This window comes from Limnohabitans sp. 15K, assembly GCF_002778285.1.
GTDB lineage: Bacteria > Pseudomonadota > Gammaproteobacteria > Burkholderiales > Burkholderiaceae_C > Limnohabitans_A.
The window spans coordinates 1-54,289 of the sequence record NZ_NESM01000005.1 but is presented as its reverse complement, the minus strand read 5'-3'; the positions used below and the strand labels follow the sequence as shown (position 1 = coordinate 54,289).

Sequence of the window (54,289 nt, the reverse complement as noted above, 5' to 3'; positions counted from 1 at the left end):
GTAGCTGCCCTTGAAGTGCGGCGCGCAGTTGATGTGGTAGTTCGCGTTGACCAACCAATGCGTGTCGAACACCACCAGCGTGTCCACCCCCAGGGCACGGCAGCGGCGGCTGATTTCTTTGTGGCCATCGATGGCGCTTTGGCGCGTGCCAAAACGAGGACCGGGAATTTCACTCAGGTACATGCTGGGCACATGGGTGATTTTGGCGGCCAATGCGAGCTTACCCATGGCGAGCACTCCGGGTGTTGTCGAGTTGTCCCATTTGCGTGTTTCCTTGTTCAGCTCTCGGCCGTGATGCCCGCTTTGCGGATCACCTGCGCGTATTTGTCGGTCTCGCTGCGGATGAAGGCCGCAAAGCGCTCGGGGTTGGCCGCCAGCGACACGATGCCGCCTTCTTGAAAGGCCTGCACCACCGTCGGCGCTTGCAGGGCTTTGTTGATCTCGGCGTTCAGCCTCTGCACCACCGCATCGGGCGTGCCGCTGCGCGTGAGGATGCCGTTCCAAGAGTTCGATTCAATCAGCAAGCCTTGTTCGGTGAGTGTGGCGATTTGCGGCGCCAGTGGCGAGCGCTTGGCCGTGGCCATGCCCAGGGCGACGAGCTTGCCGCTTTGCACATGCTGGCGGAACTCGGGCCAGTTGCCGAACATCACCGTGACCTGACCACCGATCAGATCGTTGAGTGCCGGGGCCTGGCCCTTGTAGGGCACATGGATCATCTCGATGCCGGCTTGCGCTTCGAGCATGGCCCCCGCGATGTGGGCCGATGTGCCCGCGCCAAACGAGGCATAGCTGAGCTTGCCGGGTTGCTTTTTGGCCGCCGCGATCAGGTCGGCCACGGTCTTGAGGCCACTGCCGGGGTGCGTGGCCAACACATGCTCCGACATGCCCATCAGGCCGACCGGGCGCAGATCACGCAGCCCGTCGTAGGGCAGGTTTTTCACCAGCGTCTGGTTGACGCAAAAACTGTTGGCCACGGTCACCAGGGTGTGGCCATCGGGCGTCGACTTGGCCGCCAGGTCCACGCCCAACACGGTGCCCGCGCCGGGTTTGTTGTCCACCACCACGCTCTGACCGAGTGATTTGGTGAGCTCGGCAGCGACCAGGCGCGTCACCACATCGGTGGTGCCGCCGGGTGGGAAAGGCACGATCAGGCGGATCGGCTTGGTGGGCCAAGCCGCACTTTGGGCCTGACTGGCCCAAGGCAAGGCCAATGCAGCAGTGCCCAGCAGCAAGTCACGGCGTTGCATGTTCAAACACCCCAATGCGGGATGTGGTGACCGCCCAGGCTCACCGCAACGTTTTTGGGCTCACAGAACACTTCGTAGCTCCATGTACCCCCCTCACGGCCCGTGCCGCTGGCCTTGGTGCCGCCAAAGGGCTGGCGCAGGTCGCGCACGTTTTGGCTGTTGACGAAGCACATGCCCGCCTCTACAGCGGCCGCTACGCGGTGCGCTTTGCCCAGGTTCTCGGTCCAGACATAGCTGGAGAGGCCGTATTCGATGTCGTTGGCTTTTTCAATCGCGTCCGCTTCGTCCTTGAAGGGGATCAGGCAAGCCACGGGGCCGAAGATTTCCTCTTGCGCGATGCGCATGCGGTTGTCGACGTCGGCAAACACGGTGGGCCAGACGAAGTTGCCGTTCTTGACGTGCGCAGGCAAGTCAGCCGCGTAGCCGGGCTGGTCCAAACCGCCACACAGCATCGTCGCGCCTTCTTTGGGGCCGAGTTCGATGTAGCTGCGCACCTTGGCCAAGTGGGCTTGGCTGATCATCGGGCCGACGATGGTTTTGTCGTCGAGCGGGTCGCCCACGGTGATGCGTTTGGCGCGCTCGGCAAACTTGGCGGCAAAGTCGGCATAGATGCTTTGCTGCACCAAGATGCGGCTGCCTGCGGTGCAGCGCTCGCCATTGTTGCTAAAGATCATGAAGATGGCCGCATCTAAAGCGCGGTCCAGGTCGGCGTCTTCAAAAATCACAAACGGGCTCTTGCCGCCCAATTCCATGCTGAACTTCTTGAGGCCCGCGCTTTGTACGATGCGGTTGCCCGTGACGGTGGAGCCGGTGAAGCTGATGGCGCGCACATCGCGGTGCGAGACCAGCGGCTCGCCGGCCTCTTTGCCGTAGCCGTGCACCAGATTCAAGACCCCGGCGGGCACTCCCGCCTCCAACGCCAGCTCGCCCAGACGTGCGGCGGTCAATGGCGACAACTCGCTCATCTTGAGCACGGCGGTGTTGCCAAACGCCAGACACGGCGCGACCTTCCAAGTGGCGGTCATGAAGGGCACGTTCCACGGGCTGATGAGCGCACATACGCCCACCGGGTGGAACAGCGTGTAGTTCAGGTGCGTGGGCGTGGGGTAGGTGTGGCCGTCTACGCGGGTGCACATCTCGGCAAAGTAGTGGAAGTTGTCGGCCGCACGCGGCACCAGCTGCTTGCCGGTCTGGCTGATGGTCTGGCCGCAATCCTTGGTTTCGGTTTCCGAAATTTCAGGCACGTGTTTCGTGATCAGGTCGCCCAGCTTGCGCATGATCTTGGCGCGCTCGGTGGCGGGCGTGTTGGCCCATTTCGGGAAAGCGGCTTTGGCGGCGGCGACGGCAGCATTGACCTCCGCTTCACCCCCAGAAGCGACTTCGGCCAGCACTTCTTGCGTGGCGGGGTTGATGGTCTCGAAGTAGTCGCTGCTTGCGACGCTCTTGCCGTTGATCAGGTGGTCGATTTTCATGTCGGGTATTCCTCGGTTTTTTGTGGGAGCGACGCCCTCGTCGCGATCGGTCAAGCACTCAGCTTGCAAAGGCCTCATCGAGACGGGGGCGTCGCTCCTACAGATTCAGGTCATGATGAAACGATGGTGTTGGTCAAAGCCCCAATGCCTTCGATCTCGGTGACGATCACGTCGCCCGGCTGGCAGTCCACGATGCCGTCGGGTGTGCCGGTCAGGATCAGGTCGCCGGGGTTGAGCGTCATGAAGCTGCTGAAGTACTCGATCAGCGTGGGCACATCGAAAATCATGTCAACCGTGCTGCCGCTTTGCGTGACTTTGCCGTTGACGGTGGTCTGCAGTTTCAGCGCCATCGGGTTGGGCACATCCGCCGCATCGACCAGCCAGGGGCCAATAGGCGTGCAGGTGTCGCGGTTTTTCACGCGCAGGTTGGGGCGGTACCAGTTCTCGAGGTAGTCGCGGATGGCGTAGTCGTTGGCCACGGTGTAGCCGGCGATGAAGTCATATGCATCGGCTTTCTTCACGCGGCGGGCGGTGCGGCCAACCACCACGGCCAGCTCGCACTCGTAGTGCATGTACTTCACGTCAGCGGGGCGCTTCGTGAAGGCCTTGTGGCCAATCAGCGAGGCCTCGCCCTTCATGAAGGCCAGCGGTTCTTCTGGGGCTTTGAAGGCCAGCTCTTTGGCATGGTCGGCGTAGTTCAGGCCGAGCGCGATCACGGTGCGCGCTTGCGGCACGGGTGCCAGCGGTGGCAGCCAGACCACCTCGTCAAAGGCCACGCGGCGACCCTTGTGCGGGCCCTGTGTGATGAGCAACTGGCCATCGGATTCAACAGCTTGCTGAATGGCGCCGGACCAAGCGATGCGTGCGTGTTTCATGCGGTTTCTCCGACGGTGACGTTGACAGACACAAAACCTGGTGCAGAAATCTCCACCCGGTCACCTGCTTTGGCGCGTGGACGTGAGCCATCGACCAGGCAATCGGTTCCCACCATCAACACATCACCGGCTTGCAGCGTCATGAATTCGCCCACATCGGCCAGCAAGGTAGGCAAGTCGCGCACCAACTCGCGCAGGTCAACGGTCTGCACGAGTTCACCATTGCGGCGCACCGCGATCTGCAGCGCGGCCCAGTCAGACACTGGACCAGGCGTGACCTGCTCAGGCAAAGCCAGAAAACCGTCGCGGCAGCGGAACTTGACCGGCGGGCGGTAATAACTTGCGTGTGGCACAGACCAGTCGCCCAGCAGCGCAGCAGCCGCCACCTGGCCGTCGCTCCCGATCACCAGGCCCAGTGTCGCGCCAATGTCGACTTCGCTTCCGCCGTCTTGCAACACCAGATCTTGCCCAGCCGGGCTGAAGGTATTGGCGGTCTTGACATAAAGCACGGGCGCTTTGGGGGCAGCTTTGTGCGGGTCCTGCGTCATGCGCGGCACCCAAAGGTCCCACTCTCGGCGGAAATTGAGCAGGGTGCCGTACACGGTTCCTGTTGGAGTCCAGGGGTTCATCGTTCTTCTTCCTCTGCCAGTTCTTCTGGCGTTTCAATGTCAGGGGTTTCGAGTGCGATCACCTCGTCGAGCAGCGCGTACAGCTGGCCCAACTTGTCTTTGCCCAGCAATTGCTCCATCCACTGGTAGTGTGCCTCGATGGTTTGCGACAACGCCCGCACCTTGTCTAGCCCTAAAGCCGTGGCGCGCACCACCGTGCGGCGGGCATCTTGCGGACAACGCTCGCGGGCGATCAATCCGTCTCGCTCCATGCGCATGAGCACACCCGTGAGGCTGGGCCCCAGCAGATAAGCCTCGCGAGCGACGCGGCCTGTTTCTGTGCCCGCCGGATCGTCGGCATGCTCGCCCAGCACCCGCAGCACCCGCCACTGCTGGTCAGACAGGCCATGCTGACGCAAGCTCGGGCGCGTGTGGGCCATGACGGCTTCACGCGCCTGCAGCAGCAAACGCGGCAGGTTGCGGTGAACAAAAGGGGTGGAGGCACTCATTTATTTAACATGTTAAATGAATGCCTGGATTAGGCATACCGGGTTTTCCCTGGAATGACCCGTGGAGCAGGGTGTGAAATTGAATATTTATGAATATTTAAGTTACCAAATATTGACAAGACCACTAAAATCAAAATTCCACTGCCAACGCCTTTGCCCAACAACAGAGGTCATTTTTTGATCTTTCATGAAAAAGCTCAGCATCAAACTGCAACTCTCCTTGAGTGTCATGGCCATGGGTCTGCTGTTGCTATTGGTGCAACTGGGCCTGCAGTTTTACGTGTTGCGCGGTGACATCGTTCAGCGCATCGAAACCCACGAATATCGCCAACTCACCAGTTTTGCCAATAACTTGGATGAACGCCTGCAAGACAGCATGGACATGCTGTCAGAAGTCGCCAGGCATGTGCCTGCTGCACCGTTGAACGACCTGAAGCAACTCGAAGATCTGCTTTTCAGAGAACATGCCTTGCTCACCGTCTATGACGACCTTTACATCTTCGATGCCAAAGGGGTGTTGCTGGTCGACTGGCCCGTCAAGCCCGGCAGACGGACTTTGGACATGTCCTCTCGGGATTACATCCAGGGTGTCATCAAGACCCAAGCCCCGGTGATCTCGAAACCCATCTTGGGTCGGGCGACGCAGCAACCCATCGTGGTCGTGGCGGCCCCCATCTTCGACAAGCATCAGCAGCTGGTGGGCATGCTGGGCGGGGTGCTCAACCTCTACAAACCCAATTTACTGGGCTCCATCGCCACCCGAAAAAACGGCGAACAAGGTTACTACTACCTGGTCACCCAAGACCGCGTTCGCATTGCCCATCCTGACTCAAGCTTGATCCTCAAAAAGGTGCCCGAAAACAGCAGCAATATTCCGTTCGAAAATGCCATCCAAGGCTTTGAAGGCACCCAGGAAGGCACGACCACCCGAGGCCTGCAAGGACTTTTTACCTTCAAACGACTCCAGACCACGGACTGGATCATCGCCTCGGTGATCCCTTCGGCAGAAGCATTCGCACCGATTGGCGATCTTTACACCAAGATGATCGCCATCACCCTGTTGCTGATGCTGACGCTCGTGCCCTTGATGTGGGGATTTGTGTCCAAACTCATCCACCCCTTAGGTCAGTTGGCACAGGCCATGCACGACACAGCGGGGCGGATGCGCGAGGGCGACAAAACCGCGCCGATCCCTGAGTTGGGTGGCCCTGAGATCCAAACGGTTGCACACGCCTTCAATGAATTCGTAGAAGCCCGAATACAGGCTGAAACCGAATTGGCCCTGGCACGCGACGCAGCGCAAGATGCCAACGCATCCAAGAGCCATTTTCTGGCCAACATGAGCCACGAAATTCGCACACCCATGAACGGCATCCTAGGCATGACCGAGCTGTGTCTGCAAACGCGCATGACCACCGAACAGCGCAGCTACCTGGACATGGTCTCAACATCTGCCAAATCGTTGGTGGCCGTCATCAATGACATTCTGGATTTTTCCAAAATTGAAGCGCAAAAACTGCACCTCGATCCACACGAATTTGCCTTGCACGGCCTGATCAGGCAATGCACACGCACCCTGTCATTGCGCGCTTCAGAAAAAGGTCTGGAGCTGGTCTGTGATGTCGCACCCGATGTCCCCGATGTGGTGATTGGCGATCCCATCCGTTTGCAACAAGTCATCACCAACTTGTTGGGCAATGCCATCAAATTCACGGCCCAAGGCGAAGTCATGCTCAACGTCAGCTGCATGGCGTCACCCCCAAAGGACCAGGACATCTGGTTGAATTTACAGGTCAGGGATACCGGCATCGGAATTCCACCGGACAAGCAAAAGCTGATTTTTGATGTCTTTACCCAAGCCGACACCAGCACGGCACGCCGTTTTGGAGGCTCTGGCCTTGGCCTGACCATCAGCCGAAGTTTGATTCGGATGATGGGCGGTGATATCCAGGTTGAAAGCCAACTGGGCAAAGGCAGCACATTCAGCTTCACGACACGCTTGCAGCGTGCACACCAGCAGGCGGCGCTGGGCGAAGGCCTCCACCCCCAAAGGGCTGGTCAGCGCGTGCTGGTGGTCGATGACAACACCAGCAGTCGCGTCATCCTGGCACAGCGCTTGTCGAGCGCAGGCTTGAATACCTTGGCTTGCGATGGCGCCGCACAGGCACTGCACCATCCTCAACTCAAGCAAGCGCGCTACGCGCTGATCGACGTCAACATGCCAGACATCGATGGCTATGCCTTGGCGACACAATTGCGCCAGATGCGCCACGCCAGTGAGTTGACGATTGTCATGATGGGCGCCTTGAGTGAACAGATCAGTCCTGAAGAGCTTAAGGCCATGGACATCCAGGACTTCCTGATCAAGCCCATCGACCCGCAAGAGCTGATGGCCGCATTCAACCGCGAATTCACCCCCTTCATGGCTGCGCCAGCAGGGGCCATTGAAACCGATGCTCTCCAGCCGATAACCCCGCGCAAAGCCTTGCTGGCAGAGGACACCGTCATCAACCAGGCCCTGCAAACCATCTTGCTTCAGCGCATGGGCTACAGCGTCACGCTGGCCAACAATGGACTGGAGGCCGTCGAGGCCTTCACAAAAAACACTTTCGACGTGGTCTTGATGGACATCCAGATGCCGGACATGGGCGGCATCGAGGCGACCCGACTGATCCGCGAACACGAAGCAGCCCACCAAGCGCAACCGACCCCCATCATTGCCGTGACCGCCAATGCCTTGAAAGGGGACCGGGAAAGTTACATCGCTTGCGGTATGAATGGCTATGTCTCCAAACCGATATCACTGGAAACGCTGAGAAGTGAAATGGAAAGACTGGTGCCAGATCAGAGTCGCAAAGCCGCCCTCGCATCAAGCCCATAAAAGGCCGTGGGCAATGCCCGCGTAACATGTGCGGCTGTCAAAATAGCCAGCACCATGACCCCACAAATACTGCCACCCGATCTGCTGCCGGCCATCGTTCAAGCCCCCATGGCCGGGGCCAACAACCACCGTTTGGCTGCCGCAGTCTGTGAAGCCGGCGGTCTGGGCTCGTTGCCAGCGGCCATGTTGAGCCCTGCCGACCTGCACAGCGAACTGCAGGAGCTGCAGCACGCCACGCAGCGCCCTTACAACGTCAACTTCTTTTGCCACACCCCGCCCACGCCAGATGCGCAAGCTCAGGCTGACTGGCAAGCCACGTTGACACCGTATTACCAAGCCATGGGGCTTACGCCCAATACGGCCAGCAGTGGCGCGGCGCGTGTGCCCTTCAACCACACGGCAGCCGATGTGCTGGAAGCCTTTCGGCCAGCCGTGGTGAGCTTTCACTTTGGTCTGCCTGCGGCTGATTTGCTTGCACGCGTCAAAAGCTGGGGCAGTTTGGTGCTGTCATCGGCCACCACTGTGGGCGAAGCACTGTGGCTGCAGGCCCATGGCGCGGACGCCATCATTGCGCAAGGTCTAGAAGCCGGTGGGCACCGGGGCATGTTTTTGAGCGAGGACCTGAGCACCCAAATTGGCACCTTAGCCCTGCTGCCGCAAATCGTGCAAGCGGTGAATGTGCCGGTGATTGCAGCAGGTGGCATCGCCACCCCAGCAGGTGTTGCAGCCGCCAAAGCGCTGGGCGCAGCGGCCGTACAAATCGGCACCGCTTACCTGTGTAGCCACGAGGCCACCACCAGCGCCTTGCACCGAAACGCCCTGCAGTCCAATGCGGCGCAACACACGGCGCTGACCAACCTGTTCACGGGCCGTCCGGCAAGGGGCATTGTGAACCGCGTGATGCGCGAGTTGGGAGCGATGCACCCGCAGGCACCGGCATTTCCATTGGCCACCGCCGACATGGCCCCACTGCGCGCGGCGGCAGAAGCCCAAGGCAACAGCGACTTCACGCCGCTGTGGGCAGGCCAAAACACCAGCGGCTGCCGCACCGCTGCGGCAGCCGACATCACCCACGATTTTCTGAAGGCTTGGCTCGCGGCTTGAGCCTCTGCGTGAGGCACACTTGCGTCCTATGGCCAAAGACAAATCCATTTTTACCTGCACCGAATGCGGCGGCACCAGCGCCCGCTGGATGGGCAAATGCCCCAGCTGTAACGCCTGGAACACCCTGATCGAAGCCTCGGCCGAGCCAGCGGGCGGCAAAAACCGCTTTGGCTCGGTGCACGCATCGCTGGCCCCCACCTCCGAGGTGTTGCCACTCTCACAGATTGAAGCGGCCGACTTTGAGCGCCACCCCACCGGCATCGACGAACTCGACCGGGTGCTGGGCGGCGGCATGGTCGAAGGCGGTGTGGTGCTGATCGGTGGTGACCCCGGCATCGGCAAATCCACCTTGCTGCTGCAAGCGGTGGACGCGCTGCAACGCAGTGGCATGAACACCTTGTATGTGACGGGCGAAGAAAGTGGCGCGCAAGTGGCCATGCGCTCGCGCAGGCTGGGCCTGCCGGACTCGCAGGTGCCAGTGCTGCCGGAAATTCAGCTTGAAAAGATCTTGCACACCCTGCAATCGCGCCAACCGGGCATCGCCATCATCGACTCGATCCAGACGGTGTATTCGGACCAGTTGACCAGCGCCCCGGGTTCGGTAGCGCAAGTGCGCGAATGCGCGGCGCACCTGACGCGCACCGCCAAATCCACCGGCACCACCATCGTGCTGGTCGGCCACGTCACCAAAGAAGGCGCGCTCGCTGGACCCCGCGTGCTCGAGCACATGGTGGACACGGTGCTGTACTTTGAAGGCGACACGCATTCGAACTTCCGCCTGATCCGCGCCATCAAGAACCGCTTTGGTGCCGTCAACGAGATTGGCGTGTTCGCCATGACCGAAAAAGGCCTGAAAGGGGTGAGCAACCCCAGCGCCATCTTTTTGAGCCAGCACAGCGAACCGGTGCCTGGCAGCTGCGTGATGGTCACGCTCGAAGGGACACGCCCGTTGCTGGTGGAGATTCAGGCATTGGTGGACAGCGGTGGTCCCAGCCCCCGCCGCCTGTCGGTGGGCCTGGACCGAGACCGCTTGGCCATGCTGCTGGCTGTGTTGCACCGCCATGCGGGCGTGGCCTGCATGGACCAAGACGTGTTTGTGAACGCGGTGGGTGGTGTGCGCATCAGCGAGCCGGCAGCCGACTTGGCGGTGATGCTGGCGATCACCAGCAGCCTGCGCGGCAAAGCCTTGCCCAAGGGCTTCATCGCCTTTGGTGAAGTGGGTCTGGCTGGGGAAGTGCGACCAGCCCCGCGCGGACAAGATCGGCTGAAGGAAGCGGCCAAACTGGGCTTTAAGGTGGCGGTGGTGCCCAAAGCCAATGCCCCCAAGAAAAACGACAAGGCCTTTGAGGGCCTGACCATTTACCCGGTCGAACGCATTGAAGAGGCCATGCAAGTCGTGCGGGGACTGGACTGATCCCCGCTCAGTCAAGGCACAATCTGCCCCCATGAATTTCAACAAAATACTGGCTCCCTTGGTCATCGTGGGTTTCACCGTGGGTGCTTGGCAAGCATTTCAATGGGCGGGCATTGCCTTGGCAGTGGGCGGCGTGGTGATGTGGATCTTGCTGCATTTCACCCGCATGGTCACGATCTTGAAAAAAGCGGCCAACCGGCCCATTGGTCATGTCGCGAGCGCGGTGATGCTCAACGCCAAACTGCAAAAAGGCGCGACTTTGATGCATGTGATCGCCATGACACGGTCTCTGGGCGCGCTGTTGACCGAAAAAGACGCCCAGCCCGAGGTCTTTACCTGGACAGACAGCAGCCAATCGGTGGTGACCTGCACCTTTGTCGGCGGCAAGTTGACCGAGTGGGCGTTGGTTCGCCCCGAAGAGCCAAACCCTTAAAATCACCTCAGACCCTGTTTATTGCAGCCATTTCAAAGGACACTTTCATGAGCGTTGTCATCCCCTCCATGTCTGACCGCGACGGCAAAATCTGGATGGACGGCCAGATGATCGATTGGCGCGATGCCAAGATCCACGTACTGAGCCACACCCTGCACTATGGCTGCGGCGCCTTTGAAGGCGTGCGCGCTTACAAAACCGAACAGGGCACCGCCATCTTCCGCCTGCAAGAGCACACCCAGCGCCTGTTCAACAGCGCCAAGATCTTGCGCATGGCGATCCCGTTCACGCAGGCGCAGGTCAACGAAGCTCAGCGCGATGTGGTGCGCGAGAACAAGCTCGAAAGTGGTTACATCCGTCCCCTGACCTGGATTGGTGACAAAAAACTGGGTGTCAGCCCCAAAGGCAACGACATCCACATCATGGTGGCCGCCTGGACGTGGGGCGCGTACCTGGGTGAAGAAGGCATGAAGCGCGGCATCCGCGTCAAGACCTCCAGCTACACCCGCCACCATGTCAACATCACCATGACACAAGCCAAGGCGGTGAGCAACTACACCAACTCGATCTTGGCCAACATGGAAGTGACCGACGAAGGTTACGACGAAGCCTTGTTGCTGGACACCTCGGGCTTTGTGTCCGAAGGCGCTGGCGAAAACATCTTCGTGGTCAAAGACGGCGTGATCTACACCCCCGACTTGTCGGCAGGCGCCTTGAACGGCATCACCCGCAACACGGTGTTCCACATTGCCAAAGACTTGGGTCTGGAGATCGTGCAAAAGCGCATCACCCGCGACGAGGTTTACATTGCGGACGAAGCCTTCTTCACCGGCACCGCCGCTGAAGTCACGCCGATTCGCGAACTCGACCGCATCGAGCTGGGTAAAGAGGGTTATGTGGGCAGCCGCGGCCCCATCACCGAGAAAATTCAATCCGCGTTCTTTGACATCGTCAACGGTCGCAATCCCAAGTACGCCCACTGGCTGACCTTGGTCTGAGGAACACAAGCATGAGCACACAAGCCGTTGAACTGTTGGCCACCGACCTGAACCCTCAGGGCGGCGTGTTTTGCCCCAGCCCCAAAGCCGACATGAAACTCTGGAACAGCCACCCCAAGGTGTATCTGGACGTGGCCAAGAGTGGCCAAGCCAAGTGTCCTTATTGCGGCACGCTCTACAAACTCAAAGCAGGTGAGGTGGTGGGTCACCACCACTGAAATCCACGGGCCCGGCAACGGGCCCGTTGCTTTTCAATCCTTGCTAACACCCATGAACATCTCCGCCAGCCGTCAAAGTCTCTGCATTGGCATCCTCACGCTCAATGAAGAAAAACGGATTGCTCAGTGCATCCAAAGCGCACGTTTTGCAGACCAAATCCTGGTCATTGACAGTGGCAGCCAAGACCAAACCCAAGCGCTTGCCCGAGCGGCCGGCGCCGAGGTGCACAACTACCCTGACTGGCAAGGCTTTGGCGAGCAACGCAACCGCATGCTTGGGCATTGCCGTTGTGATGTCATCTTTTTCCTGGACGCGGACGAAGAAATAACGCCGGCACTCGAAAAGGAAATCCAGCAAGCAGTGCAGGCTGGCGACGATGTGATTTGGGAAGTGATGTGGGATCAGGTGGCCTATGGCCGGGCGCTGAGCCATATGAAAACAACCGGTGGTGTGCAGCGCATGTTTCGAAGTGCCAGCATCGACCGTTTTGAAGGGGTGGTGCACGAGGGGGCCCGCATGAAGGCAGGTAAATTACCTGTGCGCACGTTCAAAGCGCGTTTGTTGCACCATTCCCGCGAAACCATTTACGGCAGCATTCAGAAGTTGGCGCAGTACGCGCAACTGGGTGCGGCCAAACGGGCTCAAAAAGGCAAGACTGGCGGCATCCTGCGCGGCTTCGCTTCGGGACTTGCCAGCTTCATTCAACTTTACATTTTCAGACGCGGCTTTTTGTGCGGACCTGAGGGCTTTCTTTACTGCCTTTTTGTGGCGCTGGAGGCTTTCTTCCGATACGCCATGCTGCGCTATGACCGCGAGCACCTGAACAAAATCGTCAAGCGCTGAAACCGCGCTGGTCTGCGGCACCTTCGCAAGTTGATGAAAAATAAAGACACATCATGGAACTCGTCACCTTGTGCTTGACCATCGGGAAGCGTCCTGATCTGTTGAAAAGAACTTTAGACAGTCTGCTATGCACTGTTGAGTTCAAGCAGATCGTTGCGATCAACGATTTTCGGGATGAAGCCACGAATGAGATGTTCAAACATCTTTGTCCCAATGGACAACTGATTAGTCTCGATCACCAACTGGGACACCACAAAGCGGTGGACCACATGTACCGGTCCATCGCCACGCCCTACGTCTTCCACTGCGAAGATGACTGGCTATTCGACCCGTCGATTGACTTGAACAGCGCCATGCAATTGCTTGAAGCCGATGCGCGTGTGAGCCAAGTGTGTTTTCGCAAAGTGGCTGACTTTCACCTGCCAGAAGACGCACGCTCGCTGGTTTTGGCATGCGAAGAAAATGGGCACCACTACGCTCGCTTGGACAGTTTGCATCCCCAATGGCATGGCTATACATTCAACCCCCACTTGGCCAAGCTGGATCTTTGGAAACAGCTGGGTGGGTTTTCACAATTCAAAAAAGAACGGCATATTTCAAGACACCTTCGATCAAAAGGTGGCTTCACGGCCTACACGAATCCGGGCTCCTGCGAACACATTGGCGAGCTCCAAAGTGTCAGCCCGAGCGCACTCAACCCGACAGGTTTGAAGTTGTGGCGAAAAAAACTCAAGCAGTTTTTCTTGTAAACCCCTTTGAAATTCTCTGTGTGGCCATTGAACGCAACTGCAAGGCTTTGGCCTCGTCCGTCAACCTAAAGGCAGCCACTGAGTTAATTTCAATTTCAGCAATCTGATGGAGCGATAAGCCAACCTAGAGAGCTCAAGAGCGAGCCTGAATGGAACGACGGTGATGTATGTTTTAAATCCTTTGATCTTGATCCGATTTAAATCCTGCTGAATTTGTGTATCGAAGTCACTTTCCTGATTGATGGGCATAGGGAAAATACCCAAAGTCTTGAACCCTAAAAACCACTCTAGATCAAAAGCGATATCCCAAGCCAGTCGCATCGGTAACAAATGCTTGATCATCTGCGCCGCCGCTTGACGGTCGACCAAATAGCCGCCCGCACCCTTCTCCCTACTCAAACAAATGGCCAGGTTTGAATGGTTCGTAAGGCCTCTAACCGACCACCACTTTCCATGATTGACGGTGCTGAGTCTGAGCATGTTCCAATCGGCTCGAAATCTCAGGGCATCCGTGATCAAGGACTCCAATCCGTCGTTCAAAGTGACGTCATCCTCGAGAATCAACGCATAATCTGCGTCCGATTTCATAAATTTTTTCAGGCACGCTATGTGACTCAGGTAACAGCCCAGTTCTCGAGGTGCCCACCCCCTGCCGTGCAGATATTTGTACGACCAATCAGAAAATTCTGAATGCGGCTGCAGCAACTCTGCCCCGACAACACCAGCCTGCCTGATAAAGGGGATGCTCAAGCGATCTAGTTGTGATTTCATGTGCACCATTCGATCTGGGGCACTGTCCATATTGATGACGTATGTAGAAATTTTGAAATCGTTATTTTTCACAGCTTAGCTTCGTAAAGACCAAGGAATAGACGTAACGAGGAATGGCTGAGAATCAAATCGATGCTTGACCGTCAACAGTGTCGAGTCGTTGGGTAGTATCTGTTTCAATGGTACGCAACGCATGGCCAAAGCACTTTATCAAATGAACATGTCTATTTTCCGAAAAGTCATGGCGACCTTGCTGATTTTTTCTTTGGCATTTGCTTCCGTACACAGCAAAGCTATGGGTCTGGCTTGGGTCGCCATCGTTTTGACCGCTCTGGGATTAGGCTCCTTTTACTTCAGCCAGACACGCAATAAAGCAGCGTCTATCTGGGCTTGTGCTTGGCTGAAAGTCACCTGTGCTGTGCTGTTGCTCAAAACCATCCCCATGCTTTATTGGGCAGATCCATGGGCTGCACGCCATGGCGAGTTACGGCTCATTTTGGGGGCGCTTGGCATTTATATCATCGCAAGAAGTGGCCTATTCAATGAGATGCGTTTCCGCTTAAAAATTGGATACGTCCTGACTTGGAGCAGTGTCATTGGTTTGATTTGGGTCATTGTCTATGGCAGAGGTGGCTTACCTTCACACCCCATACCTTGGGCTGCGAGCATGGCCATGGTCAGCGCATTGTTACTGGCTATGGCGCTGAAGTCAGATGCAGGCTTGATGCATCGTCGCATCTGGTTCACGGGCGGCATTTGCGCTGTTCTTGCCGTTCTAACCAGCCAAAGTCGTGGTGCTTTCGGGATCGTGGTTTGGTGGTTGTTGGTTTGTGGTGTTGATCTCTATCGAAAATTCACCGCACAAACTGATTTCCAGGCCGCCGCTCTCAAAAGAATGCTGCGTCATTTTTTCATCGCCTTGTTAGCGCTGGTTTCTTTCTGCTGGGCACTCAGCTACACACCGATTGCTCAGCGTCCTCTGTCGTCCATACAAGCCGGAATTGATGAGTTGTTGATCTCTAGGGAATCCGCCATAAAGGGGGCAAACAGTTCAGTTGGCGCAAGAATTTTCATGTGGAAAAAAAGTATCCAAACCATCAAGGAATCGCCGTGGATAGGTCATGGCCAAACGGGTCGAAAGCAGCTGATATCAGACTGGGCCGAAGAAGCCGACTCCACGGAAATCCGAAGGTTAAGCCATGTTCACAATGAATTCTTGAACCAATGGATTGATCATGGGCTGTGGGGTTTGGCAAGTCAGTTGTGGCTTTTGATCGGCCTCATGTGGATTTGCCGTAAGCTTTACACGGCCAAGGAACACATGGCAGCGTTAGGCCTAAGTGGTATGGCATTTATTCACCTAACAGCCAGTCTGAGCAACGTCAATTTTGGGCATGACTACTACACAGCCTGTTTTTCTACGCTGGTTGGTTTATGTATCTTGATGATCAAGGCAAAGGAGTTTTGGCATGCACCCGCCCTGCCAACGCCACCAACACCAACACCGGCAAACCCAACCAAGCTGTGGCCGTAAAAAAGTTGGCATAGCCATGGGCATCCACAAAGTCGCCCGAAAAGCCTGCAATGAACTTGGGCAGCAGCAGCATCATGGAGCTGAGCAAGGCGTATTGCGTGGCCGAATAGCTGATGTTGGTCAACGACGACAAGTAGGCAATGAAGGCAGCTGAGGCGATGCCGCTGGCCAAGTTGTCGGCCGAGATGACCCAGACCAGGGCCTGCACGTCATGCCCCACGCCGCTGAGCCAGACAAACAGCAAATTGCTGGCCGCACTCAGCACCGCGCCCAGCATGAGCACGCGCATGACGCCCCATCGCGCGGACATCACCCCCCCCACGAAGGCTCCCACCAAAGTCATGATGACGCCATACACCTTGGTCACGCCGGCCACTTCGGTTTTGGTGAACCCCATGTCCACATAAAACGGGTTCGCCATGATGCCCATGACCACGTCACTGATGCGGTAAACGGCAATCAGGGCCAACAGCAGAACCGCCTGCCAGCGGTAACGCAACCAAAAATCGGCGAAGGGCTCGACGACCGCCTCCTTGAGCCACTCGGCCACATTGCGTGCGGGCTTGAAGGGTGCGGGCACCGGTTCGGGCGAGGCCATCACCACCAGCATGCCCGGCAACATGCTGAACGCCATGACCAGATAAGCCGCATGCCAGGCCGATTGGGCGTAGCCGGTCGCCTGCTCGCCTTGCGCCCAGGCCGCGATCCACAACACGCCTGCCCCAGCCCAGATCATGGCCAAGCGATAACCGGTTTGGTAACTGGCGGCCAAGGCGGCTTGGGCGTTGACCTCGGCCGACTCGATGCGGTAGGCGTCCAGTGCGATGTCCTGCGTGGCCGAAGCCACGGCCACGGCCAGCGCACAAGCCACCAAAGGGCCCAGCAATTGAGACGGGTCGTTCAGGGCCATGCCCACCAAACCACCGGCAATGACGAGTTGTGACAACAACAACCAACTGCGCCTGCGGCCCAACTGACGCGTAAGCACAGGAATGGGCATGCGGTCCACCAGGGGTGCCCACATCCACTTCACGCCATACGCCAAACCCACCCAGCTGAGGTAACCGATGGTGCTGCGGTCAATGCCCGCTTCGCGCAACCGGAAGCTGAGCGTCCCAAGCACCAGCAGCAAAGGCAAACCTGCAGCAAAGCCCAGCGCCAACATGCGCAGACTGGCCGGTTGCAAATACAGGCGCAGGGCTTCGCGCCAAGTGCGCACCGTGCTGGGTGCTTGCGTATCGGAAGGGCTGGAAGAGGTGGGGTGATGGGCCATACCGCCATTATCGAATGAGGATCGGTTGCCATTTCAGACTTGAAGTGCATCCATTCGATATCATTTGCCCACCATGTGTTTTATTTGCAAGCTCAAAACCCCTTCTGCCGAAACCAAGACAGGCAACGCTTCGCCGCCCCGATGGCAAGCAAGGCGCGCTTTCCTGTTGGCTGCAGGAGCGGCAACGGCAACGGGAGCGCTGGCCCAGGTGGACGTAGGTTCATCTTCCAGCTTGCGCAAGCTCGTGTCTGCCGAAACGATTGAAAATTCGGCTCGCCAACAGTATTCGCAAGTATTGTCCGAAGCCCGCTCAAAAGGTGCCTTGGCACCCGATGACCACCCGCAGCTGCAACGATTGCACGCCATTGCACAAAGACTCATTCCCCATGCAGCGCCTTGGAACCCCCGTTCGCGCGACTGGAAGTGGCAGGTGAACCTGATTGGCAGCAAACAAATCAACGCTTGGTGCATGCCCGGCGGCAAGATCGCTTTTTACACGGGCATCTTGGACCAGCTGAAACTGAACGACGACGAAGTCGCCATGATCATGGGGCACGAGATGGCCCATGCCCTGAGAGAGCATGCCCGGGAGCGATTGGCCAAAAGCCAAGCCACCAGCATTGGCCTGTCGATTGCGTCGCAACTCTTGGGCTTGGGGCAACTTGGGGACGTTGCCGCCAACTTGGGCACCCAACTGCTCACACTGAAATACAGCCGAGATGACGAAACCGAATCGGATTTGGTCGGGTTGGAGATCGCCGCCCGTGGTGGCTACAAACCCGAAGCAAGTGTGAGTTTGTGGCAAAAAATGCAAGCGGCCAGTGGCAATGGCAGCCCCTCGTTTTTATCGACCCACCCCAGCGGGGCCAACCGCATCGAAGAACTGCAAGCCAACCTGCCGAAGGTTCAACACTTGTACGAAAAATCGCGGCGAGGCTGAGCCGCTCAACAGCCGCTGTTGATGTCACACCCGGCTGGACCGAGCACCTAAGCTGTCAATTGTCGCGAACATAAGGATTGCTCTGCCGCTCACGACCGAAGCTGCTCTCGGGGCCATGGCCAGGAATGAACACCGTGTCATTGCCCATGGGCCACAAGCGTTGGGTGATGCTGGCGATCAAGTCGTCGTGGTTGCCTTGCGGAAAGTCGGTGCGGCCAATGCTGCCGGCAAACAGCACATCGCCCACAAACACCCGCTTGATCTCGGGTGAATAAAACACCACATGACCCGGCGTATGCCCTGGGCAGTGGCGCACCTGCAAAGTGTGTGCCCCCAGTGTCACGGTGTCTCCGTCGGCCAACCAACGCGTGGGGTGAAAAACCCGTGCTGGTGGAAAGCCATACGCAGCAGTAGCCTGCGGCAGTCCGTCAATCCAAAACTGATCTGCCGGATGCGGGCCGATGATGGGCAAACCACCCAACTGTTCAGCCAAGTCGGCCGTGCCTGAAGCGTGGTCCAAATGGCCATGGGTGATCCAGATTTGCTCGAGCTTCAGGCCGTGTTGACGCACAGCGTCCAAGATCAAATCCAAGTCACCGCCCGGGTCCACCACAGCAGCCTGATGGCTTTGGTCGTCCCAAACAAGCGAACAATTTTGCTGAAAGGGCGTGACAGGAATGGTTTGGTATTGAAGCATGTGCGAATTATAGAAAAGGCAGCAGCAAGCTCAGCCTCTGAACCGGATGTGTGCACTGCCTCACAGACCTCTGTGCGCATATCTTTTATCTTGATTCTTCTGTTCACGCGCGCGTCTTTGCTGGCGCACCGCTTGATCAGAGATTCATCCACAGCCATCAGGAGCCATTCATGAAAACATTTCACCCCTTGATCAGAACCACCTACACCGCCCTGCTCATGCTCGCCGGTCTGTCCATCACCGCTTGCGCAGGCATGACGCAGCAAGAAAAGAGCACCGCCATTGGTGCGGGAGTGGGTGCCATAGGCGGCGCCATCCTGACCGGTGGCAGCACAACAGGCACCTTGGGCGGCGCTGCAGTTGGCGGCGTCATCGGCCATGAAATCAAAAAATAGGCGGCCACCATGCTTGAAACACTGGCCGTCGTCTTGGTGCTGTTGTGGCTGTTGGGCCTGGTCTCGTCCTACACCATGGGCGGCTTGATCCACATCTTGCTGGTCGTGGCCATCGTGGTGATCTTGGTGCGTGTGATTCAAGGACGCCGCCTCTGAGCTTGGGCATACACCCACCATGAAAAAGGCCCGCACCTGGATCCAGGTGCGGGCCTTTTTGTGGGTGATCAACGTTGTTGTTGTGAACCCATCACTTCGACATCCACGCGGCGGTCTACGCGCAAACAAGTGATCAATGCTTGGCTGGCTTTCATGCCTTTGCAATCATTGGTTGAACTCTCAGGTTGCGCAGCGCCTACGCCCGTGGCGGTGACTTTGGCCGCAGACATGCCACCCACTTGGACCAGGTAATTGCGGACTGCCTCGGCACGGCGGGTCGACAACTTGTCGTTGTAGGCTTTGGCACCCAAACGGTCTGTGTGGCCTGTGACTTGAACCCTCTCCACATTCACATCTTTGAGCTCTGTGAGCAATTTGTCCAAAGCCTGCTTGCCATCGGCTTGCAAGCTGTCTTGGTCAAAGCCGAACAAGGAATCGGCCGCCAACTTCACTTTGACCCATGGTTTGGGTGCGGGTGTTGGCATCTGTGCCGGCACAGGTGCTGGCACAGGCGCTTGAGCCACGACGGGGGGAGCTTTGTAAACCGGCTCCGCAACAGGTGCGACGTAAGGGGTGTAAGCCGTCTTGACCACTGGCGATGAGCCGCCAAACCGGTAGACCAGTCCCAAAGAAATCAGATCCACGTTGGCACGTTGACCCACGGCATCGTTGACTCGGTAACGCTCCCCCTCTAGGCGCAGGGTCAGTGCAGGTGTGAACGCATATTGGGTGCCAAATCCGTACTTGTAGTTGGTTTCGCGCTTGTTGGTTTCGGTATTGGCGATCGCGCCGACACCCGTGCCGCTGAAGCTGCCTTTGGTTTGTGCATAAGCAGCGCCGACACGGCCCAGCAAAGACCAGCTGTCGGTGATCGGCAAAGTGCCCACGATGTCCAGATTCAAGCCTTTGATGCGGGAAGAACCTGTCAAGGTGCCCGCAGGAGAGGTGGTGGCGTCAAAGCCAAATCGGCCCAAATCGAAGTAACCGGTTTCCACGGCCCAGTTTGAATTCATGGGGAAACCGATAAACGCTTTGTAGCCTGTTTCTTTTTGGTCAGATGTCACGGCATTCACCGTTGCGCCTGAACCCAACAAGTTCTGCGCAATCCGTGGATTGTCCAGTTGCGCTTTCGACTCGCCGGCATTGATGCCCATGTACATGCCCGTGTTCATGGCGGGTTCTTGTGCGTGTAATCCTGCGCTGGCCAATGCGGCCAATGCCAGCAAGCTTGAGCGCGCGTTGAGTTTCGATAATGTCATTTCATAAGCTCCAAAAAAGGCAAATTGCCTGTGTCAAAAAAAGTAAACCAGAAGCACGGGCTTCGGGGAAAACGGCCCAACAAATCGGTCAAGACCGCTTGGAAGGTGCTGAAGACTTGGCAGCGGATTTTTCTTTCAACAAACGTTGAACCAAAATCAACCACACCGGGTCACGCAGCGCCTCCACCAGCAAAGCCCGAGAGAGCGCTAAACGCTGTTTGGCGTTCAGATCGCTGCTCATGTGGACTGCGCTTGTTGGATGGCCAACATATCCAATTGGATTTGTGCCTGAAAGTTGCTGAAGATGGGCTCCAACCGCAAGCTGCGTGCCCACCACCAACAAAGCGCGCTGAGGAAAAAAAGCCCCAAAGGCAAGGCTGGCAACATCCAAACATAGGGCGCGTCTTGAAGCGGAAAGGCGCTGAACAGCAGCAGCGCCACACCCCCCAAAATGAGTCCCAGAAAACAAGTCAGAGCGCTGAGCACATACAACAAGCAACGGTTTTTGAGCGTGCACAGATAGCTGGCACCCACCTCTCTGGCCAAATCTGCATAGCCTTGCGCGTGCGACCTGAGCAACTCAGGCGGCAGCAGCAAAAGTTTCAGCAGCAGCGTGGACATCACTGTTGGCGCGAACGCATCAACCAACACACACCCAAAGCCGCTGCGGCACCCACACCTGCAGCCATCAACACCGAGTTCAAGGGTGCGTGTTGGATGTAATGCTCCGTGGTGACGCGTACATGCTGCGCTTCTTTTTCCAGTTTGCGCTTGGCTTCTGCGTACGCTTCCTTGCCGGTGTCGCCCAAGCTGTTCAGCTCGTCCTGCACGAGGTGGCTCACGCGGCTCATGGCAGGCCGGGCTTCGTCCATCGCCTCGTTCACCTTGCTGGAGACGCTGGCGCCCATGGATGAGATTTTTTCGTGGGTGGTTTTAGGATCTGACATAAAAGCCTTTTCGTTCAATAGAGTCGATGAGGCTTTCACTTTAGAAGTTGCAAGGCGTGGCGTCTGTGGTCTGGCACACCGTTCACAACCACGCAGGAGCCGATGGCTCGTCACACTCATTTCAGATTCGATGCAAGAGTCCGTATGAAATGCGAGTCTTCATGTCAGAGATCAAACAAGGACGCGTGAAGAGGTTCATGATGGGCCAACCATTGCGGCTATTTATCTTTGAGCAAGCTGCCGCACCGGTGCTTTGGAACGGACTCTATGCAAGAAGAAGACGCCATGGGGCTCCACAAGGACCTCGGCTTGACCTTCACGTTGATCGCTTGCGAATGATCACCACAAAGCCGCGTTCCGACAACCAATTGCTGGCATGTCTGCCGCTCGACGTATGGCAACGTATGGAGCCGCTCATGAAGGAAATGGCACTGCCCGCTGGCAAGTCGCTTTACGAATCTGGCTCGCACTTTGACCACGTCTACTTTCCCTTGAGCGGTTTGGTGGCTCTGCACAGCCAAGTCGAAAACGGCGACTCTTCGGTGCTGTCGCTTGTAGGGCGCGAGGGCCTCATTGGGGTCTCTAGCTTCATGGGGGGGCTGTCGACCACGAGCAACGCCACCGTTTTTTCTGATGGCGTTTTTTTGCGCATACGCAGCGCAGATTTGCTGCAGGAATTTGAACACTCGATGCCACTTTTGCACTTGTTGCTGCGGTACACACAAGCGCTCATCACACAAATGGCACAAACCTCGGTGTGCAACCGACACCACAGCGTCGAAGACGCTTTCAGCCGATTCTTGCTGCTGGCCTTAGACAGGTCTACGGGCCATGAACTGCTGTTGACCCATGAAAGGGTCGCCAACCTGCTGGGCGTTCGCAGAGAGGGCGTGAGCGAAGCGGCCATGCGACTGCAAAAGCAAGGGTTGATTCAATATTCGCGGGGTCGAATCCAAGTATTGGATCGCGAGGGCATGCAAGCGGGTACTTGCGAGTGCTACAGGGTCATCAAAACGGAATACGACCGTTTGTTACCCTTGAAGTGGGCCGTTTGAACGCGCGCCACCCGATGACCCCAATATGACCTCTGACGCCATCAACTCGGCGGCACAAGAAGGCCCCCGCATCGTGGGGATCGGCGCATCAGCGGGCGGCTTGGACGCGCTCGAAAAATTCTTCAAGCACGTCGCGCTGGACACCCACATGGCCTATGTGGTGGTGCAGCACACCAGCCCAGAACACAAAACTTTGCTGGGCACCTTGTTGCAAGAAGTCACCGAATTGCCTGTGCACGACGCACTCCATGGCGTGGTGGTCGCAGCCAATGCTGTTTACATCATGCCTACAGGGGGAGAACTGACCGTGGTGCGGGGCTGTTTGCATTTTCAAGCGGCCCAAAAGCCTGTGAGTGCCCATTTGCCCATCGATGCTTTTTTCAACTCACTGGCCAACGATCAAGGCTCCCGAGCCGTGGGCGTCATTTTGTCAGGCATGGGCAGCGATGGCGTTAAGGGTTTGCAGGCTATTCACAATGCCAACGGTTTGTGCTTTGCACAACAGCCAGACACTGCAGCCTTTGTGTCCATGCCCCAAAGCGCCATTGACTCGGCCTGCGTCGATGGGGTCGCGGCTCCAGAGGACCTGCCCCAGAAAATTGTGGACGGGGTCATGGATGCCGAAAGGAAAACCAAACTGCCGAACGACACAGTTCCTGCACGCCCTGCAACAGACTCACTGCTGCCGACCTCGTCCGCAGACGACTTGGCGTCCATTGTTCAGTTGATCCATGAAAAACTGCGCCACGATTTTTCACTGTACAAGCCCAGCACATTGCAACGCAGGATAGAGCGTCGCCAGCAAATCCACCAACTGCCCTCTACAGCAGCCTACACAAGCTATTTGCAAAACAACCCAGCCGAACTTGAACTTCTTTTTTCAGAGATGTTGATCGGTGTGACTTCGTTTTTCAGGGACACACAAGTTTGGGCCGATTTGTCGGCACAGGTCGTGCCCCACATTCTGGCGGCCCACCCAGACTTGCCCATCAGGGCCTGGGTTTTGGGCTGCTCGACAGGCGAAGAGGCCTACAGCTTGGCCATGCTGTTGCGCCAAGCACAAGAAGGCGCAGTTGGCGCACACAGAAGGGTGCAAATTTATGCCACCGACCTCAACCCCGAAGCCATTACCTCCGCCAGAAGAGGCTGGTACAGCGCAGCATCATTGGCCACGCTTTCGCTGACCCAAAGAGATCGCTTTTTCACGCCCCAGAAAGGCGGGTTTGTGGTGCACCCAGACATCCGCTCGATGGTCATGTTTGCCGAGCATGATGTCACCTCGGACCCGCCCTTTACCCAGCTGGACTTGTTGCTGTGCCGCAATGTGTTGATTTATTTCAACGCCACGTTGCAACGGCGCTTGATGCCCCTGTTTCACTTCAGCTTGCGTGCAGGAGGGGTGTTGGTACTGGGCAGTGCTGAAACCATAGGCAAGTCGCAACACCTTTTTAAGGTGCTCGCACCGAAGTCCAGGATCTTTGTGCGAATTGAACCATCAGGTGCGCCCGGCCCCGTGGTTTTTCCTATTCAACGACAGCTCAAACCACAAAGTATGGCGAAGGACTTTTCATTGGACGCCTCTCTCACGACACACGGCAACAACCTGCAAGCCTTGGCGGATCAAGTGCTGCTGCAATCGTTTTCACCCTCTGCGGTTTTGGTGAACGCATCCGGTGATATTTTGTACATCAGCGGGCGAACGGGTCTTTACCTTGAACCTGCGGCAGGCAAAGCCAACTGGAACATCCATGTCATGCTGCGCCCTGCTCTGAGAGCCCCCATTGCATTGGCGTTGAATCAAGCCCTGCAAGGGCTGCTACCCGTGATCTTGAAAAACCTCACTCTGGATGAAACCAACCAGGAGAAAGTGCAGGTGACGGTTTATCCACTGGACAAACCCACGGCGCTTGCCCATACAGCGATGGTGGTCTTCCAAGGAGAGATGCAAATTTCATCCGAGAAAAAGTGGGATGTTTCGGATGTGAAACTCATGGATGGCCTGCAAGCCGAGAAGAGCGACTTGCAAAGTCTTCAAATGGCGGTGCAGACCACAAAAGATCAAATGACCGCCATCAACGACGCTTTAAAAATAGCCAACGAAGAGCTTCAACTGTCGAATGAAGAACTGACCACTTCCAAAGAAGAGTCTCAATCGATGAACGAGGAACTGCAAACCATCAACAGCGAGTTGCAAACCCGCTTGGACGATTTGGCCTTGGCGCAAAGCGACATGCAAAACCTGCTGAACAGCACGGACATCGCCACGCTTTTCTTAGACAACGACTTGAATGTACGCCGATACACCGAAAAAGCGGTCGATATTTTCCATTTGCGCGAGGTGGATGTGGGCCGTCCTTTAAGCGATCTGACCAACATCTTGTCCTACCCAGAGTTACAAGCGGATGTCAAAGAGACTTTGCTGGCTTTGACCCCTTGCACCAAGTCGGTCGCGGCCAGCGATGGGCGTTGGTTTTCGGTGCGCATCATGCCCTACCGCACATTGGCCAACGCGGTGAACGGCGCAGTATTGACCTTTGTCGACATCAGCACCTCCAAAGCACTGGAATTGAGTTTGCGTGAGAGCCAGTTGCCTGCCTCAACGACCAAGGACACACCATGAACAACCCGCAAAATATGCCCCCATCGACCGCTCAGGATTTGCGTGAACGGGCCCAAAACCTGTTGGGGGCGAAGGATCTCAAACCCAACACGGGCCAAGGTGCCAGCGAGGCCATGCGTGTTTTGTTTGATTTGGCCTCATCACCCACCACCGCACACGATGCCTTGGCTTTGCTGCATGAACTGCAGGTTCACCAAGTTGAGTTGGACCTTCAAAATGAAGAGTTGCAAAATGCGCGCACCGAGCTGGAGACCGCTTGGCTGAGGCAAGCCCAATGGTTGGATGCATCACCCAGTGCTCAGCTGATGCTGGACAACTCTGGGCGTTTGATGGAGTGCAATGCCAGGGCGCTCCAATGTTTGAACCTGGCCCTACCCCAAGTGTTGGGTAAACGCTTGGTGAATTGGCTTGACGCCTCTCAACACCTCGAAGCCCAAGGCTGGCTGGCCCATGCGCAAGAAGCCCACGATCCGATTTCATTGGATTTCTGGCTCTGGCTACCCGACGATTCCAAACTGGCTGTACACGCCTCTGCTTGCCGCAACCCTCTTGCACCAGGTGTGCTGGTGTCTTGGGTGAAAGCTTCAGAACGCTCTTCTTTGAGTGTGATTTAGCGCACGGACAATTGCACCGGACCTGCCTAACATGGGATGACCTTGGGGTTGGGCCAGCAATGGTTCAAGCCCGAGTCTGTGGTCAGGCACTGCCTGACTGAATTCACTCTTTGCACGATAGGACTACACCATGATCCGCAAAACATCTTGGGCCGCACTGGCCGTTTCTCTGGTTATTTTGGCTGCCTCGGGTTGCGCTGTTTCGCGTGGCCAAGAGTCGGTCGGCGCTTATGTCGACGACGCCGGCATCACCACCTTGGTGAAGTCCCGTTTCTTTGAAGACAAAGATGTCGCCGGCACCTCCATCAGCGTGGAGACTTTGAACGGTACGGTCATGCTTTCTGGTTTTGCCAAGAGCAATTTGGAACGCAACAAGGCAGAAACCATTGCCCGGGCCGTTCGCGGCGTCAAGATGGTCAAGAACGAGATCTCAGTTCGTCCTTAATAAGAATGAAGCCCTGACGTCATGGCCTTTTCAGGCCGCCGACAGGGTTTTATTCTGCCTGCCAAGGCCATGCTGACTTGCTCAGTGTGGCCTTTTTTATGGTTAATGGTGGTTGTGTGGAAAACCCTTGAATATGGACTTCAAGGGCTTTGTATCAGGCAAGACATACACCACACCCACAGTGTTTTGAAACTGCGGTTGCACAACTTGGTTCCAAAACGAATAAGGCACATTGATACAGCCATAAGAAATTCGATGGTCCGCAGCGATGGACGACGCCAAACGTTCCAGCCTGCGCTCTTTAGGGTCAACACTGCGAACAGGATGGAGTGAGATCCCTTGTTCATAGTCCACCCACAAAATCGCCTGCCCCGAGACATTCTTATCCAAACTGGCAGAAAAGCGCCCAGCGGGTGTGGTCCGCTCGAAGGGGCGAATCAAAGACAAGGGGCGGTCCCCAATACCTGGCACACCCTCATCGCCACGGGTCAAACCCACCAGCACAGGCGCTGCGCCTTGTAAACGGCCTTGTGGATTGAAAACAAAGACACGCGCCTGCGTTTTGTCGACCACCACAAAAGGTAAGCCTTGATGGTCTTGTGAAGCCACGATCCAGTCCACCACTTCACGGGCGTGACTCGATGCCTTTTCCCGCCCAAAATCTGCCGACGAAACTTTGGCCAGCGACTCCTGCGCCTGACCGAGATCCACGGCACCGACCCACACCGGTGTCGACAGCATGTGGACGCCCAGGAGTGCAAGCCCGAGAAAAACAGGCCAACGAACCCGTTCTCCCCGCTTGTCGCTCAGCATACCGCCCTCCTGTTTGGGCCTTTCAGTTGCGGTCTTGCTTGCGTGGTCGCAATGGCACCACGGGTGTCAGAGGTAGTGCAGGAACGGGTGGTGCTGTCACCTCTTTTTCAACCCGCACAATTTCAATGACAGGTGGAGGCAAAGGCACGGCAGGTGCCGTGGTGGGTGTCGGGCTTGGAGGAAACGTCACGGGGCCTTGCGTTACCCGCGGCAACGGCGCAATGGTGAGCCATGTTGGTTTCGGATCCAAAACCGGGACCAGGGGCAAAGCATGTTCACTGTCCAAAAGCGGCGCATCCAAGGTTGGCGTGGTCGGTTGCACGACTGGTGGCAGTACTGGTGGTTCTACCGGCGGCACAACCGGTGGTAGAACTGGCGGCTCTACCGGCGGCAAAACCGGTGGCAGCACTGGTGGTTCTACCGGCGGCACAACCGGAGGCTCTACCGGTGGCAACACTGGCGGCTCAATCGGTACCACGGGTGGTTCAACTGGGGGAACAATGACCGGCGAGACAACGGTCAGGGCGCCATTGACATATTGGATGGTGTAGTTCCCAGGCATGAAGGTTCCACCTGCTGCACTGCTCGGTGTAATGGCGTAAGGGCCGTCAGCCACAGTGGCGGTGGCAGCTTGTCCGGCACTGTTCAAGGTCACTGTGCCCACCGTCTCCCCATTCACCAACGCTGTGGTCGTGAAACCCGTCAACGCAGGCACCTGACCATAGACCTTGCTCACATCTTGCGCCGTCACCGTCAGCGCCGCTGGCGTGATGGTTCCTGGGGCGGTCACAACGGACACAGCGTAGTTGTTACCGCCATTACCGTCGCTGACGGTGTAAGCGCCGTTGGCAATCAAGGTGCTGTTGCCTGTGCCCAAAACATCCTTGCTGGCAAAGGCTTGGATCAAGGCACCGTTCAAGGTATCGCCTGCTTGCAGGTCAGTGGCGGCGGGCACACCCACGGAACTGGTGGTGCCGTTGTAAGCCCGCGTATCTGTGGTCGCAGTGACCGTCAGTGACCTCACCAGAACGTCAGCACGGGCTTGGTAGGTGCCTGCAGGCATGGCTGAAGTCGCGAACAGATCGTATGCAGCGTCTGCAAAGGTGCTTGTGAAGGTAATGGGTTTGTCTGCGCCCACATGCTTGGTATCGAAGTTGGCGTTACTGACGCTACCCAAAGTCACCGGCGGCGCCACACTCGTGACATCCGGCATCAAACCACTCACGGTGGCCGTGGTCGTGCCATCGTAGATTTTGTTGTCGCCCAGGCCAAACACCCAAGCTTTGGCATCCAGTGTGCCCCCACCCGTCAGCTTGCCGCTGTAGGCCAAGATCTCGCTGCTGGTACTGGCGTAAGAGGCCGGATTGAACCGAACGCTGAGCACACCCGTGGTCACCGTCAGGCAGCTGGCGCCGCAGGTGATGTTCACGGTACCAGCAGGCACGCCGGGGCCTGTGCCATCGTTGTCGGCGCGAAACACCATGTCACCGGTGGTGACCGTAGATGCTGCAGCCACGTTGACATGGCGCCCAGCCACCGCGGTCAAGTTGCCGGTGGTGATGGTGGCCGCCGCATTCAGTTGGACATCTTGTCCAGCCGTGAAGGCTAAGTGACCTGTGGTCGTGGTGACCGTGGCACCGACAACAATGTCACGCCCGGCGTTGACAGCCAAACTGCCCCCTGTTCCAGTGACGGCTTGGTTGATATTCACATCCCGTGCAGCCGTCAAATTGAGCGTTGTGGGTGCGGTCCAGGTGATGGCCGCATCGACATGGATATCGCCTAAGCCACCCCCGCTGACACCCGTGTTGGTGGTGGTCACCGTCACGTTGGTGCCACCCAATGCAGTCACCAGGTCTGCCACATTGACGTTGGCCGAATTGACACCCGAGTTGGGTGCATACACCCCGCCAGTTGGCACCGCGTTCGAGGTGGCGGCCGATGAAATCGAAACATCTGCCGGGTCCAGCAACCAAGTGCCTGTTTGCCCCTTTGCAGCGCGCGTGTCGACCGCCAGCCCCGCCACATTCAACCCATTGCCCGACGTCTCGATCAAGCCACCGTTGCCACCTTGCTCACCCCCACGGGCAGACACTTGGCCATGCGCCCGTGTGGAACCATCGGCCCACAGCACAATTTTTCCGCCATCACCTTGCACGCGTGCATCGGCGTGGATCGCAGAGTCCGCACTCATGTACACCGCTGCCGCATGGGGCACCGCAGGGTTTTGGCCCTGGTAGTCACCGCCCACCAGCACCATGCCACCCCCAGCATCGCCAGAGGCTTGGATCTGCGCATTGAACAGCCCCACATGGTGCGCCGTGGCCACCACGCGGCCGCCTGCTTGACCAGGGCCACCGCTCACATCCAGCGTGCCACCCACAGTCACCGTGCCCGACTCCGTGCTGCCCAAAAGAAAAATGCTGCCATTTCGATGGGCCAGTGACTGCGCTTGCACCACGCCCGTGTTGTTCACGGCATTGGCCAACAAGTTGCCCGCCACTTGGGTGGTCATGAGCACCTTCCCGCCATCGGCCTGCAACAAGCCCCCATTGCTCAGCAAAGCATTGGCCACCCCCTGGTCAATGGCCACATTCAGCAGTTGATCACCCGAGACATCGAGCGTCATGGCTTGGCCTGCGGCCAAAGCCACTGTGCCCAATTGAGCCACCACGCGGCCTTGGTTGCTCACTTGGCTGCCCAGCAGCGCCACATAGCCGCCATCGGCAGCCTGAATGAGGCCTTGGTTGACCACCGCCCCTGTGCTCGACCCAGAAAATCGGTAACGGCCTGCCATGAAATCGGCGTCGCTGATGCTCAAGGTGGAGGCCACCAAGCCGCCCACATTCACAGAAGCCCCTGGCCCAAACAAAATACCGCTGGGGTTGACCAGAAACACTTTGCCGTTGGAAGTCAAGTTGCCCAAAATGGCCGAAGGGTCCGAGCCAACCACGCGGTTGAGCGCGACCGAAGAGCTATTCGGTTGCACAAACTGCACCGACTCACCAGCCCGAATGCCAAAGCTTTGCCACTGGATGGCCGCAGACGCGGTGGTTTGGGTGACCGTCATTTGGCCTGGTGTACCGCCAATGCTGGCACGGCCTGCAGTCACCACGCCGCCGGTGGGCGAAGCCTGGGCCAGGGCACCAAAAACCAACATGAGCGCGCATGACAGTTTGTGGCAACGAAGCCTTGTCACCGGTTTTTCGCTCGAAGCCGAAACGGCTTTTCCCGCGCCACTCACATGCTCGGAGGTCGCAACGCATGTGCCTGTCTCAGGGCTCCAAATCGATCGGTAAATGTGGTTCATGGTGGTTTCCTGGATGTCTGGATGACCCTAAAAGCACGGGCCTGCTGTTGAGCTTGGGCTGCAGGTCAGAAATACTTGACCGCTTGGACCCAGAAGCGACCTGATTTGTCGGGCGCAGAAGTGGCGTCCTCGTTACCCAATTTGCGGGCGTAAAACGCTTTCACAGAAAAACTGTTGGCACGCGTCCAATACACCCCCACACCTGCACCGCTGAGGTGACGGCGACGAATTCCTGGAGACCACGGACTGTGGTTCAACTTGACTTCGCCCGCATCGATGAAGGCGACCGCTTGCACTTGCCCCAACATGTTGGGGGGCATGGTCAATTGCTGCCGGGCCTCCAACGTCAACAGGTAGCCTTCATCGGCATAAGCCTCCCCTTCCGGATAGGCCCTGACGCCATACATGCCGCCCAACTCCATCTTTTCCGAAATATCCAGATTTTTGGAAGCCATTTGCCCGCTCATGGAGGCCAAGAATGAGAGGCTCTGCGTGGCTTGCTGCAAGCGGGATGCTGCAAAAGACAGCTTGTTGTAATGGCCATCGCTTTGGGCTGTGGCCCCGTCCAGTGCGCGTGCATCCGGCGTTCGAATGTCCAGATGGCCTGTAGCCCACGCCAGCGAATAGCTGTTCAAGCCACCCCCACCCCAAGCGTCACGGTGATCGCCCATCAGTGAGGCCGTTGCCACTTGAGCGCGTTTGTCCGTGGCGACCAAGTGGTCCTGAAACAGCTTGCTGTCCAAACTCAACCCTGCACTCAAGTTGGTGTTGCGTGAACGGATCAAAGGGTAGCTGCCAAACAAGGTCGCGATGCGCGCATGGCCGTTGGCATTTGGCCCTTTGAATGGTTGTCCCAGCTCGTAGGCCAAGTCACTGTAAGCCACCCCCACGCGCCCCTTGCCCACCAAGGTCTGATAGGCCACTCGGCCGTAACGCAAGCCTGAACCCGAGGTCAAAGCACGCAAGGTCGCCAAATCGCCGTGACCTGTGGGGTTGTTCAAATTGAGCGTGACACCGATGCGGTTTTCACCGGTGTAACGGTTACCGGCGTTGTCTGCATCCACGCTGCCGCTGACGAGTGGACCTGGCTTGACCTCGACCATCAAGTCGGACAAGCCGACCGAAGCACCCGGTACCAAGGTGGATCGCACTTGCACACCGGGCACGTCCGACAAGCGCAGCAAGCGGTCTTCCAAGGGTTCAACGGCAATCACATTGCCAGGGTTCAGGCCACTCAATAAGTTGCGGGGCACTTGGCTGTCCAGGCTGCTGGTGTTGTTCAGTGCGATCTGACCATAGTGGCCCTCCAACACAGCGATGGTGAACGCGCCATCTCTCACCTCTTGGGCCGGCAAATAGGCGCGTGCAACGAGAAATCCAGCCTGTCGGTAATGTTGGGTGATTTTTTGAGCCATGACATACAGGGCTCGCAAATTCATTTCGCGACCCGGCTCAAAGTCGGCCACTTTCAACAACTCGGCTTGTGTGAAGGCGCTGGCACCCGTCACATTCAGTTGTTGGGCTACAAAAATGGTCCCCGCCTTCGAAGGCGTCAGCGGGTTGGCCGCAGGTGCCACCTCGACCCGTGGTGCCGTTCTGGGCACACTTGGGATGGCGGGCAATTGCTGCATCTGACTGCCCGCACTGGGCATCGTTTGGGCAACCACCCCTTGGGACACGAGCAAAACCAAACAGGGTGTCCAAGATTTTTTCAGCATAGGGGCTTTCAAGTGAAACCATTGACGATCTAGTGGGTCTCCATGTTCCCTTCAAGCGCCGCCAATGACCGTGCGTTGAGGCACACAGACACGGCTTTCTCGCATTTCAAGCAAGGTGTACAGTCCAGCCAGCCAGTGCCATGGGGTTTTTGTTTTTGCGCTGCAACGATTGCCTTTTTGCCTCTTTCACCTCCCGGCTACCTGACCAAACAGGAAAGCATTGCGGTTTTGGGTGTGGATGACTTGCTCATCCGCTCCCTGCTCGACAAAAACCAGTTCCATGACCCACTAGACGAAGCCCTGAATTTGGGCATTTCTTCCGCCACTTGGCCCTTGTTTGGCTTGCTGTGGCCTTCAGGGCAGCGCATGGCCGAACGCATGGCCCTTCGACCCGTGACGCATGAGCGTATTTTGGAAATTGGCTGCGGCCTGGGACTGTCCAGCTTGATCGCGCACCGACGCGGTGCCAACGTCACGGCCAGCGACTGCCATCCTTTAACCCATGCTTTTTTGGATGAAAACACCCGTTTGAACGGTTTGCCCCCGATGGCTTACCGACATGGCTTATGGGGCACCGCCGCCTTGCGCGAAGACGGCATGCCTGTGCTGACTTCGGCCCAGGATGATGGGGTGAGCGGCTTGTTCGATCTGATTGTGGGCAGCGACATCCTCTACGAGCGCGACGACGAAGGCACACTGGCCAGCTTCATCCACGCCCATGCCGCGCTGGTGTCAGAGATCTGGGTGGTGGACCCGAACCGAGGCAACCGGGCCGCATTTCACAAGCACATGGCCCGCGTAGGCTTTGCCATGCACGAGCTGGTTTTGGACCAAGCAGCACACGATGACGAAGCGGCCTACAAAGGGCGGATGCTCACTTACACCCGCGGCTGACAACGCCGTAAACAGCACCGGGTTAACGCGGCATCCAGCCCAGTCCCTTGGCATGCAGGCTCTGGATATAAAGCCTGTCTGCCGTCTCGGTGACGCCCGTGCTCTCAGGGTACTGACCGCTCGGGTCTTGCAAGTCCATGAGCACCTTGCCATCTTCGGTGAAAGCCATCACATGGCCATAAGCCTTGGGAATGGGCCACAGGGCGCGGGGCAGGCGCAAGGTGACTTTGCGCATGAACGGTTTTTGCGCCAGATCGTCGATGGTCGGGTTGCGTGGCTTGGCAAAACCCAGCCAGATCTTGCCGTCGCGCCCGCGCATCAGGTTGTCGGGGTAGCCGGGCAGGTTATCGAACAGCACACGGGCTTGTTCGTTGCCCTTTTTCGCATCCAGAGCCCTCACGTCCACGCCTTGGGCATTGACGTCGATTTTCCAAACGCGGTATTTGCCGGTCTCGTTCACAAACAGGTGCTTCTCGTCCTGGCTCAGCGCCACGCCGTTGGCAAAGCTCAAGCCCTGGGCCACCACACGGGTTTGGCCATTGGCCGGGTCAAACTCCAGCACACGGCCCGTGGCCGCCTGCTCCAGGATGTCGAGCACGCTGGCCTCAAAAGTGCCGCCCCAGTCCTTGGGGGCAAAGCGGGTAGAGGCGTCGCTCAGGTACATCTTGCCGTTTTGGGCCACCACCACCGCGTCGGCGTAGCGTATCGGGTCGGGCTGGCCTTTCACATCGACCTTGTCGGTGAGCAGCTTGATCGATTTATCAGGCGCAATAGAGAGCAGGCCTTTGACCGCATCAGCAGCAATCAAATGGCCTTTGGCGTCAAAGTCAAAACCCAGCACCCGGCCGCCCGTTTGGGCAAAAACTTCTTGCTGCGAGCCATCAGGCTGCATGCGCAAGATGCGCCCACTCTCCACCGTGGTGTAAAGCTTGCCGTCCGGCCCAATGACGATGTGCTCCGGCCCCGCCTCAGCGCCCAGATCGATCATGTTGAGTTTGGCCAGCTTGTCGTTGACCACATGGGGCCCCACGTAGCCCTGCGCTTTGGGCGCATCCCAGATGACCGGCTCGATCGGGATGGGCCAGAGACAAAAATACGCCAGCCCAGCCAGCACCAGCACACCCAAAACACCCAACAGCTTTTTCATCATGCCTCCGTTTGCCCCTACAGGGGTTACACAGGCCATTGAAACAGCTTCAGGCCCTTATGGCCTCAGAGCAAACCCTTGTGCGCGTCTGGCACCTAGCGCATCAGCGGGCGTTTCGCCCCTGCATCCATTGCCTGTAAGCACGCGCGCCCCACATGGCACTGACTTGTGACACCAGCAAAGCCCAGACTGGCGACACCCCGGGCCGGGGTGGGCGTTGTTGGCTCAGGCGGGTCAACTGGTATTTGACGGCCCCCATGTGCGCAGCCGCAGCCAAGCCTTTGTTTTTCCAGGTGATCGGTTTGAGCAACATGGGCGCCGTGGTTTGACCCGCACGCCAGTGACGGGGCAAGGCGGGCTCCAGTGCCAAGGCCGTGGCGATGCCGACCATCGCCACACCGCTGTCCAGCACTTGCTGCGCCACCTCGGCCCGGCGGATACCCCCTGTGACCATCAAGGGCATGGCCGCCACGGCCACGATGTCGCGTGCGAACTCGAGGAAATAGGCTTCACGCGCCAGTGTGCGCTCGTCCCTGGACGTGCCCATCATGGCCGGGGCTTCGTAGCTGCCACCAGACAACTCCACCAGGTCCACGCCGAGCGGTGCCAGCATCTGAACCACCTCACGCGCGTCATCGGGCGAGAAACCGCCACGCTGAAAATCAGCCGAATTGAGCTTCACGGCCACCGCAAAGCCTGGGGCCACGGCGGCACGCACCGCCTGCACAATGTTGAGCAGCAAGCGGGCCCGGTTTTGCAGACTCCCGCCCCACGCATCCTGACGGTGATTCGACAAGGGCGAAAGGAACTGGCTGAGCAAATAGCCGTGCGCAGCATGGATCTGCACACCCGTGAACCCGGCCCGTTCGGCGAGCACGGCGGTGGCCACAAACCGGTTCTTGACGTCTTCGATGTCGTCTTCACTCATGGCCTTGGGCATGGCAAATCGATTCGATTGGGCCCCCAGGTTCAGCGCCACGGGCGATGGGGCCACCGTTTGCTGTCCCAAGGCAGCGGGCATCTGACGCCCCGGGTGGTTGATCTGCATCCACACCTGTGCGCCCCGAGAGCGCCCCGCCTGGGCCCAAGCTTTGAAGCGGTCCAGATGGGCCTCGTCTTCAAGCACCACACCACCGGGGCCGGTCATGGCGCGGGCGTCCACCATCACATTGCCCGTCAAGATCAAACCCGCTTCCCCGTCGGCCCAAGCTTGGTACAGGCGCAGCAAGGCGGCGGAAGGCGCATGGTCGCTGTCGGCCATGTTTTCTTCCATCGCGGCCTTGGCGATGCGGTTGGGAATGGTGACGCCGTTGGGCAACAAAAGGGGCGAGAACAGCGTCATGAGGGTAGGGTCCAGAAAATTCAGATCAAATCGAGAAGTCGTAGCCAATGGTGATCGGCGCGTGGTCAGAGAACTTCTCGCTCTTGTAGATGTGCTCGGTGCGGGCCTTTTCGGCCACGGCGGGCGTGGCCAGGTGGTAGTCCAGACGCCAGCCCACGTTCTTGGCATAAGCTTGGCCGCGGTTGCTCCACCAGGTGTAGCACTCGTCGGTGGTCTCGGGTTTCAAACGGCGGTACACGTCCACCACGCCGCCTTCGGTCGTCAGCTGGGTCATCCACTGACGCTCTTCGGGCAAGAAACCACTGTTTTTGAGGTTGCCCTTCCAGTTCTTCAGATCGGCCTGTTGATGAGCGATGTTCACGTCGCTGCACACAATGAAGTCACGCTCGGCCTTGAGGGCCATCAGGTGCGGGTACATCTTGTTCAAGAACCGGAACTTGGCCTCTTGCCGCTCAGGGCCGGACGAACCACTCGGAAAGTACACGCTGATGATGGACAGCTTGCGGGCAGGCGTGTCGAAGCGCGTTTCCACATAACGGCCTTCGGCGTCGAATTCGCCGCCGTCAAAGCCGACCACCACATCGCTGGGTTCGTGGCGGGTGTAGACGCCCACGCCCGAATAGCCTTTTTTCTCGGCAAAGTGAAAGTGGCCCTTCAAGCCCGCCAGTTCTTCAAACTTACCGGCCACATCAGGCGCCTGGGCTTTGACCTCTTGCACACAAATACAATCGGGTTTCTCTTGCGCCAGCCACGCTGCGACCCCTTTGGTCGTGGCCGAACGGATGCCGTTGAGGTTGAGGCTGGTGAGTTTGAACAAGGATTTCCCCATGGTGACAGGACAGGCAAGCGGCGCCGACACACAGGCGCTCGCTCAGGAATTTGTGCAATTTGCGGTCGACTCGGGCGTGCTGCGCTTTGGCGAATTCAAGACCAAAGCTGGGCGCATGAGCCCTTATTTCTTTAATGCCGGCCTGTTTGACGATGGCGCCAAGCTCGGCCGACTGGCGCAATTCTATGCAAAAGCCCTGATGGCCAGCGGCATTGAATTCGACATGATCTTTGGCCCCGCCTACAAAGGCATCCCCCTGGGCGCGGCTGTGGCCATCGAACTGGCCCGCCTGGGCAAGAACGTGCCTTTTGCTTACAACCGCAAGGAAGCCAAAGACCACGGCGAAGGCGGCTCGCTGGTGGGCGCGCCGCTCAAAGGCCGCGTGCTGATCGTGGACGATGTGATGAGCGCCGGCACAGCCGCCCGCGAATCCATTGAACTCATCAAGGCCGCCGGGGCCACCCCACACGCGATAGCGATTGCGCTGGACCGCCAGGAAATGGCCACCGAAAAACAAGCCGACGGCTCGGTGCAGGATGTGGCCCACAGCGCGGTGCAATATGTGCGTGGCACACTGGGCATGAGCGTGTGCTGCATTGCTGAACTGTCGGATTTGCTGGCTTACCTGTCCACCCAAAGCGGCAGTGAATTGGGCCAGCACCTGCCCAAAGTGCAGGCTTATCGCGACCGCTACGGGGTTTGACCCGTGGCTTGCGATGGCCCTGTAGCGAAAGCCAAAGTGAGTTCTTGCGCCCAAGGGGACTGACTTGTTATCATGCCCGTCCCATGAATCCATCTACGAACTGTGATTTTTAAGGCTATCGCCGTGGCCGCCACCCTGCTGCTGGCCACCTCATTGACCTTGGCTGCACCTGAAGACACACCGGTGCAGGTGGACAAACGTGTCAGTGAATCGCTCAATTTGATCCTGTTGGGTGACCAAGTGAAAACCTCTGTGGGCGATAAAACCAACCAGATGTTGGGCAAGGCCATGACACTGCTGGGCGTGCCCTACAAACGCGGTGGCTCGTCGTCCGAAACGGGTTTTGATTGCAGTGGTTTTGTGCGTCACATCTACGAAACCTCTGTGGGCCGTCTGCTGCCAAGGCGTGCGGATGAGCAAGCCAAAACCACTGAAAAAATTGAACGCAATGACCTGAACCCTGGCGACTTGGTTTTTTTCAACACCATGCGTCGCACCTTCAGCCATGTGGGCATTTACATTGGCGATGGCAAATTCATCCATGCCCCAAGTGCAGGCAAAGCGGTTCGCGTGGATGACCTGCGTGCCGCCTATTGGACCAAACGCTTCACAGGCGCGCGTCGCGTTCAAGAACCTCTGACAACAGACCCAACCAACCCTTGAAAGTTGGTGGGTGGCCTGAGCCATCGCACAGGCAAGGCATCAAATCATTGCGGCTCAATGCCCGCTCGCTTGGCAACACCGGCCCATTTCTGATAGTCGCTCTTGATTAAATTGGCAAATTCCAGCGGCGAACTGCCTACAGGCTCAGCGCCTTCAGCCGCCAATTTTTCTTTGATCTCTTTGCTTTGCAAAGCCTTCAACATCTCTGCATTGAGGGTTTGCACAATGGCTTGAGGTGTGCCTGCGGGCGCAAGCAAGCCGTACCACTGCAAAGAAACATAATTGGGTACGCCAGCTTCCATCACCGTGGGCACATCGGGCAGGATGTCTAAGCGTTTAGCGCCAGAAACAGCAAGCGGGCGCACTTTGCCGGACTGAATATGCGGCATCACTGTGAGTGCGTTTGAAAACATGCCTTTGACCTGCCCACCCAACAAGTCTGTGACTGCGGGCGAAGTGCCTTTATAGGGAACATGCAGTGTTTGAATGCCTGCCATGTAGTTGAAAAGCTCCATCGACATGTGCGGAGAGGTGCCCACACCCGCACTGGCGTAGTTGAGTGCTGTCGGCTCTTTTTTCGCCAGGTCAATCCAGTCACGCACGTTTTTGACCTTGACGCCAGGATGGATGACCAAAATATTGGGTGCAGTGGCCGCCAAGGCGATCGGCGCAAAGTCTTTCACAGGGTCGTAGTTGACCTTCTTGTACAAAATGGGATTCAAGACCAAAGGGCTCGGCACAAACAGCAAGGTGTAGCCATCGGCAGGTGCATGCGCCACGGCTTCGATGCCAATCAAGTTACCGGCACCTGGTTTGTTTTCCACATAAAAGTTTTGGCCCAGTGCGCTGGAAAAAGCTTTGGCAAGCAATCGGCCAATGATGTCCGTGCCACCACCGGGCGCTGAAGGCACCACAATCTTGACGGGTTTCGTGGGATAGGTTTGAGCCGTCGAGTCGCCTGATGCCCATAAAAGCAAGCCCGATAAAACGACCACAGGCATGCGCATTTGACGCGTGCCTTGTTGCGCGAAATTAACCATGTGCATGAAGTGTTTGGTGCGTTAAATCAATGGGTTTGGCGGCGATCAGAACAAAAGCAATCACACAAGGCTCTGTGCCATTGTTGACCCAATTGTGAATCGTGCCGCGTTGTACCAAAACATCGCCTTGCTGCAAGCGCACCCTGTGCCCATCGATGTCCATGTCGATCGAGCCTGACATGACCACGGCATAGTCAAGGGTTTCAGTTCGGTGGTTACGCGATGCAACACCTGGATCGTACTGAACAATGCGGAACACGCTGTCTTCTTTGCCCAGCACGGCGACATCTCTTGTGTAACCGTCAGCAGGATCTTGGTTGTCGACCGGCAGCTTGCCTGAAGACCACACCACACAGCTTTGGTGAAAATCTCTTCTCGAAAGGATGTTGGTGCACAGCTCATCGTGCGAAACAATGGCCTTGCCATTTTCATCATGCCCCGTCACAACGCGTCGAATTTTCATGGCGTGACACCTTTCAAAAACTCAAGAACCCGAGTGGCAATGGCAGGCTCTAAATGTCCCCATTCGCCAAAAGAAATGATATCGATGTCTTGGTCCTGAATCGGCAGTTGAAACAACTGAGCATTCGGAATCAACTTTGCAGCCTCAATGCCATTCACACTGGCATGTGTTCTATCGTTACCTGGAATGATCAGCACGGGAACGTGAATCGCCTTGAGCGTGTCTTCGTTGACCCCCATCACGGGGTATGAAGGGCCGCTTGTAAACACCTTCAACCAGTTTTCTTGCGTTTTGATGAAGTCCTTTGGATCCATGGCCATCAAGATGTCTTCATTGGCCGGTCGCGCTTTGATTCGCTCTTGATAATCAGCGGTCTCGCAAACGGCCTTCATACCGCCTTTTTGAGCGGCATCAATGAAAACTTGGTAATACTTTGTTGGCAAGCGCCTGATGGCCGTCTCACCCCCGGTGACGCGAATCAGAACCAAAGATTTGACAATCTCAGGATGCCGCTGCGTGACCAAGATGGACAGTCTGGCGCCAGAAGAGGCGCCACCCAAAAAGGCAGGTGTTGCGCCCAAATATTTCAGGAGTTCGGCCAAATCATCGGCCCAAATGTTTTCTTCGCCATCGTCTCCCTCGATGCGAACTTCAGATGCGCCCGTATTTCTGCGGTCGTGCAGCAACACCCGGAATCCACCTGCGGCGATTTTCTGAGCCAAAGAAATGAACTCGTTGTGACTTCTTCGCCCGCCTGTAGACAGCGCAAACCAAGGACCGTTATCTCCGATCACTTGGTAAAAGATGTCGACGCCTCGAATATTTGCAATAGGCATGGGTGCACCTCATGAAAAACCACATCCTAATTCACTCTGAAGAGTGAAAGTTAAGAAGTTGAAAGCCTCTATGCGATCAAGCTTTGCCGTCAACAAAAACGCCACCGCAAAGGGTGGCGAAATTGCGTTTGGTGCGGCTGGCGGGGATCGAACCCACGACCCTTGGCTTCGGAGGCCAATACTCTATCCACTGAGCTACAGCCGCAACATCAGGTGCGGATGCATTATCACATGGCTTGTCTTTCATCCAGCCGATCCAAAGCTTGTTGAAGGTCAGACCGCTATAATCTTGGGTTGATTCCGGACCATCCGAAGGCCTTCAGGCCAAGCACCATTAGAGGATTTCATGAGCGACAACAGCCACGATCACCACGAAGCACACACCGGCCCCGTGAAAACACCCATGCAAATGCTTTTGCTCAGCTTTGCATCTTTCATCATCCCAGTTTTCATCATCATTGGCTTGGTGTTTTATGTCACCTCGGCCAACAAAACAGCGCCGGGTGCCAGCGACAGCGAAAAGTCATTGGCTCAGCGCATCCAAAAAGTGGGCTCTATTGAAGTTCGTGATGCCAACCGTCCGTTGAAGGCCGGTGAAGAAGTCTACAAAGCCCAATGTGTGGCTTGCCACGCTGCTGGCGCTGCGGGCGCTCCCAAGTTTGCAGATGCTGCTGCTTGGGGCCCTCGCATCAAGCAAGGCTTGGAAACCTTGGTGTCGTCTGCGCTCAAAGGCAAAGGGGCTATGGGTGCACAAGCAGGTGGTGACTTCAACGACATCGAAATCGCGCGTGCCGTTGTGTACATGGCCAACAATGGTGGCGCCAAGTTTGCAGAACCTGCAGCGCCTGCAGCCCAAGAGAAAAAGTGATCCCCACCGATTGATAAAAAACCGACCCGAGGGTCGGTTTTTTTATGTCAATTGGGCACGGGTGATTGCCTGCGGACTGACCACGTAGCCATTTTGAATGGGCAAATTTGGGGATTCACAAGGCTCTAGACGCCATCGGCCTTGCTCCAAGGCTTCAGCCACATGGCCAACATCCATCGTGTGAACCAAGCCAAGTCCCAGGGGGGTTTTCAGATAGACCCGACCGACTTCGTCCACCAGACATTCCAGCACCTGCGTTTTTTCTCCCGTTTGAGCCACAGGCACGAAGTTTTCGTCAAGGCGCCATACGAAGGGGGTCAGTTCGAGTTCGACGTACACCCGTTGTGGGCCATTTTGGAAGAACCATTGGCCTTTTTCATCGGCTGCGTAATTGCGATGAATAAAGTCGATCAGTTTTTCGTGCCGCAGCACCGACCCTTTGGCCCCGGGTACGCCACTCTGGAACGCCCCCAAGCTCTGCACTCGATCATCCCGCATGAACCATTGACCCCGGCTGTCCAGTCCCAACCACCCATAACAATCGGGCACGTTGGGCCATTTGGCCATGGCTTGTTTGACGATGTCATCCATGTCACGAATTCCTTTGAGAGAGCGGCTTTCCTGCGGCCGTCATCAGCCAGGCGCCCACTTGATCGGGCAGCCCCCGGATATGCCCTGGCCACGATCCTTGTGCAAACCCCACATGCCCTCCGTGTTGCGGCTGCCAAAGCGTGACCGACGTGGAGACATCTTGCGCTTGGGGCAAGCTTTCTGCGGGAACGAAAGGGTCATTTCGGGCATTCAGGGCCAACGCGGGTATTTGGATATCCCTCATGAGCGGTTTTGCAGAGGCTTTAGACCAGTAGTCATCGGTGTTTTTGAACCCGTGTACGGGCGCGGTAAAGACATTGTCAAACGCATACAAATCACGCACAGCCATCAGTTTTTTCGCGTCAAACAAGCCGGGATGCTGCGCCAACTTGGCCATGGCCTTGGGTTTCATGCTGCGTAAAAACATCCGTGTGTAGATTTGTCGGTTCAAACCTTGCCCAATGGCTCTGCCACTTTCTATCAAATCGAGAGGTGCGCATATCGAAGCAACTGCGTCTGCAGAGCCCTTGGCCATTTTTCCGTGCTCTGCCGCCCACCGCATCAACGCATTCCCACCCAGTGACACACCTGCCGCCACCAAGGTCTGTCCCCCGTCTTGCACATGCTGCTGTCGCAGCTTACCCAACACCCAATGGATTTCTTCGTGATCACCAGAATGGTAGACCCTCGGCCCATGGTTCAGTTCGCCACTGCACCCTCGGAAATGGGGCAAAGCAAAATGCACATCGTGCTCAGCCGCCCAATCGGCAAACGCTTGTGCATAGTGGCTGCTTGATGAGCCCTCCAGTCCATGGAAAAGCACAAACAATGGGCGATCGGGGCTGCTTGCACCTTGTCGGTCCACATCGATGAAGTCACCGTCTGGGGCTGTCCACCGCTCTCTGACCTTGGGCAACACGGGTCCAAAGCGTCGACGAGCAAACAGTGCGGGCCATATCGTCTGCGCATGCCCTCCCGGCAACCATGCGGGTGATTTGTAGGTCATGCCGCTCAATGCAACACTTGTGCTTTGACGCCCACATCGGCCGAATCATGGGGCGTACCGGGGCTCGCGTGATGCGCCACCATGCGCCAACCTTGGGGGGTTTTATGGTAAACATTGGTGGCAATCACAAATGCTTGCTGTTTCCCTTGCGGGGTCATGACCTCGACGCGTTCTACCAAGTGATGAACCGCACTGGCCAAGGAGTCAATTTTGTGGATTCTCTCAGGGTGGGCTTGCACACTGCCGTTGGCAAACATGTTTTCAAAGGTTGCTCGAATGGCGCCTTGCCCGACCAGCCTGGGACCGCCGGGGTGAATGCAAACAATGTCGTCCTCTTCGGCCCAACACCCCATGAGTTGCTCGATGTCGGCGTTGTGCAGGGCTTCATAGAAGTTGTGTTCGACGTCATCGGGGGTTCCACCCACGATGGCTGCTTGGAGTTTGGCTCGTTTCATGATGTTTTGAAGTCTACACGTCCACCATGTGCGGTCGGCAACAAAAAACCCGGTCACATGGCTGTGCCGGGTTTTTGTGGTCGTTAAGGTGCATGCACCCCGTTTGAGCCGTGACTTATTTTTTGCGGTACTTGCGCAGTGCAGACAACTGCGCTGCCAATACGGCCAGCTCTGAAGTCGCACGGGCCATATCGATTTCGCTTTTGGCGTTCTTCAAAGCCTCTTCAGCCAAGGCCTTGGCTGCGTTGGCTTTTTCTTCGTCCAGGTCTTTGCCGCGGATCGCGGTGTCAGACAGCACGGTCACGCAGTCCGGTTGCACTTCCAGAATGCCGCCAGCAACGAAAACAAATTCCTCGCCGCCGTCTGCCGTCTCGATGCGTACCGAACCGGCCTTGATGCGGGTGATCAGGGGGGTGTGGCGCGGGTAAATGCCCAGTTCGCCAGACTCACCGGGCAAGGCCACGAACCGGGCTTCACCCGAGTAAATGGACTCTTCGGCACTGACCACATCAACGTGGATGGTGTTCATGATTACTCCTTAAAAAGGTGCGTTCAAGCGGGCTGCGAGGAGGCTGGATCAGCCACCTCGAAGCGCTGCTTTAAGCGGCCTTTTTGGCCTTTTCGAAAGCTTCGTCGATGGTACCGACCATGTAGAAAGCTTGCTCTGGCAGGTGATCGCACTCGCCAGCCACAATCATCTTGAAACCACGGATGGTTTCGGCCAATGTGACGTACTTGCCGGGTGAACCCGTGAACACTTCGGCAACGTGGAAAGGCTGCGACAGGAAACGCTGGATCTTGCGGGCACGTGCCACTGCCAACTTGTCTTCAGGTGCCAAGTCGTCCATACCCATGATGGCGATGATGTCGCGCAGTTCACGGTAACGCTGCAAAGTACCTTGCACAGCACGGGCTGTTTCGTAGTGGTCTTGGCCCACAACCAAGGGATCCAGCTGGCGGCTGGTGGAGTCCAGTGGATCGACCGCTGGGTAGATACCGAGCGATGCGATGTCACGAGACAACACGACTGTGGAGTCCAAGTGAGCAAAAGTGGTCGCAGGAGATGGGTCGGTCAAGTCATCGGCTGGCACGTAAACGGCCTGGATGGAGGTGATCGAACCGACTTTGGTCGACGTGATACGTTCTTGCAAACGGCCCATTTCTTCGGCCAATGTAGGCTGGTAACCCACAGCAGAAGGCATACGGCCCAACAAAGCGGACACTTCGGTACCGGCCAGTGTGTAGCGGTAGATGTTGTCCACGAAGAACAACACGTCTTTGCCTTCGTCACGGAAGGATTCAGCGATGGTCAGACCGGTCAAAGCAACGCGCAGACGGTTGCCTGGTGGCTCGTTCATCTGACCGTACACCATGGCCACTTTGGACTCTGGCAGGTTCTCGAGGTTCACCACGCCGGAATCGGCCATCTCGTGGTAGAAGTCGTTGCCTTCACGGGTACGCTCACCCACACCAGCGAACACGGACAAGCCGCTGTGCGCTTTTGCGATGTTGTTGATGAGTTCCATCATGTTCACGGTCTTGCCCACACCGGCACCACCGAACAAACCGACCTTACCGCCTTTGGCGAACGGGCAAACCAAGTCAATCACCTTGATGCCGGTTTCCAGCAGTTCTTGAGAAGGGCTCAGTTCGTCGTAAGCAGGGGCTTTGCGGTGAATCGACGCGGTGAGTTCCTGGCTGACAGGACCACGTTCGTCGATGGGTGCACCCAGCACGTCCATGATGCGGCCCAGTGTGGCTTTGCCCACTGGAACGGTGATGGCTTTACCGGTGTTGTAAACGATCAGGCCACGGCGCAGACCGTCGGAAGAACCGAGCGCAATGGTGCGCACGATGCCATCGCCGAGTTGCTGCTGCACTTCCAAGGTCAGCGCGGAGCCTTCCATTTTGAGTGCGTCATAAACCTTGGGCATCTGGTTGCGTGGAAACTCCACGTCGACCACAGCGCCAATACACTGAACAATTTTTCCTTGGGCTTGCATTTTTCGCTCCAAATAATTTGAATTTGCTGAACTGGGAATCAACCGCTGATCGCGGCTGCGCCAGAGACGATTTCCGACAGTTCTTTGGTGATGGCTGCTTGACGGGTCTTGTTGTAAACGAGCTTGAGCTCGCCAATCACGTTGCCAGCGTTGTCCGTGGCGGCCTTCATGGCCACCATGCGGGCAGCATGCTCTGAAGCCATGTTTTCAGCCACGGCCTGATACGCCAGGGCTTCTGCATAACGGATCAACAAATCGTCAATGACCGACTGGGCATCGGGTTCGTAGATGTAATCCCATCCGTGGGCCACAGCGCCTGCTGCTTTCGTGTCGGCTTCCATCTTGGAAGAAGACAAGGGCAGCAATTGGTCGATGGTGGGCACTTGTGCCATGGTGCTGACAAACTTGTTGTAGCACAGGTACACGGCACTCACCTCACCTGCGGCATAAGCGTCGAGCAGCACCTTGACGGGGCCAATCAGCTTTTCGAGGTGTGGTTTGTCGCCCAAATGGGTCACATGCGCCACCACTTTGGCATTGACGCGGTTCAGGAAACCCAAACCTTTGCCGCCAATGGCCACGGCCAGAGGTGTCTTGCCTTCAGCCTGTGTTTGACGCAACTGAACCGTCACGGCGCGCAGCAGGTTGGTGTTCAAGCCACCGCACAAACCTTTGTCCGTGGTCACCACAATGAAGCCCACCGACTTGCCGTCGTTTTGCTTCATGAAGGCGTGCACGTACTCAGGATTGGCCTGACCGAGATGGGTCGCAATCGTGCGAATCTTCTCGCTGTAAGGCCGGGCAGTGCGCATACGCTCCTGCGCCTTGCGCATTTTGGAGACGGAAATCATCTCCATGGCCTTGGTGATCTTCTTGGTGTTTTCCACCGATTTGATCTTGGTGCGTAGTTCCTTGCCCGATGCCATCAGTGGCTCCTTTTGATCAGGTAGAAATTAAGCAAAGCTTTTCTTGAAAGCGGCCACAGCGGTGTTCAATTCGGCTTCTGCCTCTTTGTCCAAAGCTTTGGAGCTCTCGATCTTGGCCAGCAATGCGGCGCACTTATCCTTCAGGTACGCGTGCAAACCGTGCTCAAACGCCAGGACTTTCTTGACATCGATGTCGTCCATGAAGCCTTTGTTCACAGCAAACAAGCTGGCGCCCATCAAGCTGATGGACAAGGGGCTGTACTGGGCTTGCTTGAGCAATTCGGTCACGCGGGCACCGCGGTCCAGCTGCTTGCGTGTGGATTCGTCCAAGTCAGAAGCGAACTGCGCAAAAGCTGCCAATTCACGGTACTGGGCCAAGTCGGTACGGATACCGCCGGACTGGCCCTTGATGACCTTGGTTTGAGCAGAACTACCCACGCGCGACACCGAGATACCGGCGTTGATCGCAGGGCGGATACCGGCGTTGAACAGGCTGGTTTCCAAGAAGATCTGACCGTCGGTGATCGAAATCACGTTGGTTGGCACGAAGGCCGACACGTCACCGGCTTGGGTTTCAATGATAGGCAACGCCGTCAAAGAACCTGTTTTGCCAGTCACTGCACCTTTTGTGAAAGCTTCGACGTAGTCGGCGTTCACGCGGGCAGCGCGCTCGAGCAAACGGCTGTGGAGATAAAACACGTCGCCAGGGTAAGCTTCGCGGCCTGGTGGGCGACGCAACAGCAAAGACACTTGACGGTAAGCAACCGCTTGCTTGGACAGATCGTCATAAACGATCAAAGCGTCTTCGCCGCGGTCACGGAAGTATTCACCCATCGTGCAACCAGAGTAGGCCGACACGTACTGCATCGCAGCAGACTCAGAGGCAGAAGCTGCCACGACGATGGTGTATTCCATCGCGCCAGCTTGTTCCAGCGCGCGCACCACGTTTTTGATCGACGAGGCTTTTTGGCCAATCGCGACGTAAACGCAGGTCATGTTCTGACCTTTTTGGTTGATGATGGCGTCGATCGCGACGGCAGTTTTGCCAGTCTGACGGTCGCCAATGATCAGTTCGCGCTGGCCACGGCCCACGGGCACCATGGAGTCGATCGACTTCAGGCCAGTTTGCATGGGCTGATCCACGGATTTACGTGCGATCACGCCAGGGGCGACTTTTTCGATCACGTCGGTCATCTTGGCGTTGATGGGGCCTTTGCCGTCAATCGGCTGACCCAAAGCGTTCACCACGCGGCCAATCAATTCAGGACCCACGGGCACTTCCAGAATACGGCCTGTGCACTTGACAGTGTCGCCTTCGGAGATGTGCTCGTACTCACCCAAGATCACAGCACCGACCGAGTCACGCTCAAGGTTCAGGGCCAGACCGTAAGTGGCAGCGCCATCAGCAGTCGCGGGGAATTCGAGCATTTCGCCCTGCATCACATCCGACAAACCGTGGACGCGAACGATACCGTCGGTCACAGACACCACGGTGCCTTGGTTGCGGATATCGGCGCTGGCGGACAGCCCTTCGATGCGGCTCTTGATCAATTCAGAAATTTCTGCGGGATTGAGTTGCATGACTCTTTCCTTCTTTCTTTAAATATGTCCGGTCTCACCCGCTTATGCGGTGAGGGCCGATTTCATTTGTTCCAGTCGGGCCTTGACGGAGGTGTCGAGCACCTCGTCACCCACCACCACACGAATACCACCGATCAAGGCAGCATCGAGCTCGACACTCACATTGAGCTTGCGCGCAAAGCGTTTTTCAAGCGTGGACGACAAGTCAGCCAAAGCCGAAGTGTCGATGGGAAATGCGCTGTAAACCACTGCATCAGCAGTGCCACTTTGCGCATTCATCAGTGCCCGGTACTGCTGTGCAACGACAGGCAGTGCACTGAGACGGCGGTTTTCGATCACCAGATGCAGGAAGTTCTTACCAGCCTCAGGCAGTGCTGTGCGCAGCACGCCAGAGATCAGCTCAAATGCCTGCTCATCGGACACTTTGGGACTGTCGACAAACTGTTGCAATTGCGCGTTTTCGGCAACAGCAGCCAGTTCGTCCAGCCAAGCGGCCGCGCCAGCAAGGTCGGATGCCTGCGCCTTGAAAAGCGCTTCGGCATAAGGGCGTGCGATGGTAGCAAGTTCTGCCATGGTCTTCTCTGGCTTGAGCTTCTTACAGCTCGGTCTTGAGGCGGCTCAGCAGATCAGCGTGGACACCGGCGTTGACTTCCTTGCGGAGAATCTGCTCGGCGCCTTTCACGGCCAAAGCTGCGACCTGCTCACGCAGGGCTTCTCGCGCTTTGACAGCTTCCTGCTCAGCTTCAGCTTTAGCAGCGGCGATGATCTTGTTGCCTTCTTCGGTGGCACGTGTTTTGGCTTCGTCAACGATGCCATTTGCACGGCGCTCGGCGTCTGCCAAGCGCGAAGCCGACTCGGTGCGCGACTGGGCCAATTCGGCCTCAACACGCGCATTGGCGTTGCTGAGTTCGGCTTTGGCTTTGTCGGCGGCAGCGAGGCCGTCAGCGATTTTCAGTGCTCGTTCATCGAGCGCTTTTGTGATCGGGGGCCACACGAATTTCATCGTGAACCACACCAGAATCGCAAAAACGATCATCTGAATGAACAGAGTAGCGTTAATGTTCACGGTTCAATCCTTCTTCTGTTGGAAGAGGTACGTGGATTACTTCAGAACGAAGGGGTTGGCGAATGCGAACAACAGTGCGATGGCCACACCGATCAAGAACGCAGCGTCAATCAGACCAGCCAGCAAGAACATTTTGGTCTGCAACTCGTTCATCAATTCAGGTTGACGAGCACCGGATTCGAGGAATTTGCCACCCATCATGCCAATGCCGATAGAGGCGCCCAAAGCACCCAAACCAACGATCAAACCACAAGCCAATGCCACCAGGCCGAGAATGTTTTCCATGAGAAGCTCCTAAAAGTGATTGGAAAAAGAAACGAGAAACGAGGGAAAAAGAGTCATCAATGCGCGTCGTGCGCTTGGCCTGTATAGACCAGCGTCAACATCATAAAGATGAAAGCTTGCAAGGTGATCACCAAAATGTGGAACAAGGTCCACACCGTACCGCCAATGATGTGGCCAATGGCCAAGCCCACACCCGTTGCCGACAATGCCCAGCCGCCACCCATCAGGGCAATCAACATGAACACCAACTCACCCGCAAACATGTTGCCAAACAGTCGCATGCCGTGCGATACCGTTTTGGCCAAATATTCAATCATCTGCATCAAGAAATTGATCGGGTACAGCGCCCAATGGTCGCCAAAGGGGGCCGAAACGAGCTCATGCACCCAGCCACCGAGGCCCTTGATTTTGATGTTGTAAAACAAGCAGATCAAAAGCACAGAACACGACAAACCCAAAGTGGATGACAAATCAGCCGTTGGGACCACGCGCATGTAATCTTTGAAACCCAAAGACGGGCCCACCGAGTGCCAAGCACCGGGCAGCAAATCCACGGGCAACATGTCCATGGCGTTCATCAGGAAAATCCAAACAAAAACCGTGAGGGCCAATGGCGAAATGAGTTTGCGGCTGTTGGCGTTGTGAATCACACCCTTGGCCTGGTTTTCAACCATTTCAGACAGCAACTCAACGGCAGCCTGGAAGCGACCGGGCACACCCGAAGTCGCTTTGCGGGCAGCAGACCACAAAATAAAGCAACCCACGACACCCAGCAAGACCGACAACACAACGGAGTCGAGGTTGAACAAACTGAAATCCACAATGCTTGTTTGCTTGACGCCTTCAAATGAGAAATTCATTTGCAGATGTTGCAAGTGATGCTGGATGTACTCTCCAGCCGTTGGGGCATGCGCGCCAGCGTTTTCAGCAGACATAAATCACCAATCAGTTCAAAAAATAGTCGGCTTCGATTTTCGTTGTACCCAGCCCAGCACCATGGCCAGCCAGTACACCTTTGTCGTCACCACGAAGCTGGCCACCAGGGCAAGCCAGCTCAAATCAGGTATCACTTTGGGCGCCACCAAAAGCAGCGCCACGGTCAACACAATTTTGACCAATTCCCACACAAACAAACCCATCAACGCAGATTTCGGCTTGCCAAATTGTATTTGTCGGCTCAAAGCCCTGACAAACACCATGGCAGGTATCACCACTGCAACCACGCCCCAAGCCACTGAAGCAGCCATTTGAGGCGGATCCATCAGCAACCAAGTCAGCAAAACCATCAAGGCACCTACGCCCATCTGCAAACCAATGATTCGCCAGGGCATGATGGCTGGATTGTTCAGCCGCCAAGCCTGCGCCTCATCGGCTGTCAGGGGCTTGAATTCAGGCTCAGTGACAGCATCTACAGCACTTGATTTCGCTTCACCTGAGCCTGCTTTAGAAGTTGAGGCGATTTTGGTCATCTCAAATGGCACCCAGGTTAAACGTGCATCGAATCTTGCAAAGCCTCTGATTCTATACGTAAAAACCCGCGCTTCTTCATTTTTTTGACCCTATTCCTTGCAAGTCACAGGCTTTGCCTGGATCCAGTACCGTGACAATAGCTTCTTGATGGCTTGCACGCCTTTTTATCGACCCACTGCGAAGACCCCCATATGTACGAATGGTTTAAATTTCTCCACCTTAGCGCGGGCATCGTTTGGATGGGCGGCATGGCGCTGGTGATTCTGGCTTTGCGTCCTGTGGCCATCCAACAACTCCAGCCCCCGCAGCGCCTGGCCCTGATGACCGGAGTCTTGTCCCGTTTTTTCACCATGGTCTGGATTGGCATCGCCGTGCTTCTGGCTTCGGGTTTCTGGATGCTGTCCATGACCGACATGAAGCTCGCCCCCAGAGGCTGGCACGCCATGTCGGGGCTGGGTGTTTTGATGTGCCTGATTTTTGCGCACATTTGGTTTGCGCCCTTTCGCCGCCTGAAAGCCGCCGTGGCGTCCGAAGATTGGCCCAATGCGGGCAAAGCCCTGGGGCAAATTCACCCCATGGTGCTGACCAATTTCGCCCTGAGTTGGTTGGCGGTTTTGGCCGTTGTCGTCTGGCGTTAAGCTTATTGCCCTAACGGAATTCACCATGAGCGCCTCCACCACCCCCCCCAACGGCACCGATCCGCGCAAAGACAGCCTGATTGAATACCCTTCGATTTTCCCGATCAAGGTCATGGGCGCCATGGTGGACGGCTTTGCCGAAGCCATGTGCCAAGTTGCGCTGCAGTTCGACCCTGGCTTTGACGCCCACACCATTGAACTGCGCCCCAGCAAAGGTGGCAACTACCTGGGCGTGACGCTCAACATCACTGCCACCAGCCGCGAACAACTCGACGACCTGTACCGCGCTCTGACCTCGCACCCCATGGTGAAGATCGTCCTTTGAGCATGGACATCCGGTTGCTCGGGCAGGTGGACTACCTGCCGACCTACGAGGCCATGCAGGCCTTCACCGCGGAGCGCACGCCGGGCACGCCCAATGAACTCTGGCTCTGCGAACACCCCCCGGTGTTCACCCAAGGGCTGGCGGGGCAAGCTGCACACCTGTTGATGCCCGGCGACATTCCGGTGGTGCAGACCAACCGGGGTGGGCAAGTCACCTATCACGGCCCCGGGCAAGTCATGGCTTACCCCTTGGTGAACCTGCAACGCGCGGGTTACTACGTCAAAGAATACGTCTTCAAGCTGGAAGAGTCGATCATCCGCACACTGGCCCACTTCGGCGTGACAGGCCACCGGGTGTCGGGTGCGCCAGGCATTTATGTGCGCTTGGACGACCCCTTCAGTCACGCGGCCCTGATGGGCCCGAGCCCAGCAAACGACCCGTTCAAGGGCTTGGGCAAAATCAGCGCTTTAGGCATCAAGGTCAGCCGCCACTGCACCTACCATGGCGCGGCCCTGAACGTGGCCATGGACCTTCAACCCTTTGACCGTATCAACCCCTGCGGCTATGCCGGCCTGAAAACGGTGGACCTTTTTACAATCGGTGTTGAAACCACCTGGGAAGAAGCTGCCCGAGTGCTGGCTGGCCAACTCGCCGCCCGCCTGTGAAACGCCCCCTGACCTGCCGCCAAACGGCGACCGAAAGAATCCGATGAGCAATACCCCGACCGAACGCACCGTGGTCCGCGAAGTACAAAGCGTTGAAAACTACGACCCCATGGCCAAGCAAAAAGCCGCGGCCAAGCTCTCGCGCATCCCCGTCAAAGTCGAAGCGGCTGAGGTGCTCAAAAAACCCGACTGGATCCGCGTGAAAGCGGCCTCGCCCACCACGCGCTTTTACGAAATCAAGGACGTGCTGCGCGCCAACAAATTGGTCACCGTGTGCGAAGAGGCCAGCTGCCCCAACATCGGTGAATGCTTTGGCAAAGGCACAGCCACCTTCATGATCATGGGCGACAAGTGCACACGCCGTTGCCCGTTTTGCGACGTGGGCCACGGCCGCCCAGATCCGCTGGATGTGAACGAACCCGACAACCTGGCCAAGACCATCGCGCAGCTCAAGCTGCAATATGTGGTCATCACCAGCGTCGACCGTGACGACCTGCGCGACGGCGGTGCCGGGCACTTTGTCGAATGCATCCGCAAAACCCGCGAACTCTCGCCCACCACCCAGATCGAAGTGCTGGTGCCCGACTTCCGAGGCCGCGATGACCGCGCACTCGAGATCCTGAAAGCCGCGCCGCCGGACGTGATGAACCACAACATGGAAACCGTGCCGCGCCTCTACAAAGAAGCACGCCCAGGCTCGGACTACCAGTTCTCACTGAACCTGCTGAAAAAATTCAAAGCACTGTTCCCGAACGTGCCCACCAAGAGCGGCCTGATGGTCGGCCTGGGCGAGACGGACGAAGAAATCATCGAAGTCATGCGGGACATGCGGGCGCACAACATTGAAATGCTGACCATTGGCCAGTACCTGGCCCCCAGCAACAGCCACCTGCCGGTGCGCCGTTACGTGCACCCCGACACGTTCAAGATGTTCGAAGCCAAGGCCTACGAAATGGGCTTTTCGCACGCAGCCGTGGGTGCCATGGTGCGCAGCAGTTACCACGCAGACCAACAAGCCCACTCGGCGCAAATAAATGTGAAAGGTCTGTAGAAAATGGGAAAGTTCCGTAAATGATGGGAAATTTCCGCGAATAATGGGAAAAATCTATCCACCAAGGAACTTTTAATGCTCATAAAGGCTGTTGAGCATTTGAAGGCATGACCGCCCCATATACTGACTAAGTATTCAATACTTGTCGGGGTAGTTTTTGCTTGAATCCACAACCAGCGGTGAAACAAACTCTGCGCCGGGAGCTCCAGAGGAGCCCCTAAATATCGCGGCATTCCCGAATGACGATGCCTACTGGCGAGTGGACTGGTTTGGGGAGGTTGCTTATCCAGACCGGTACACCCGCCGCAAACACCCCTCGATCCTGATTTACCTCTCTAAAGTCACTGAATCCAACTTCAGCGCCGAGCCCGAGGTTTTGCTACAGCCCCACAGCACCGCCCAAGCCAAGGGCCAAACACGGATTTGGGTCAGCATTGGCACCCTGATGGTCCTGCGAATCGGGGACATCTGGCACCGCAAAAAACTGTTTTTGAGTCCCGAATACACCCGCGAGAACTTCAGAAAGCTCCGGATTGACCGCACCACCATCGACTTCATCAAAGCTGGCCTTAACCCCGACAAAGCCGGGTTTCTGATCCCCATATCAGAACACCCCTGGCACATGAATGCCACGCACAGCTATTGCCTGAGGGCCAATCTGCCAGACGGACGCCGATTGATTGTCCCGTGCGTCGAGCTGATCCGTTTTTACTTTGGGTCCAGCAGCTCGCTTCTGCGGCAAATTTTCTCGACGCAACTCAGACGTGAAAACCTGTACAGCGAAGACCGCTACGACCACAAATCGGGGCTTCTGTCTTTCAAGCTGGGCTACGGCATGTCAGGTCGATCTGCCTCGGACATAGGTCGACTCCGCCTGGATCCTGTGGCTTGGCGATCCGCTGCCATGGACAGCGTATCCATGCTCAAAGCCAAAAGCACTGGGGATCCAGCGTTCATTCAAAGCTTCTTCCCTTTTGAGGGCAACACATTTCTGGACGTGAGCGGCAAGTGGCTCTCCTACCAAGGGAAACCCAACCAGACCTTTCTTGTCTACGGCATCAACAGCTGTAGCCATGCCTTTCCCTTTAAATCATTGAAATACGTTTCGGCCGACAGCAGAATCAAACCCCAGTACACCCAGCATCAACAGCCAAACGACAAATCAGAAATCACAGGCTCATCTCGAGACAAAAAGGATCAACCCCTCATTGAGAAAGACCCTTCGAGCACGCTTCAAGGCAAAACGAAACAAGTGCACCAGCGAGAAAGGTTTCCAGACTTGCGCGGTAAACCTGTCTGGAAAGAGCGTGTGTTGTCGCTCAAGGAATGGCTCGCCAAAAAAGCCCGTGCATCCAAAGGTGGCGCGGTAAAAGCTGGGGCGATCGGTGATGGTGGTTCTAGCAGCCGAGTGCGCCCTGTTGATTGGCCTTAAAAACTGAGCCACTTTGAGAGGAATTTGCATCCAAATTTGAGCCACTTCATTGGCCTATCCTGCTCATTTTTTGAGCAAGGGTGGCCGGGAGTGATCAACGTGGGAACTTTG

The 54,289-nt window shown here is 57.0% G+C and carries 59 protein-coding genes and 1 tRNA gene (1 of these 60 cut by a window edge); 25 read left to right on the top strand and 35 right to left on the bottom strand.

Annotated elements, in window-relative coordinates:
• From hpaD to hpaR, 6 genes are all read right to left on the bottom strand, one after another.
• A protein-coding gene (gene hpaD, locus B9Z40_RS14890; RefSeq protein WP_100174157.1) for a 3,4-dihydroxyphenylacetate 2,3-dioxygenase crosses the window boundary here: on the bottom strand, positions 1 to 228 show its 5' end (the start). It extends 699 nt beyond the left edge of the window; the window shows 228 of its 927 coding nt (coding positions 1–228); the start codon lies at positions 226 to 228; its stop codon lies beyond the left edge, outside the window.
• Between the two features lie 50 nt (positions 229 to 278).
• Positions 279 to 1,247, bottom strand: a complete 969-nt coding sequence (locus tag B9Z40_RS14885) for a tripartite tricarboxylate transporter substrate binding protein (protein ID WP_100174156.1) — start codon at positions 1,245 to 1,247, stop codon at positions 279 to 281.
• Positions 1,248 to 1,249: 2 nt separating this feature from the next.
• Positions 1,250 to 2,719 (bottom strand): 5-carboxymethyl-2-hydroxymuconate semialdehyde dehydrogenase, encoded by a 1,470-nt coding sequence (hpaE, locus tag B9Z40_RS14880; RefSeq protein WP_100174262.1) that lies wholly within the window; start codon positions 2,717 to 2,719, stop codon positions 1,250 to 1,252.
• Positions 2,720 to 2,829: 110 nt separating this feature from the next.
• Entirely contained in the window at positions 2,830 to 3,594 is a 765-nt protein-coding gene (locus B9Z40_RS14875; RefSeq protein ID WP_100174155.1) for a fumarylacetoacetate hydrolase family protein, read from the bottom strand.
• The gene (locus B9Z40_RS14870) at positions 3,591 to 4,223 is read right to left on the bottom strand and encodes a fumarylacetoacetate hydrolase family protein (protein WP_100174154.1); all 633 of its coding nucleotides are present in this window, start codon (positions 4,221 to 4,223) and stop codon (positions 3,591 to 3,593) included. The genes B9Z40_RS14875 and B9Z40_RS14870 overlap by 4 nt, the downstream gene beginning before the upstream one ends.
• A complete protein-coding gene (gene hpaR, locus B9Z40_RS14865; protein WP_100174153.1) occupies positions 4,220 to 4,711 on the bottom strand; it encodes a homoprotocatechuate degradation operon regulator HpaR in 492 nt (163 codons plus the stop codon). Before hpaR ends, B9Z40_RS14870 begins: the two co-directional genes overlap by 4 nt.
• 187 nt (positions 4,712 to 4,898) lie before the next feature.
• Here hpaR and B9Z40_RS14860 point away from each other — a divergent pair, with 187 nt between their 5' ends.
• Genes B9Z40_RS14860 through B9Z40_RS14825 form a run of 8 tightly spaced genes read left to right on the top strand, consistent with a single transcriptional unit; the run spans position 4,899 to position 13,352 of the window.
• Positions 4,899 to 7,592, top strand: coding sequence for a response regulator (locus tag B9Z40_RS14860; RefSeq protein WP_100174152.1), 2,694 nt, complete (start codon positions 4,899 to 4,901; stop codon positions 7,590 to 7,592).
• Between the two features lie 54 nt (positions 7,593 to 7,646).
• A complete protein-coding gene (locus B9Z40_RS14855; protein ID WP_100174151.1) occupies positions 7,647 to 8,696 on the top strand; it encodes a nitronate monooxygenase family protein in 1,050 nt (349 codons plus the stop codon).
• Between the two features lie 28 nt (positions 8,697 to 8,724).
• On the top strand, positions 8,725 to 10,110 hold the full coding sequence (radA, locus tag B9Z40_RS14850) for a DNA repair protein RadA (protein ID WP_100174150.1): 1,386 nt from the start codon (positions 8,725 to 8,727) through the stop codon (positions 10,108 to 10,110).
• 31 nt (positions 10,111 to 10,141) lie between these two features.
• On the top strand, positions 10,142 to 10,543 hold the full coding sequence (locus B9Z40_RS14845; protein ID WP_100174149.1) for a glycerate kinase: 402 nt from the start codon (positions 10,142 to 10,144) through the stop codon (positions 10,541 to 10,543).
• A gap of 47 nt (positions 10,544 to 10,590) precedes the next feature.
• Entirely contained in the window at positions 10,591 to 11,541 is a 951-nt protein-coding gene (locus B9Z40_RS14840) for a branched-chain amino acid transaminase (protein ID WP_100174148.1), read from the top strand.
• A gap of 11 nt (positions 11,542 to 11,552) precedes the next feature.
• Positions 11,553 to 11,759 (top strand): zinc-finger domain-containing protein, encoded by a 207-nt coding sequence (locus B9Z40_RS14835; RefSeq protein ID WP_100174147.1) that lies wholly within the window; start codon positions 11,553 to 11,555, stop codon positions 11,757 to 11,759.
• Positions 11,760 to 11,811: 52 nt separating this feature from the next.
• Positions 11,812 to 12,603 (top strand): glycosyltransferase family 2 protein, encoded by a 792-nt coding sequence (locus B9Z40_RS14830; protein ID WP_100174146.1) that lies wholly within the window; start codon positions 11,812 to 11,814, stop codon positions 12,601 to 12,603.
• Between the two features lie 53 nt (positions 12,604 to 12,656).
• Positions 12,657 to 13,352: a glycosyltransferase gene (locus B9Z40_RS14825; RefSeq protein WP_100174145.1), complete on the top strand. Its 696-nt coding sequence runs from the start codon at positions 12,657 to 12,659 to the stop codon at positions 13,350 to 13,352.
• Between the two features lie 60 nt (positions 13,353 to 13,412).
• Here B9Z40_RS14825 and B9Z40_RS14820 read toward each other — a convergent pair whose 3' ends face one another.
• A complete protein-coding gene (locus tag B9Z40_RS14820) occupies positions 13,413 to 14,195 on the bottom strand; it encodes a glycosyltransferase family 25 protein (protein ID WP_143473997.1) in 783 nt (260 codons plus the stop codon).
• Between the two features lie 121 nt (positions 14,196 to 14,316).
• On the opposite strand from B9Z40_RS14820, the gene B9Z40_RS14815 reads away from it, so the two are divergent.
• On the top strand, positions 14,317 to 15,657 hold the full coding sequence (locus B9Z40_RS14815; RefSeq protein ID WP_100174143.1) for an O-antigen ligase: 1,341 nt from the start codon (positions 14,317 to 14,319) through the stop codon (positions 15,655 to 15,657).
• Here B9Z40_RS14815 and B9Z40_RS14810 read toward each other — a convergent pair.
• A complete protein-coding gene (locus tag B9Z40_RS14810) occupies positions 15,572 to 16,930 on the bottom strand; it encodes an MFS transporter (protein WP_100174142.1) in 1,359 nt (452 codons plus the stop codon). The genes B9Z40_RS14815 and B9Z40_RS14810 overlap by 86 nt on opposite strands.
• A gap of 73 nt (positions 16,931 to 17,003) precedes the next feature.
• Between B9Z40_RS14810 and B9Z40_RS14805 the strand changes: the two genes are divergently transcribed.
• On the top strand, positions 17,004 to 17,870 hold the full coding sequence (locus B9Z40_RS14805; RefSeq protein ID WP_100174141.1) for a M48 family metallopeptidase: 867 nt from the start codon (positions 17,004 to 17,006) through the stop codon (positions 17,868 to 17,870).
• Positions 17,871 to 17,925: 55 nt separating this feature from the next.
• On the opposite strand, the gene B9Z40_RS14800 is transcribed toward B9Z40_RS14805, so the two are convergent.
• Entirely contained in the window at positions 17,926 to 18,567 is a 642-nt protein-coding gene (locus B9Z40_RS14800) for an MBL fold metallo-hydrolase (protein ID WP_100174140.1), read from the bottom strand.
• Positions 18,568 to 18,737: 170 nt separating this feature from the next.
• Between B9Z40_RS14800 and B9Z40_RS14795 the strand changes: the two genes are divergently transcribed.
• Positions 18,738 to 18,962, top strand: a complete 225-nt coding sequence (locus B9Z40_RS14795; RefSeq protein ID WP_100174139.1) for a glycine zipper 2TM domain-containing protein — start codon at positions 18,738 to 18,740, stop codon at positions 18,960 to 18,962.
• 9 nt (positions 18,963 to 18,971) lie between these two features.
• A complete protein-coding gene (locus B9Z40_RS17175) occupies positions 18,972 to 19,118 on the top strand; it encodes a lmo0937 family membrane protein (RefSeq protein ID WP_143473995.1) in 147 nt (48 codons plus the stop codon).
• 68 nt (positions 19,119 to 19,186) lie between these two features.
• On the opposite strand, the gene B9Z40_RS14790 is transcribed toward B9Z40_RS17175, so the two are convergent.
• The 4 genes from B9Z40_RS14790 to B9Z40_RS14780 form a co-directional block, all read right to left on the bottom strand.
• Positions 19,187 to 20,377: an OmpA family protein gene (locus B9Z40_RS14790; protein WP_100174138.1), complete on the bottom strand. Its 1,191-nt coding sequence runs from the start codon at positions 20,375 to 20,377 to the stop codon at positions 19,187 to 19,189.
• Between the two features lie 88 nt (positions 20,378 to 20,465).
• On the bottom strand, positions 20,466 to 20,618 hold the full coding sequence (locus B9Z40_RS17245) for a hypothetical protein (protein WP_158238107.1): 153 nt from the start codon (positions 20,616 to 20,618) through the stop codon (positions 20,466 to 20,468).
• Positions 20,615 to 20,998 (bottom strand): hypothetical protein, encoded by a 384-nt coding sequence (locus B9Z40_RS14785; protein WP_100174137.1) that lies wholly within the window; start codon positions 20,996 to 20,998, stop codon positions 20,615 to 20,617. Before B9Z40_RS14785 ends, B9Z40_RS17245 begins: the two co-directional genes overlap by 4 nt.
• Positions 20,998 to 21,324 (bottom strand): hypothetical protein, encoded by a 327-nt coding sequence (locus B9Z40_RS14780; protein WP_100174136.1) that lies wholly within the window; start codon positions 21,322 to 21,324, stop codon positions 20,998 to 21,000. The genes B9Z40_RS14785 and B9Z40_RS14780 overlap by 1 nt, the downstream gene beginning before the upstream one ends.
• 335 nt (positions 21,325 to 21,659) lie before the next feature.
• Here B9Z40_RS14780 and B9Z40_RS14775 point away from each other — a divergent pair, with 335 nt between their 5' ends.
• The 4 genes from B9Z40_RS14775 (at position 21,660) to B9Z40_RS14760 (ending at position 26,058) form a co-directional block, all read left to right on the top strand.
• Complete coding sequence (locus B9Z40_RS14775) at positions 21,660 to 22,379, top strand: Crp/Fnr family transcriptional regulator (RefSeq protein ID WP_100174135.1); 720 nt, start codon at positions 21,660 to 21,662, stop codon at positions 22,377 to 22,379.
• 25 nt (positions 22,380 to 22,404) lie between these two features.
• The gene (locus tag B9Z40_RS14770) at positions 22,405 to 24,999 is read left to right on the top strand and encodes a CheR family methyltransferase (protein WP_100174134.1); all 2,595 of its coding nucleotides are present in this window, start codon (positions 22,405 to 22,407) and stop codon (positions 24,997 to 24,999) included.
• Positions 24,996 to 25,613, top strand: a complete 618-nt coding sequence (locus B9Z40_RS14765) for a PAS domain-containing protein (RefSeq protein WP_100174133.1) — start codon at positions 24,996 to 24,998, stop codon at positions 25,611 to 25,613. Before B9Z40_RS14770 ends, B9Z40_RS14765 begins: the two co-directional genes overlap by 4 nt.
• A 130-nt stretch (positions 25,614 to 25,743) precedes the next feature.
• Complete coding sequence (locus B9Z40_RS14760) at positions 25,744 to 26,058, top strand: BON domain-containing protein (protein WP_100174132.1); 315 nt, start codon at positions 25,744 to 25,746, stop codon at positions 26,056 to 26,058.
• Between the two features lie 102 nt (positions 26,059 to 26,160).
• Here B9Z40_RS14760 and B9Z40_RS14755 read toward each other — a convergent pair whose 3' ends face one another.
• The 3 genes from B9Z40_RS14755 to B9Z40_RS14745 all read right to left on the bottom strand — a co-directional run bounded on the left by B9Z40_RS14755 (position 26,161) and on the right by B9Z40_RS14745 (position 31,899).
• Positions 26,161 to 26,799 carry a hypothetical protein gene (locus B9Z40_RS14755; RefSeq protein WP_100174131.1) on the bottom strand — a complete coding sequence of 213 codons (639 nt, stop codon included), beginning with the start codon at positions 26,797 to 26,799 and terminating at the stop codon, positions 26,161 to 26,163.
• Positions 26,800 to 26,893: 94 nt separating this feature from the next.
• Positions 26,894 to 30,181 carry a filamentous hemagglutinin N-terminal domain-containing protein gene (locus tag B9Z40_RS14750; RefSeq protein ID WP_100174130.1) on the bottom strand — a complete coding sequence of 1,096 codons (3,288 nt, stop codon included), beginning with the start codon at positions 30,179 to 30,181 and terminating at the stop codon, positions 26,894 to 26,896.
• Between the two features lie 65 nt (positions 30,182 to 30,246).
• On the bottom strand, positions 30,247 to 31,899 hold the full coding sequence (locus B9Z40_RS14745; protein ID WP_100174129.1) for a ShlB/FhaC/HecB family hemolysin secretion/activation protein: 1,653 nt from the start codon (positions 31,897 to 31,899) through the stop codon (positions 30,247 to 30,249).
• A gap of 177 nt (positions 31,900 to 32,076) precedes the next feature.
• Here B9Z40_RS14745 and B9Z40_RS14740 point away from each other — a divergent pair, with 177 nt between their 5' ends.
• The gene (locus B9Z40_RS14740) at positions 32,077 to 32,793 is read left to right on the top strand and encodes a methyltransferase (protein ID WP_100174261.1); all 717 of its coding nucleotides are present in this window, start codon (positions 32,077 to 32,079) and stop codon (positions 32,791 to 32,793) included.
• Positions 32,794 to 32,815: 22 nt separating this feature from the next.
• Here the strand turns inward: B9Z40_RS14740 and B9Z40_RS14735 are convergent, their stop codons facing one another.
• The 3 genes from B9Z40_RS14735 to B9Z40_RS14725 all read right to left on the bottom strand — a co-directional run bounded on the left by B9Z40_RS14735 (position 32,816) and on the right by B9Z40_RS14725 (position 36,099).
• The gene (locus B9Z40_RS14735; protein ID WP_100174128.1) at positions 32,816 to 33,943 is read right to left on the bottom strand and encodes an SMP-30/gluconolactonase/LRE family protein; all 1,128 of its coding nucleotides are present in this window, start codon (positions 33,941 to 33,943) and stop codon (positions 32,816 to 32,818) included.
• Positions 33,944 to 34,043: 100 nt separating this feature from the next.
• The gene (locus B9Z40_RS14730; RefSeq protein ID WP_100174127.1) at positions 34,044 to 35,282 is read right to left on the bottom strand and encodes an NADH:flavin oxidoreductase/NADH oxidase family protein; all 1,239 of its coding nucleotides are present in this window, start codon (positions 35,280 to 35,282) and stop codon (positions 34,044 to 34,046) included.
• Between the two features lie 25 nt (positions 35,283 to 35,307).
• Positions 35,308 to 36,099, bottom strand: coding sequence for an exodeoxyribonuclease III (locus B9Z40_RS14725; protein ID WP_100174260.1), 792 nt, complete (start codon positions 36,097 to 36,099; stop codon positions 35,308 to 35,310).
• A 10-nt stretch (positions 36,100 to 36,109) separates the two neighbouring features.
• Here B9Z40_RS14725 and pyrE point away from each other — a divergent pair, with 10 nt between their 5' ends.
• Both pyrE and B9Z40_RS14715 read left to right on the top strand, forming a co-directional pair.
• Entirely contained in the window at positions 36,110 to 36,814 is a 705-nt protein-coding gene (gene pyrE, locus B9Z40_RS14720; protein ID WP_100174126.1) for an orotate phosphoribosyltransferase, read from the top strand.
• Between the two features lie 123 nt (positions 36,815 to 36,937).
• A complete protein-coding gene (locus B9Z40_RS14715; protein ID WP_369823471.1) occupies positions 36,938 to 37,477 on the top strand; it encodes a C40 family peptidase in 540 nt (179 codons plus the stop codon).
• Between the two features lie 44 nt (positions 37,478 to 37,521).
• On the opposite strand, the gene B9Z40_RS14710 is transcribed toward B9Z40_RS14715, so the two are convergent.
• The 4 genes from B9Z40_RS14710 to B9Z40_RS14695 all read right to left on the bottom strand — a co-directional run bounded on the left by B9Z40_RS14710 (position 37,522) and on the right by B9Z40_RS14695 (position 40,021).
• Complete coding sequence (locus B9Z40_RS14710; protein WP_233204930.1) at positions 37,522 to 38,523, bottom strand: tripartite tricarboxylate transporter substrate binding protein; 1,002 nt, start codon at positions 38,521 to 38,523, stop codon at positions 37,522 to 37,524.
• Positions 38,510 to 38,980 (bottom strand): cupin domain-containing protein, encoded by a 471-nt coding sequence (locus B9Z40_RS14705; RefSeq protein WP_100174125.1) that lies wholly within the window; start codon positions 38,978 to 38,980, stop codon positions 38,510 to 38,512. The genes B9Z40_RS14710 and B9Z40_RS14705 overlap by 14 nt, the downstream gene beginning before the upstream one ends.
• Positions 38,977 to 39,816 carry an alpha/beta fold hydrolase gene (locus tag B9Z40_RS14700; RefSeq protein WP_100174124.1) on the bottom strand — a complete coding sequence of 280 codons (840 nt, stop codon included), beginning with the start codon at positions 39,814 to 39,816 and terminating at the stop codon, positions 38,977 to 38,979. The genes B9Z40_RS14705 and B9Z40_RS14700 overlap by 4 nt, the downstream gene beginning before the upstream one ends.
• A 129-nt stretch (positions 39,817 to 39,945) precedes the next feature.
• Positions 39,946 to 40,021 (bottom strand) — tRNA-Arg (locus tag B9Z40_RS14695).
• Positions 40,022 to 40,162: 141 nt separating this feature from the next.
• On the opposite strand from B9Z40_RS14695, the gene B9Z40_RS14690 reads away from it, so the two are divergent.
• A complete protein-coding gene (locus B9Z40_RS14690) occupies positions 40,163 to 40,684 on the top strand; it encodes a cytochrome c5 family protein (protein ID WP_100174123.1) in 522 nt (173 codons plus the stop codon).
• A gap of 42 nt (positions 40,685 to 40,726) precedes the next feature.
• On the opposite strand, the gene B9Z40_RS14685 is transcribed toward B9Z40_RS14690, so the two are convergent.
• The 12 genes from B9Z40_RS14685 to B9Z40_RS14630 form a co-directional block, all read right to left on the bottom strand.
• A complete protein-coding gene (locus B9Z40_RS14685) occupies positions 40,727 to 41,275 on the bottom strand; it encodes a DUF2946 family protein (RefSeq protein WP_100174122.1) in 549 nt (182 codons plus the stop codon).
• A gap of 1 nt (position 41,276) precedes the next feature.
• A complete protein-coding gene (locus B9Z40_RS14680) occupies positions 41,277 to 42,281 on the bottom strand; it encodes a YheT family hydrolase (RefSeq protein ID WP_100174121.1) in 1,005 nt (334 codons plus the stop codon).
• Between the two features lie 5 nt (positions 42,282 to 42,286).
• Positions 42,287 to 42,736 carry a nuclear transport factor 2 family protein gene (locus B9Z40_RS14675; RefSeq protein ID WP_100174120.1) on the bottom strand — a complete coding sequence of 150 codons (450 nt, stop codon included), beginning with the start codon at positions 42,734 to 42,736 and terminating at the stop codon, positions 42,287 to 42,289.
• 115 nt (positions 42,737 to 42,851) lie between these two features.
• Positions 42,852 to 43,265 carry a F0F1 ATP synthase subunit epsilon gene (locus B9Z40_RS14670; protein ID WP_100174119.1) on the bottom strand — a complete coding sequence of 138 codons (414 nt, stop codon included), beginning with the start codon at positions 43,263 to 43,265 and terminating at the stop codon, positions 42,852 to 42,854.
• A gap of 70 nt (positions 43,266 to 43,335) precedes the next feature.
• Positions 43,336 to 44,739, bottom strand: a complete 1,404-nt coding sequence (gene atpD / locus B9Z40_RS14665) for a F0F1 ATP synthase subunit beta (RefSeq protein ID WP_019429180.1) — start codon at positions 44,737 to 44,739, stop codon at positions 43,336 to 43,338.
• Between the two features lie 38 nt (positions 44,740 to 44,777).
• The gene (gene atpG / locus B9Z40_RS14660) at positions 44,778 to 45,665 is read right to left on the bottom strand and encodes a F0F1 ATP synthase subunit gamma (RefSeq protein ID WP_100174118.1); all 888 of its coding nucleotides are present in this window, start codon (positions 45,663 to 45,665) and stop codon (positions 44,778 to 44,780) included.
• Positions 45,666 to 45,692: 27 nt separating this feature from the next.
• Positions 45,693 to 47,246, bottom strand: coding sequence for a F0F1 ATP synthase subunit alpha (atpA, locus tag B9Z40_RS14655; RefSeq protein ID WP_100174117.1), 1,554 nt, complete (start codon positions 47,244 to 47,246; stop codon positions 45,693 to 45,695).
• Positions 47,247 to 47,288: 42 nt separating this feature from the next.
• Entirely contained in the window at positions 47,289 to 47,819 is a 531-nt protein-coding gene (locus B9Z40_RS14650; protein WP_100174116.1) for a F0F1 ATP synthase subunit delta, read from the bottom strand.
• Between the two features lie 22 nt (positions 47,820 to 47,841).
• Positions 47,842 to 48,312 (bottom strand): F0F1 ATP synthase subunit B, encoded by a 471-nt coding sequence (locus B9Z40_RS14645; protein WP_100174115.1) that lies wholly within the window; start codon positions 48,310 to 48,312, stop codon positions 47,842 to 47,844.
• A gap of 36 nt (positions 48,313 to 48,348) precedes the next feature.
• Complete coding sequence (atpE, locus tag B9Z40_RS14640) at positions 48,349 to 48,597, bottom strand: F0F1 ATP synthase subunit C (RefSeq protein ID WP_019426878.1); 249 nt, start codon at positions 48,595 to 48,597, stop codon at positions 48,349 to 48,351.
• Positions 48,598 to 48,653: 56 nt separating this feature from the next.
• Positions 48,654 to 49,532 (bottom strand): F0F1 ATP synthase subunit A, encoded by an 879-nt coding sequence (atpB, locus tag B9Z40_RS14635; RefSeq protein ID WP_100174114.1) that lies wholly within the window; start codon positions 49,530 to 49,532, stop codon positions 48,654 to 48,656.
• 15 nt (positions 49,533 to 49,547) lie between these two features.
• Positions 49,548 to 50,066: an ATP synthase subunit I gene (locus B9Z40_RS14630; RefSeq protein WP_100174113.1), complete on the bottom strand. Its 519-nt coding sequence runs from the start codon at positions 50,064 to 50,066 to the stop codon at positions 49,548 to 49,550.
• A gap of 192 nt (positions 50,067 to 50,258) precedes the next feature.
• Between B9Z40_RS14630 and B9Z40_RS14625 the strand changes: the two genes are divergently transcribed.
• The 5 genes from B9Z40_RS14625 to B9Z40_RS17170 all read left to right on the top strand — a co-directional run bounded on the left by B9Z40_RS14625 (position 50,259) and on the right by B9Z40_RS17170 (position 54,178).
• Positions 50,259 to 50,705, top strand: a complete 447-nt coding sequence (locus tag B9Z40_RS14625; protein WP_100174112.1) for a CopD family protein — start codon at positions 50,259 to 50,261, stop codon at positions 50,703 to 50,705.
• 25 nt (positions 50,706 to 50,730) lie between these two features.
• Complete coding sequence (locus tag B9Z40_RS14620; RefSeq protein ID WP_100174111.1) at positions 50,731 to 51,030, top strand: DUF493 family protein; 300 nt, start codon at positions 50,731 to 50,733, stop codon at positions 51,028 to 51,030.
• 2 nt (positions 51,031 to 51,032) lie between these two features.
• Positions 51,033 to 51,695, top strand: coding sequence for a lipoyl(octanoyl) transferase LipB (gene lipB, locus B9Z40_RS14615; RefSeq protein WP_100174110.1), 663 nt, complete (start codon positions 51,033 to 51,035; stop codon positions 51,693 to 51,695).
• Between the two features lie 43 nt (positions 51,696 to 51,738).
• Entirely contained in the window at positions 51,739 to 52,746 is a 1,008-nt protein-coding gene (lipA, locus tag B9Z40_RS14610) for a lipoyl synthase (RefSeq protein ID WP_100174109.1), read from the top strand.
• Positions 52,747 to 53,650: 904 nt separating this feature from the next.
• The gene (locus B9Z40_RS17170; protein WP_143473994.1) at positions 53,651 to 54,178 is read left to right on the top strand and encodes a hypothetical protein; all 528 of its coding nucleotides are present in this window, start codon (positions 53,651 to 53,653) and stop codon (positions 54,176 to 54,178) included.
• Positions 54,179 to 54,289: the final 111 nt, after the last annotated feature.

What these genes read in the sequence shown, in the direction of transcription:
- B9Z40_RS14885 (WP_100174156.1), bottom strand. Translation starts at nt 1,247, where the DNA reads ATGCAACGCCGTGACTTGCTGCTGGGCACTGCTGCATTGGCCTTGCCT.
- hpaE (WP_100174262.1), bottom strand. Translation starts at nt 2,719, where the DNA reads ATGAAAATCGACCACCTGATCAACGGCAAGAGCGTCGCAAGCAGCGAC.
- B9Z40_RS14875 (WP_100174155.1), bottom strand. Translation starts at nt 3,594, where the DNA reads ATGAAACACGCACGCATCGCTTGGTCCGGCGCCATTCAGCAAGCTGTT.
- B9Z40_RS14870 (WP_100174154.1), bottom strand. Translation starts at nt 4,223, where the DNA reads ATGAACCCCTGGACTCCAACAGGAACCGTGTACGGCACCCTGCTCAAT.
- hpaR (WP_100174153.1), bottom strand. Translation starts at nt 4,711, where the DNA reads ATGAGTGCCTCCACCCCTTTTGTTCACCGCAACCTGCCGCGTTTGCTG.
- B9Z40_RS14860 (WP_100174152.1), top strand. Translation starts at nt 4,899, where the DNA reads ATGAAAAAGCTCAGCATCAAACTGCAACTCTCCTTGAGTGTCATGGCC.
- B9Z40_RS14855 (WP_100174151.1), top strand. Translation starts at nt 7,647, where the DNA reads ATGACCCCACAAATACTGCCACCCGATCTGCTGCCGGCCATCGTTCAA.
- radA (WP_100174150.1), top strand. Translation starts at nt 8,725, where the DNA reads ATGGCCAAAGACAAATCCATTTTTACCTGCACCGAATGCGGCGGCACC.
- B9Z40_RS14845 (WP_100174149.1), top strand. Translation starts at nt 10,142, where the DNA reads ATGAATTTCAACAAAATACTGGCTCCCTTGGTCATCGTGGGTTTCACC.
- B9Z40_RS14840 (WP_100174148.1), top strand. Translation starts at nt 10,591, where the DNA reads ATGAGCGTTGTCATCCCCTCCATGTCTGACCGCGACGGCAAAATCTGG.
- B9Z40_RS14835 (WP_100174147.1), top strand. Translation starts at nt 11,553, where the DNA reads ATGAGCACACAAGCCGTTGAACTGTTGGCCACCGACCTGAACCCTCAG.
- B9Z40_RS14830 (WP_100174146.1), top strand. Translation starts at nt 11,812, where the DNA reads ATGAACATCTCCGCCAGCCGTCAAAGTCTCTGCATTGGCATCCTCACG.
- B9Z40_RS14825 (WP_100174145.1), top strand. Translation starts at nt 12,657, where the DNA reads ATGGAACTCGTCACCTTGTGCTTGACCATCGGGAAGCGTCCTGATCTG.
- B9Z40_RS14815 (WP_100174143.1), top strand. Translation starts at nt 14,317, where the DNA reads ATGGCCAAAGCACTTTATCAAATGAACATGTCTATTTTCCGAAAAGTC.
- B9Z40_RS14810 (WP_100174142.1), bottom strand. Translation starts at nt 16,930, where the DNA reads ATGGCCCATCACCCCACCTCTTCCAGCCCTTCCGATACGCAAGCACCC.
- B9Z40_RS14805 (WP_100174141.1), top strand. Translation starts at nt 17,004, where the DNA reads ATGTGTTTTATTTGCAAGCTCAAAACCCCTTCTGCCGAAACCAAGACA.
- B9Z40_RS14800 (WP_100174140.1), bottom strand. Translation starts at nt 18,567, where the DNA reads ATGCTTCAATACCAAACCATTCCTGTCACGCCCTTTCAGCAAAATTGT.
- B9Z40_RS14795 (WP_100174139.1), top strand. Translation starts at nt 18,738, where the DNA reads ATGAAAACATTTCACCCCTTGATCAGAACCACCTACACCGCCCTGCTC.
- B9Z40_RS17175 (WP_143473995.1), top strand. Translation starts at nt 18,972, where the DNA reads ATGCTTGAAACACTGGCCGTCGTCTTGGTGCTGTTGTGGCTGTTGGGC.
- B9Z40_RS14790 (WP_100174138.1), bottom strand. Translation starts at nt 20,377, where the DNA reads ATGACATTATCGAAACTCAACGCGCGCTCAAGCTTGCTGGCATTGGCC.
- B9Z40_RS17245 (WP_158238107.1), bottom strand. Translation starts at nt 20,618, where the DNA reads ATGAGCAGCGATCTGAACGCCAAACAGCGTTTAGCGCTCTCTCGGGCT.
- B9Z40_RS14785 (WP_100174137.1), bottom strand. Translation starts at nt 20,998, where the DNA reads ATGTCCACGCTGCTGCTGAAACTTTTGCTGCTGCCGCCTGAGTTGCTC.
- B9Z40_RS14780 (WP_100174136.1), bottom strand. Translation starts at nt 21,324, where the DNA reads ATGTCAGATCCTAAAACCACCCACGAAAAAATCTCATCCATGGGCGCC.
- B9Z40_RS14775 (WP_100174135.1), top strand. Translation starts at nt 21,660, where the DNA reads ATGATCACCACAAAGCCGCGTTCCGACAACCAATTGCTGGCATGTCTG.
- B9Z40_RS14770 (WP_100174134.1), top strand. Translation starts at nt 22,405, where the DNA reads ATGACCTCTGACGCCATCAACTCGGCGGCACAAGAAGGCCCCCGCATC.
- B9Z40_RS14765 (WP_100174133.1), top strand. Translation starts at nt 24,996, where the DNA reads ATGAACAACCCGCAAAATATGCCCCCATCGACCGCTCAGGATTTGCGT.
- B9Z40_RS14760 (WP_100174132.1), top strand. Translation starts at nt 25,744, where the DNA reads ATGATCCGCAAAACATCTTGGGCCGCACTGGCCGTTTCTCTGGTTATT.
- B9Z40_RS14755 (WP_100174131.1), bottom strand. Translation starts at nt 26,799, where the DNA reads ATGCTGTCGACACCGGTGTGGGTCGGTGCCGTGGATCTCGGTCAGGCG.
- B9Z40_RS14750 (WP_100174130.1), bottom strand. Translation starts at nt 30,181, where the DNA reads ATGAACCACATTTACCGATCGATTTGGAGCCCTGAGACAGGCACATGC.
- B9Z40_RS14745 (WP_100174129.1), bottom strand. Translation starts at nt 31,899, where the DNA reads ATGCTGAAAAAATCTTGGACACCCTGTTTGGTTTTGCTCGTGTCCCAA.
- B9Z40_RS14735 (WP_100174128.1), bottom strand. Translation starts at nt 33,943, where the DNA reads ATGATGAAAAAGCTGTTGGGTGTTTTGGGTGTGCTGGTGCTGGCTGGG.
- B9Z40_RS14730 (WP_100174127.1), bottom strand. Translation starts at nt 35,282, where the DNA reads ATGACGCTGTTCTCGCCCCTTTTGTTGCCCAACGGCGTCACCATTCCC.
- pyrE (WP_100174126.1), top strand. Translation starts at nt 36,110, where the DNA reads ATGGTGACAGGACAGGCAAGCGGCGCCGACACACAGGCGCTCGCTCAG.
- B9Z40_RS14710 (WP_233204930.1), bottom strand. Translation starts at nt 38,523, where the DNA reads ATGCACATGGTTAATTTCGCGCAACAAGGCACGCGTCAAATGCGCATG.
- B9Z40_RS14705 (WP_100174125.1), bottom strand. Translation starts at nt 38,980, where the DNA reads ATGAAAATTCGACGCGTTGTGACGGGGCATGATGAAAATGGCAAGGCC.
- B9Z40_RS14700 (WP_100174124.1), bottom strand. Translation starts at nt 39,816, where the DNA reads ATGCCTATTGCAAATATTCGAGGCGTCGACATCTTTTACCAAGTGATC.
- B9Z40_RS14690 (WP_100174123.1), top strand. Translation starts at nt 40,163, where the DNA reads ATGAGCGACAACAGCCACGATCACCACGAAGCACACACCGGCCCCGTG.
- B9Z40_RS14685 (WP_100174122.1), bottom strand. Translation starts at nt 41,275, where the DNA reads ATGGATGACATCGTCAAACAAGCCATGGCCAAATGGCCCAACGTGCCC.
- B9Z40_RS14680 (WP_100174121.1), bottom strand. Translation starts at nt 42,281, where the DNA reads ATGACCTACAAATCACCCGCATGGTTGCCGGGAGGGCATGCGCAGACG.
- B9Z40_RS14675 (WP_100174120.1), bottom strand. Translation starts at nt 42,736, where the DNA reads ATGAAACGAGCCAAACTCCAAGCAGCCATCGTGGGTGGAACCCCCGAT.
- B9Z40_RS14670 (WP_100174119.1), bottom strand. Translation starts at nt 43,265, where the DNA reads ATGAACACCATCCACGTTGATGTGGTCAGTGCCGAAGAGTCCATTTAC.
- atpD (WP_019429180.1), bottom strand. Translation starts at nt 44,739, where the DNA reads ATGCAAGCCCAAGGAAAAATTGTTCAGTGTATTGGCGCTGTGGTCGAC.
- atpG (WP_100174118.1), bottom strand. Translation starts at nt 45,665, where the DNA reads ATGGCATCGGGCAAGGAACTACGCACCAAGATCAAATCGGTGGAAAAC.
- atpA (WP_100174117.1), bottom strand. Translation starts at nt 47,246, where the DNA reads ATGCAACTCAATCCCGCAGAAATTTCTGAATTGATCAAGAGCCGCATC.
- B9Z40_RS14650 (WP_100174116.1), bottom strand. Translation starts at nt 47,819, where the DNA reads ATGGCAGAACTTGCTACCATCGCACGCCCTTATGCCGAAGCGCTTTTC.
- atpE (WP_019426878.1), bottom strand. Translation starts at nt 48,597, where the DNA reads ATGGAAAACATTCTCGGCCTGGTGGCATTGGCTTGTGGTTTGATCGTT.
- atpB (WP_100174114.1), bottom strand. Translation starts at nt 49,532, where the DNA reads ATGTCTGCTGAAAACGCTGGCGCGCATGCCCCAACGGCTGGAGAGTAC.
- B9Z40_RS14630 (WP_100174113.1), bottom strand. Translation starts at nt 50,066, where the DNA reads ATGACCAAAATCGCCTCAACTTCTAAAGCAGGCTCAGGTGAAGCGAAA.
- B9Z40_RS14625 (WP_100174112.1), top strand. Translation starts at nt 50,259, where the DNA reads ATGTACGAATGGTTTAAATTTCTCCACCTTAGCGCGGGCATCGTTTGG.
- B9Z40_RS14620 (WP_100174111.1), top strand. Translation starts at nt 50,731, where the DNA reads ATGAGCGCCTCCACCACCCCCCCCAACGGCACCGATCCGCGCAAAGAC.
- lipB (WP_100174110.1), top strand. Translation starts at nt 51,033, where the DNA reads ATGGACATCCGGTTGCTCGGGCAGGTGGACTACCTGCCGACCTACGAG.
- lipA (WP_100174109.1), top strand. Translation starts at nt 51,739, where the DNA reads ATGAGCAATACCCCGACCGAACGCACCGTGGTCCGCGAAGTACAAAGC.
- B9Z40_RS17170 (WP_143473994.1), top strand. Translation starts at nt 53,651, where the DNA reads ATGGACAGCGTATCCATGCTCAAAGCCAAAAGCACTGGGGATCCAGCG.